Raw genomic sequence first — 57,671 nt, 5'->3', positions numbered from 1 at the left:
AGCGTCTGCTGCAAGGGCTGAACGTGCCTTATCGCGCCGACGAGTTCGCCCCGGCCGGCGAACCACCGGACGTATTGTTTCGCGATGCCAATTTCGAGGTGTTTTTCGTGCTCGACGAGGGCCGCCGCCTCAATGACGAATGGCGCGATGAACTGCAACGTCGCCGCAGCGCCTTTTCCCTGAGCCAGCTGGTGCGTCGCGAGGCCAAGCCCCGGCGAATCCCGGCCAATGAATTCCTGATGCGCCTGGCCCCGACCCTGCGCAAGAAAGCCCACAACTACACCGAACGCGGCATGGACCTGGGCGACCTGGACATCATCGCCTTCGCCAGCCTCAAGCGCGAAGTGTTGGACCTCAACAGTCACTTTCCACCGCCGACCGAATACCTGCGCCAGGGCTGGCGCTCGCTGTCGCTGGTGGGGCCGACGTTTGCCCGGGTGCTGTTCGCCCACCCCGACGCACCGGACTTTTTGCGAGGCAACCTGGGGCGCAGCATCGTGTTCGATGTCGGGATCAGCCTGTGAGCCCATTACAGGAACTGATCGCCGCCGTGCCGCAGCAGGGCCGCGTACGCTGGATTGGCGTGCGCCCCCAGGGGCACGCGCCGATGATCGAACTGGACGCCGTGGAGGCCCGCCTCGAAGCCGGACTGACCGGCGATCATGCCCGCCCCGGTGTGCGCAATGCGCGACAAGTAACGCTGATCCAATGGGAGCACCTGGCCGTGATCGGCTCACTGATGGGCCGCCCCGAGGACCAGCCAGTGCTGCCACAGGAGTTGCGCCGCAATATTGTGGTCAGCGGCATCAATCTGTTCAGCCTCAAGGGCCGGCGCTTTCGCATCGGCCAAGCCATCTTTGAAAGCACCGGCTGGTGCCAGCCCTGTGCCCGATTGGAGCGAAACCTCGGCGAAGGCACATTCCAGGCCGTACGCGGCCATGGCGGAATCACCGCCCGGGTGTTAAAAAGTGGAATCATTCGCCTGGACGACAGCCTGAGCGTCGAGCCTGTGCCGGCGAGCGGCTACGCTGCTTTCAATGCCGGCTAGCCGGACGCTGTAACGTCTTCACCTTTCGCAACGTCTACCTGACGAGGCCTTTATGACCAGCCGCCTGAACCCAGATGACCAGAAGCATGTCGAAGAGTACCTGCAACTGTCCCAGCACCGAGTCGAGCGCCGGCCTTTCCGGCCGTGGATGCTCCTGGTGGTGGTACTGGCCATCACGATTGGCCTGGGCCTGTTGAGCCGACTGATCAGTTACCTGACGCTATGAGCCGCTTGGCGCTCGCTCGGGTAACGGCACCGAATTCCTTTAGCCTTGCGAGATATCCCCATGACTCATCGTATTGTCATCGTTGGCGGCGGCGCCGGCGGTCTGGAGTTGGCTACCCGTCTGGGTAAGACTCTGGGCAAGCGTGGCACGGCCAGTGTGATGCTGGTCGACGCGAACCTGACCCACATCTGGAAACCCCTGCTGCATGAAGTGGCTGCCGGTTCCCTGAACTCTTCCGAAGACGAACTCAACTACGTCGCCCAGGCAAAATGGAACCATTTCGAGTTCCAGCTTGGGCGCATGAGTGGCCTGGACCGGGAGCGCAAGAGAATCCAGCTGGCCGCCACCTATGACGAGGCGGGCGTCGAGCTGTTGCCGGCTCGGGAATTGGGCTACGACAGCCTGGTGATTGCCGTCGGCAGCACCACCAATGACTTCGGTACCGAAGGCGCGGCGCAGCACTGCCTGTTCCTCGACACCCGCAAGCAGGCCGAGCGCTTCCATCAGCAATTGCTCCACCACTATCTGCGTGCCCACGCTGGACAGACCGATGTTGTCGAGCGCATCAGCGTCGCCATCGTCGGCGCCGGCGCGACCGGTGTCGAACTGGCGGCCGAGCTGCATAATGCCGCTCACGAACTGCACGCCTATGGCCTGGACCGGATCAAACCGGAGAACATGCACATCACCCTGATCGAGGCCGGTCCACGGGTCTTGCCAGCGCTGCCGGAGCGTATCGGCGCACCGGTGCACAAGACCCTGGAGAAACTCGGGGTCAACGTCATGACCAACGCCTCCGTCAGCCAGGTGACCGCCGACAGCCTGATTACCGCGGATGGCCAAGTGATCGACGCGAGCCTGAAAGTCTGGGCCGCCGGGATTCGCGCCCCGGACTTCCTCAAGGACATCGACGGACTGGAGACCAACCGGATCAACCAGCTGCACGTGCTGCCGACGCTACAGACCACCCGCGACGAGAACATCTTCGCCTTCGGCGATTGCGCCGCCTGCCCGCAACCCGGCAGTGATCGCAATGTTCCGCCCCGCGCCCAGGCCGCGCATCAGCAGGCCTCGCTGCTGGCCAAATCCCTGAAGCTGCGGATCGAAGGCAAGGCCCTGCCCGACTACAAATACACCGACTACGGCTCGCTGATTTCGCTGTCACGGTTCTCGGCGGTGGGCAACCTGATGGGCAACCTGACCGGCAGCGTAATGCTCGAAGGCTGGCTGGCGCGGATGTTCTATATCTCGTTATACCGCATGCACCAGATGGCGCTGTACGGGATGTTCCGCACGGCCATGCTGATGCTGGGCAGCAAGATCGGGCGTGGGACCGAGCCACGGCTGAAGTTGCACTGAGACCTTACTGACGATCGTTCCCACGCTCTGCGTGGGAATGCAGCCCGGGACGCTCCGCGTCCTTTGTGACGCAGAGCGTCACTGGATTCACTCCCACGCAGAGCGTGGGAGCGATCATCCCTTCAATAATCAAACCTGAAACCGCTGCACCATCGTGCGCAGAGAATTCGCCAGTTGCGACAACTCATGGCTGGAGGCACTGGTCTGGCCCGCGCCGGAGGCCGAGCGCACCGACAAATCACGAATGTTCACCAGGTTGCGATCCACTTCGCGGGCCACTTGCGCCTGTTCTTCGGCGGCGCTGGCGATGACCAGGTTGCGTTCGTGGATTTCACTGACCGAGGTCGTGATGGTCTGCAGCGCATCCCCTGCCCGCTCCGCCATGGCGAGGGTGCTGGCGGCGCGACTGGAACTGGCCTGCATGGAATCGAGTGCCTGGGTGGCACCGCTGCGCATGCCCTGGACCATTTGCTCGATCTCCTGGGTCGATTGCTGCGTGCGATAAGCCAGCGCCCGGACTTCGTCCGCCACCACCGCAAACCCACGCCCGCTCTCACCCGCCCGGGCCGCTTCAATGGCGGCGTTGAGGGCCAGCAGGTTGGTCTGCTCGGCGATGGCGCGGATCACGTCCAGCACCTTGCCGATATCCTGCGATTGGTTGGCCAACGATTGCACCAGCCCCCCCGTCACCTGCACATCGCTGGCAAGGGCACCGATGGCATCGACTGTGTCGCTGACCCGCTGCTGCCCCAGGGACGCCGATTCACTGGACTGACGCGTGGCATCGGAGGTGGAAACCGCATTGCGCGCGACCTCTTCCACGGCCGTGGTCATTTCAGTGACCGCCGTGGCAGCTTGTTCAATTTCGTTATTCTGTTGTTGCAGGCTGTGGGTACTGTCGAGCGTGACGGCGTTCAGCTCATCAGCGGCGGTGGCCAGCTGTGCAGCCGAGCCGCTGATGCCCTGCAGGGTTTCCCGCAGGTTCTGCTGCATGGTCGCCAGCGCCTTGAGCAAACGGCTCACTTCGTCGTTGCCATGGGTCTCGATGGGTCGGGTCAGGTCGCCTCGGGCCACGTTCTCAGCGGCATTCAGCGCCTCGCCCAAGGGTTTGACGATGCTGCGGGTGAGCAGCATCGCCAGAACGACCGTGGCCAGGGCCGCGAGCACCACGAACAGACTGACGATCATCCGGGAATTGGCGTAGTGCTCCTGGGATTTCTGGCTTTCGATGGACACCTGCTTGGAGAACAACTCCGCCAGATCGTTGAGCTGTTTACCGGAACCATCCACCACGGTCTTCATGTCCACCAGCAACAGCTTGATCAGCTCGTCCCGGCGCCCCTGCTCCGCCAGGGTGAAGGATTGGGCGATGCCCGTGCGGTAAGCGGCGAAGGTCTGCTTGAACTGGTCATAGAGGGCCTTGCCTTCAGGCGTGACGACGAGTTTTTCGTAGGCAGCGATTTTTTCGCCCAGTTCTTTGTCACGGGTGTCCATTTGTCCGCGGTACACCGGGATATTCTTCGGGTCTTGGTCCAGGGCCATACGCAGGGAAATCGTGCGGATGCGCAGCATCCACTCACGAATTTCATCACCTCCACGGATGCTGGGCAGCCATTGGGTTTCCACGGCGACTTCACTGTCACGGATACTCGACATCTGCCCCAACGCAAACACCCCGAGCAACGCCACCAGCACGGCAATCAAGGCAAAACCCAACGCGGCACGCGGGGCGATATTCAACTGACGAAGAACCATAAAGGCTGCCTTTTTTATTGTTGGCCTGAGGTGGGGCCACGCCCCTGTCGCTGGGTTATCGGCAGGTCGTACGATGACTTAAGTCAGTCCACTTTATTGCAGGCAAAAAAAATCCCCGTATCTTTCGATACGAGGATTTTCAATATGGTCGGGGTAAGGGGATTCGAACTCCTGACATCCTGCTCCCAAAGCAGGCGCGCTACCGGACTGCGCTATACCCCGGTAAAAAAAAGGCGACCTTCGCAAGTCGCCTTCTCGATCAGCGCTTTTGGCCTCTGATCTTAAGATTCGATTCCAGCGAACTGGTTTCAAAAATGGTGGGTCGTGTGGGATTCGAACCTACGACCAATTGGTTAAAAGCCAACTGCTCTACCAACTGAGCTAACGACCCAAATATGGTCGGGGTAAGGGGATTCGAACTCCTGACATCCTGCTCCCAAAGCAGGCGCGCTACCGGACTGCGCTATACCCCGATTGAAATGGCTCCGTGACCAGGACTCGAACCTGGGACCCAATGATTAACAGTCATTTGCTCTACCGACTGAGCTATCACGGAACTGATATTTCAAGCTACAACGTTGAAGCTAGCTTCAACCTCTTCTACCCTTACGCATCGCTGCGTTCGTGTGTCTGAGGCGCGCTATTCTACAATCTTAAAAACCTCTGTCAACCCCTTAAATTGCTTTCAAGACAATGATTTGCAACTTATTTTGGATTCCTTCCCAGTGGGAAGTCGTCCTTGGGGTGACGTACTGCGGGGCGCACTTTACAAGCCTTTTCCTTTGAGTTCAACGGCCTGATGAAAAAAATGGCCTTGCAAGGCAAGGCCATTTCCATCGTCGGCAAAGCCGGCCTTCAACTGAAGACTATTTCGTCGTTCTCCACCGTACCGGTCACGGTTTCGCCCGGCATGAAGCGACCGGACAGAATCAGCTGCGCCAGCGGGTTTTCGATCCAGCGCTGGATCGCTCGTTTGAGCGGTCGCGCGCCATAGACCGGGTCGTAACCTACCGCGATCAACTTGTCCAACGCCTCGTCGCTCAACTGCAGCTTGAGCTCGCGCTCGGTGAGACGGCTGCGCAGACGACCCAATTGGATCTCGGTAATGCCGGCAATCTGATCCCGAGCCAACGGCTCGAAGATCACCACTTCGTCGACCCGGTTGATGAATTCCGGGCGGAAGTGGGTCGAGATCGCGTCCATCACCGCCGCGCGCTGCGCCTCACGGTCGCCCACCAACTCCTGGATCTGCGTCGAGCCCAGGTTGGAGGTCATCACGATCACCGTGTTGCGGAAGTCCACCGTACGTCCGTGGCTGTCGGTCAGGCGACCATCCTCCAGCACCTGCAGCAGGATATTGAACACATCCGGGTGCGCCTTCTCGACCTCATCGAGCAGGATCACCGAGTACGGCTTGCGACGCACAGCCTCGGTCAGGTAACCGCCCTCTTCGTAGCCGACATAACCCGGTGGCGCACCGATCAGCCGTGCCACGGAATGCTTCTCCATGAACTCGGACATGTCGATGCGCACCATGGCCTCTTCCGTGTCGAAGAGGAACTCGGCCAGCGCCTTGCACAGCTCGGTTTTACCGACGCCGGTCGGGCCGAGGAACATGAACGAGCCACTTGGACGATTAGGGTCCGACAACCCGGCGCGGGACCGGCGCACAGCGTTGGAGACCGCCACTACCGCTTCTTCCTGGCCAATCACGCGCTGGTGCAACAGGCTTTCCATCTTCAGCAGCTTGTCGCGCTCGCCTTCGAGCATTTTCGAGACCGGGATGCCGGTCCACTTGGACACCACTTCGGCGATTTCTTCCTCGGTGACCTTGCTGCGCAGCAACTGGTTTTCGCTCTTGCCGTGCTGGTCGACCATCTGCAGGCTGCGCTCCAGGTCCGGAATCACCCCGTACTGCAGCTCGGCCATGCGGTTGAGGTCGCCTTTGCGGCGAGCCGCTTCCAGTTCCTGGCGGGACTGTTCGATCTTTTGCTGGATCTGCGCCGAGCCCTGGACCTCGGCTTTCTCCGAGTTCCAGATTTCCTCGAGATCGGAATACTCACGCTCGTGACGAACGATTTCCTCCTGCAACCTTTCCAGACGTTTCTTCGCCGCTTCGTCGCTTTCTTTCTTCAGTGCCTGGGATTCGACCTTGAGCTGGATCAGGCGCCGCTCCAACCGATCCAGCACTTCGGGCTTGGAGTCGATTTCCATGCGGATGCGGCTGGCCGCCTCGTCGATCAGGTCGATGGCCTTGTCCGGCAATTGACGGTCGGTGATGTAGCGGTGGCTGAGCTTGGCCGCGGCAATGATCGCGCCGTCGGTGATCGCCACCTTGTGGTGAACTTCGTAGCGTTCTTTAAGGCCGCGCAGGATGGCGATGGTGTCCTCCTCGCTCGGTTCCTCCACCAGCACTTTCTGGAAGCGCCGCTCCAGCGCCGCATCCTTCTCTATGTATTGGCGGTACTCGTTGAGCGTGGTCGCGCCGACGCAGTGCAACTCGCCCCGGGCCAACGCAGGCTTGAGCATGTTGCCGGCGTCCATCGAACCCTCGCCCTTGCCCGCACCGACCATGGTGTGCAGTTCGTCGATGAACAGGATGATCTGCCCTTCCTGCTTGGACAGTTCATTGAGCAAAGCCTTGAGCCGTTCTTCGAACTCGCCACGGTACTTGGCACCGGCGATCAAGGCCCCCATGTCCAGGGACAACAGGCGCTTGCCCTTGAGGCCGTCCGGCACTTCGCCGTTGATGATGCGCTGGGCCAGGCCCTCGGCGATGGCGGTTTTACCCACGCCAGGCTCACCGATCAGCACCGGGTTGTTCTTGGTGCGGCGTTGCAGCACCTGGATCGTGCGACGGATTTCATCGTCGCGACCGATCACCGGGTCGAGCTTGCCTTCCTCGGCGCGCTTGGTCAGGTCGACGGTGTATTTGTCCAGCGCCTGCCGGGATTCCTCGTGGTTGGCGTCGTTGACCGCTTCGCCGCCACGCAGGTTGTTGATGGCATTTTCCAGGGCTTTCTTGCTCACCCCTTGGCCGAGCAGCAACTTGCCGAGCTTGCTGTTCTCGTCCATGGCGGCGAGCAACACCAGTTCACTGGAAATGAACTGGTCGCCCTTCTGCTGGGCCAGACGGTCGGCTTGGTTGAGCAGTCGCGCCAGATCCTGGGACATGTTCACGTCACCGGTCGGATTCTGGATCTTGGGTAACTGGTCGAGCTCCTTGGCCAGTTCTTTGCGCAGGCTGTTGACGTCAAAGCCGACCTGCATCAACAGGGGCTTGATGGAGCCGCCCTGCTGTTCGAGCATGGCCTGCATCAAATGCGCCGGTTCGATGCCGGGATGGTCCAGGCCGACGGCCAGGGACTGGGCATCGGACAGGGCCAATTGTAGTTTGCTGGTTAAACGATCAATACGCATGGGTCACCTTCCTTTTGAGCAGGCCGGACCTAAACACATCCTGAATGAAGAAACCTGCCAGATACCCTTATAGATGTGGTCGATTCTGGAAGTTTCAAGCAGCGCAGCCTTGATGCAGATCAGGAAAGTCTAGCGTTCGATCCAGATCAGCGAGGCAAAGCGACCGGTGCGCGGGTTGCGCCGGTAGGAAAAGAAACGAGGGTCGTTCACGGTGCAGAGGCCACCACCGTACACCGCGGTGACACCGCGCGCCGCCAGCCGCAAGCGGGCCAACTGATAGATGTCGGCGAGGAACTTGCCGGCATTGGGGCTCGCGGCAAAGGCTTTTACCGCTTCAGGCAGTTGCGCGATGAAGGCTTCACGCACTTCCGGCCCGACTTCGAACGCTTGCGGCCCGATGGCCGGGCCGAGCCAGGCCAGGACTTCATTCGCGGGCACGGCAAGGCTGTCGAGGGTGGCTTCCAGCACACCGTTCGCCAGCCCACGCCAACCGGCATGGGCCGCCGCGACGCGGGTGCCGGCACGGTTGCAGAACAACACCGGCAGGCAATCGGCGGTCATCGCCGTGCAAGCGATACCCGGCGTGGCGGTCCAACTGGCATCGGCGGTCGCCACCTGGGTCGGGTCAGCCTCGACCACGGCAATGCCGTGGACCTGCTGAAGCCAGGCCGGGGTGATGACGAATTGATCGGTGAGACGACGGCGGTTTTCAGCGACGGCCCTAGGGTCGTCGCCCACATGGTCGCCCAGGTTGAGGCTGTCGAACGGCGCCAGGCTGACGCCGCCCTCGCGGGTGGTGACGCAGGCCTTGACCCGGGCCGGCGCGGGCCAGTCGGGTGTCAGCCAGTCAGTCATCCGACGAACGCCTCGCGGTCCTGCTTGAGCAACGTCAGCAGCCAGACGAAATCATCCGGCAACGGTGACTCCCAGCTCATGCGCTTGCCGGTCGTCGGATGATCAAGTTCCAGGAAACGCGCGTGCAGCGCCTGACGCGGGAAATTCTTCAGCGATTCGACCATGGTCTGGCTGGCGGCTGGCGGAATGCGGAAACGACCGCCATAAGCCGGGTCGCCCACCAAGGGGAAGTTGATGTGGGCCATGTGCACACGGATCTGGTGGGTACGGCCGGTTTCCAGCTTGACCCGTACGTGCGTGTGGGAACGGAAACGCTCCAGCACACGATAGTGGCTGACCGCCTGCTTGCCACCTTCCATCACCGCCATGCGCTGGCGCTGCTGGCCGTGACGACCGATCGGGGCGTTGATCTTGCCACCGGCGGTGACGACCCCGATCACGATGCATTCATAGATGCGGCTGACACTGCGGCTTTGCAGCTGTGTGACCAGCTGTGTCTGCGCCTGGATGGTCTTGGCCACCACCATCAGGCCGGTGGTGTCCTTGTCCAGGCGATGGACGATGCCGGCACGGGGCACATTGACGATGTCCGGTACGTGGTGCAGCAAGGCGTTGAGCAGCGTGCCGTCGGCATGACCGGCCGCCGGGTGCACCACCAGGCCCGCAGGCTTGTTGATCACCAGGATGTCATCGTCTTCATAGACGATGTCCAGGGCGATGTCCTGGGCGACCCATTCTCCCTGGGCCTCCTGCTCGGCAGTCAGTTCGAGGATGGCGCCGCCATGGACGATGTCGCGCGGACGAATCACCGCCCCATCCACAGTCAGGCGGCCGTCCTTGATCCAGGCGGAAAGGCGCGAGCGAGAGTGCTCGGCAAAGAGTTGTGCGGCGACTTGATCGAGGCGTTGGCCGCCCAATTCGGACGGCACCTCTGCGCGAAGTTCTATTTTATCGGACATGCTCGGACTGGGCGTCGGCACAGCCTTTGGTTTCGGCTGCGCGCTTGTGGTTAAATACGGCGTCTTTTGCCCCGAGGCTTTCAACGGGGCGCTCATCATAACAGGACGGCCCCGCCCAAGACAGCGGCCGTCATAGGGACGCAAGCCGCCATGCAAGTGAAACACCTGCTGCTGATCGCCATCCTCGCATTGACTGCTGCTTGCTCGTCGAAGGAAGTCGTAGACGAAAACCTGAGCGAAGTCGAACTGTACCAACAGGCGCAGAACGACCTGGATAACAACAGCTATACCAGCGCCACCGCCAAGCTGAAGGCGCTGGAGTCGCGGTATCCGTTCGGGCGCTACGCCGATCAGGCCCAATTGGAGCTGATCTACGCCAACTACAAGAACGCCGAGCCGGAAGCCGCCAAATCCGCCGCCGAGCGTTTCATTCGTCTGCACCCGCAGCACCCGAACGTCGATTACGCCTATTACCTCAAGGGCCTGACCTCCTTCGACCAGGACGTCGGCCTGCTGGCGCGCTTCCTGCCGCTGGACATGACCAAGCGTGACCCGGGCGCCGCGCGCGACTCCTACAACGAGTTCGCCCAGCTGACCAGCCGCTTCCCCAACAGCCGCTACTCGCCGGACGCCAAGCAGCGCATGATCTACCTGCGCAACCTGCTGGCCTCCTACGAAATCCACGTGGCCGACTACTACCTGACCCGTCAGGCCTACGTCGCCGCCGCCAACCGTGGCCGCTACGTGGTGGAAAACTTCCAGGAAACCCCTTCGGTGGGTGATGGCCTGGCGGTGATGACCGAAGCCTACCAGCGCCTGCACCTGGACGACCTGGCGGCCACCAGCCTGGAAACCCTCAAGCTGAACTACCCGGATCACCCGTCGCTGGTCGATGGCCAGTTCACCCCACGGGTCGACGAAGCGGACAACCGTTCGTGGCTGAGCAAGGCGACCCTGGGCCTGATCGAGTCCCGTCCACCGCTGCCGCCGGGCGAAACCCGCGCCAACCAGGACGTACAGCGTCAGTTCCAGGATGCCAAGGAAGCCATTCCGAACGAACTCAAGCCCAAGGATGAAAATGGCGACGTGATCGAAGAAGAAGAGCCTGAGAAGGAGTCCAGCGACCGTTCCTGGTTCAGCTACATGACCTTCGGCATGTTCGACTGAGGCCAAGGCATCGGTAAAAAGGGAGACCCAGCGGTCTCCCTTTTTTGTGCCTGGCTTTTATTGCGCTGTGCGCCGTTCCAGTCCTTGGCTAAACTGCCGGATCATTAGCCGAAAAGCCGCCCATCATGCTTCGTTTACTGTTCTGGATAGCCCTGATTGCCGCCGCTGTATGGTTCTGGCGCAAGTTCAAGGGCGCCTCCTCCGCGCCGAACGCTCCCCGGGAACAGGACGCACCGCCCATGGTGCGCTGCGCCCAATGCGGCGTACACCTGCCCCGCGACCGGGCGCTGGCCCTCGAACAACAATGGTATTGCAGCCAGGCTCACCTCGAGCAAGGCCCGGGCAATCGTGAGCGCTGAGGCCTCAAGCCCACGCGTCAAACAGACGCAGCGCCTGCTGCGTCTCTATCACCTGTACCGCCTGAGCATCGGCATCACCCTGGTGCTGCTGATCTCCAGCAACATGGACAACCGCCTGCTGGAGTTCGCCAACGACGACCTGCTGCGCAGCGGCAGCTGGTTGTACCTGGTGCTGAACATCCTGCTGGTGGTGTTCCTCGAGAACACGCGTCGCCCTGCCCGGCTGTTCGGCCTGGCCCTCACCGACGTGCTGTTGCTTTCGTGGCTGTTTTTCGCCGCCGGCGGCGTGCCCAGTGCCATCGGCAACCTGCTCATTGTCTCGGTGGCCATCGGCAACACGCTGCTGCGAGGCCGGATCGGCCTGTTGATCGCCGCCGTTGCCACCCTCGGCATCGTCGGTTCGAGCTTCTTTCTTGGCTTGGGCGACTCGAACCGTCCCAGCAGTTACTTGCAGGCCGGTACTCTCGGGGCACTGTGCTTTGCCGCCGCGCTGCTGGTGCAAGGCCTGACCCGACGCTTGGAAGCCAGCGAAACCCTGGCCGAGCAACGGGCCAGCGAAGTGATCGGGCTGGAAGCACTCAACGCCCTGATCCTGCAACGCATGCGCACCGGCATCCTGGTGCTTGACCGTGAGCGTCGGGTGCAATTGGCCAACGAAAGCGCGCTGAACCTGCTGGGCATGCACGATCTGGTCGGCCAGTCGCTCGACGATTACGCCACGGCACTGGTCGAACGCCTGCAATTGTGGCGCAACAACCCCAGCCTGCGCCCGTCCAGCCTGACCGTTACCGGCACGGGCCTGACCCTGCAACCGAGCTTCATCGCCCTGGGGCATCACGATCAGCAGCAGGTCCTGGTGTTCCTTGAAGACCTGGCCCAGGTTGCCCAGCAGGCCCAGCAGTTGAAACTCGCGTCCCTCGGGCGCCTCACCGCCGGTATCGCCCATGAAATCCGCAACCCCTTGGGCGCCATCAGTCACGCGGCGCAATTGCTGTGCGAATCCGAGGAACTGAACGACGCGGATCGGCGTCTGACGCAGATTATTCAAGATCACTCCCAACGAATGAATCGCGTCATTGAAAACGTTCTGCTGCTGTCTCGCCGCCAACAAACCACACCCCAGCGCCTCGACCTGCGCACTTGGCTCGACCCATTCGTCCGACAGGCCCGCGAAAGCATGGCCGAACACCAGCGATTGCACCTGAGCATCGACCCGGGGGACTACACCACGCTGATGGACCCCGACCAGCTCACCCAGGTACTCGACAACCTGCTGCGCAACGCCTGGCGCCATAGCGCAATGGTCCATGAACAGGCCGAGGCCTGGTTGAAACTGTTCATCGCCCCCCTCAGCCAGCTGTCGACACTGGACATCATCGACAACGGCCCCGGTGTAACGCCCGAGCAGCAGGCGCATTTGTTCGAACCCTTCTTTACCACCAGTAGCCAGGGCACCGGCCTTGGGCTCTATCTGTCCCGTGAGCTGTGCGAAAGCAATCAAGCCCGCCTAGACTTCAAACCACGCCAAGGCGGCGGTTGCTTTCGCATCACCTTTGCTCACGGACGGAAACAGCTTTGAATAATCGCTCACGGCAACGAATCCTGATCGTCGATGACGAACCGGACATCCGCGAACTCCTGGACATCACCCTGGGCCGGATGAAACTCGACACCCGCAGCGCCAAAAACCTTACCGAGGCCCAAGCCCTGCTGACGGGGGATGCCTTCGACCTGTGCCTGACCGACATGCGTCTGCCCGACGGCACCGGCCTGGAGCTGGTGCAGCACATCCAGCAACGTTATCCACAGCTGCCCGTGGCGATGATCACCGCCTATGGCAGCCTGGAAACCGCCATCGACGCCCTCAAGGCCGGCGCCTTCGATTTCCTGACCAAACCGGTCGACCTGGGGCGGCTGCGGGAACTGGTCACCAGTGCCCTGCGCCTGCCGCCGGTCGCCACACCGACCAGCACCATCGAGCGCTGCCTGCTGGGCGACTCGCCGCCAATGCGCAACGTGCGCAAACAGATCGAAAAGCTCGCCCGCAGCCAGGCACCGGTGTACATCAGTGGGGAATCAGGCTCCGGCAAGGAACTGGTCGCCCGGCTGATCCACGAACAAGGCCCCCGCGCCAGCCAGAGCTTTGTGCCGGTCAACTGTGGGGCAATTCCCACGGAACTGATGGAAAGCGAGTTCTTTGGCCACCGCAAGGGCAGCTTCAGCGGCGCCATCGAAGACAAGCCAGGACTGTTCCAGGCTGCCCATGGCGGGACCTTGTTCCTTGATGAAGTGGCCGACCTGCCCCTGGCGATGCAGGTCAAGCTGTTGCGCGCCATCCAGGAAAAGGCCGTGCGCGCCGTGGGCGGCCAGCAGGAAGAAGTGGTGGATGTGCGAATCCTCTGCGCCACCCACAAGGACCTGGACGGCGAAGTGGCCGCCGGGCGCTTTCGTCAGGACCTGTATTACCGGCTGAATGTCATCGAATTGCGCGTCCCGCCCTTGCGCGAACGCCGCGAAGACATCGAACCGCTGGCCAATCACATGCTTCAGCGGCTGGCCAGCAGCACCGGCAGCCCGGCGGCCAAGCTACATCCACAAGCCTTGGAAGCCCTGCAAAACTACCGTTTCCCGGGCAATGTGCGGGAACTGGAGAACATGCTCGAACGGGCCTACACCCTGTGCGAACAACAGCTGATCGAAGCCGACGACCTGCGACTGGCTGAGGGTAATGCCAGCTCTGAGGCGGGCAACCCCGACTTGATGCAGGTCGACAACTTGGAAGACTACCTCGAAGACGTCGAACGTAAACTCATCCTCCAAGCCCTGGAGGAAACCCGCTGGAACCGCACGGCCGCGGCGCAGCGGTTGAAATTGTCGTTTCGGTCGATGCGGTATCGGTTGAAGAAACTCGGGTTGGATTGAGCCGGCGTCCGGCGCAGCTCAGCCAATGGCAAGGCCTACACCGAACTGTGTGGATTTACCTGTGGTGAGGGGATTTATCCCCATTGGGCTGCGAAGCAGCCCCCCAGGAGACCGACCTCAATCAGCCTGACATACCGAGGAGATGGTTTTCAGGGCCGCTTCGCAGCCCAACGGGGATAAATCCCCTCGCCACAAAATAATGTTCAACCTGATAGCTCTGTTGGTCCTTCTAGCCCTCCACCGGTACCTGCTTATCCAGCACGCGATTGGCCAACAACTCGCTCAGCTCGATCAGTTGTTGCACTCCCAAGGCAACATGCCGTCGCGAGCCTTCAAGTTCGAAGGCCAGGTCGCTGATCGTTGCGTTGGCTGAGGCCAGGGTTTCGCTGAGGTTGGTGAGGAGGCATTCGGTGTCGATGCCGTCCACGACAGTGAATAGCTGGTTTGAGGTGGGTTTCTTTTTGGCTTCGGGCTTTGGGCCAAGGTAATAGTCGAGGGCGCGCTTGGCGGCTTCATCAAGCCCTTTTGGGTTAAGGCTGGAGTCAGGAGAAGCGTTATTGGTTTCTGAAGGTGGTAGGGGTTTGTCACTCATTGCGGTACTCCAAAGAGGGAATGGATTACCAAGTTTTTCGGGCCGCGACGCCCGGACGCTGAATTGGCAGCGACCGGGAAAGGTTAGCCAGAGTTCTTCCCACCCGGCAACCGCCAGAACTCGTCGGAAAATTCTTTTTGAATCAAATTTTTGTCCGACCATTCCCACAAAAGCCTGGTTGACTGTGAGGGTGGTGTGTATATCCGTTTCTGCGGTTGCGGCCGCTGGCGGTTCCGCCCTTACGGCGGCTCACTTTTGAGAAGCGCAAAAGTAAGCAAAACGCTTCTGCCCCACCACTTGGCACCTCGCTTTGGCTCGGTGTGCACTCACTCCGGCATTGCTCCGTGGGCCCGCCGCGAAGGGCCATCCATGGCCCAGCGCGGCTATCCCGGCATCCATGCCGGGATGCCCACTACTCAATACCTGCGTTCGGCCATCGTGGTTAACGGGGCTCCGAGATCAACGTCCACCGCGAGGCGGCCTGATAGCCGACCTGGCTCTGGGTGATCGCGTTTCTCCTGTGGGAGCGGGCTTGCTCGCGAAGAGGCCGGAGCATTCAACATATTCATCGACTGTGCCATCGCCTTCGCGAGCAAGCTCGCTCCCACACTGGATCGGGAACGATCTACAGATTTTCGGCCACTGCAAATCCCTCTGGGAGCAAAGCTTGCTCGCGATGGCGGTGGATCAGCTTGCATCAGCGTTGGATGTACCGCCGTCTTCGCGAACAAGCTCGCTCCCACAATGGGATCGCACTAGGACCGGAAGAGCCAGGTCGGCTATAAGGCCGCCTCGCGAGCAAGCTTTGCTCCCACAGATCTGACAGGTGTACGAGCGGGAGAGCCAGGCCGGCTGTCAGGCCGCCTCGCTTTTGATCTTGATCTGGGGCGCCCCGTTAACCACGATGGCCGAACGCAGGTATTGCGCAGTGGGCATCCCGGCATGGATGCCGGGATAGCCGCGCTGGGCCATGGATGGCCCTTCGCGGCGGCCCACGGAGCAATGCCTGCGTTCGGGCATGCCGAGCCTAGGCGAGGCACCGAGTGGTGGGGCTAAAGCGTTTTGCTTACTTTTGCGCTTTTCAAAAGTGAGCCGCCGTCAGGGCGGAACCCTAAGTGGCCGTTACCGCAGGAATGGATATGTACTCGGCCAACAAAACCCCGGCCGGCTTTAAGGCCGCCTCGTCACTAAAACTCCCAAGCCAAAGCCGGACCTTACAAACGCCCCGCCGGCGCATACGGCACAGAATCGATCACCGGCTCACGCCCCAACATCAGATCCGTAAACAACTGACACGACGCCGGCGCCAACACCAGTCCATTACGATAATGCCCACAGTTCAACCACAACCCGGCAACCCCCGGCACCTCGCCGATATAGGGAATACCTTCAGGCGAGCCAGGCCGCAACCCGGCCCAATGCCCCACCACCTCGGCGCCCGACAGCGCTGGAATCAGTTGCTGTGCAGAAGCCTTCAGGCTCTCCAGCGCAACCTCGGTCGGGGTCTTGTCGAAACCTTCGCGCTCCAGCGTACTGCCAACCAGAATGTGCCCATCACGACGCGGGATCGCATAACGCCCCTTGGCCAACACCATACTCGACAAAAAGTCCGACGCGCATTTGTACAGAATCATCTGGCCCTTGACCGGCTCGACCGGCAACTTCAGTCCCAGCGTCTTGAGCAGTTCACCACTCCAGGCTCCCGCCGCCAGCACCACCTGATCGCCACGCATCGGTCCCGCCGAACTGTCCACCCCCACGACACGCCCGCCATCGCGGATGAACCCGCTGACCTCGCAATGTTCATGAAGCGTGACATTGGGCAATGCCTGCAACGCCGCCTTGAGGGATTTCACCAGCCGAGGGTTACGCACGTTAGCCACGCCAGCCATGTAGATCGCCCGGGAAAAACCCGCGCCCAGTACCGGCACGGCATCGTGGACCGTCGAGATATCCACAGCCCGCAGCGGACGCCCTTCCCGCTCGGCCCAGGCCAGCGCTTCGTCCTGGTCGTCCAGGTCCAGCCAATACAGCCCGGTCACGTGCACTTGTGGATCGATCCCGGTGGCCGCGAACAAACGCTCACCCAGCTGTGGATAAAAATCCTGCGACCAATGGGCCAGCGCCGTGACCGCCGGGCTGTAGCGCCAAGGGTACAACGGTGAAACGATGCCGCCGCCGGCCCAGGACGATTCCTGGCCGACATTGGAACGGTCCAGCAGCACCACACGTTGCCCTTCGGACGCCAGATTGAACGCCGTCAGCAGGCCGATGACTCCGCCACCGACGATCACCACTTGCTGTTGCCTGGTCATGTTCTGATTCGACTCACTAAAACAAAGGGCGCAAAAGCGCGCCCGGATGAAAGAAACTCAGCGCCCCCAACAATCCTTGGTGGTCAGCCCCGCAGTGGCGTTGAGCATGCTGCGTACGCCGGTATTGTTGAGGGTGAAATCACCGCACTTGTCCGTGGCCATGGACGAACCGCTCTTGCGTACGGCGGTCAGGGTGAAACTCTGGTCCGCCAGCGTCTGGGTAATGGTGTAGAAATCGTTGCCACTGCTCAGCCCGGTTGCATTGGTGTAGACGTTGTTCTTCGAGTAGTAGCGCTCGAGAATCTGCGCCTGCTCGGATAAGAGCCCGGCAATTTCAGTGCGTCGGCCCTTCTTCATGTATTCGGTCAGGCTCGGATAGCCGACGGTGATCACAATACCGATGATCGCGATCACGATCATGATTTCGATCAAGGTGAAACCCCGGTTGGATCTGCGCATGCCTTGCCCTCATTGTATTTGCCGCCACATGATGCGGCGGCTGCCGCCGACGGTTTTGCCCAGCAGGTCAGTGATACCGCCACTGGAATCGTTCACGATCATATTGGTGGCCCCATTGGCGCTGACGACGGCGCTCAGGGTCGGAATACCGCCCGTAAACACCACGCCGGCGGAAATCGTATCGAGGCTGGTGAGCGAACCATCGTTGTTGGTATCGAGTACCGCATAGTTGAGCATCTTACCGTTGAATGCATCCAATTCGATCAGTTTGCCGGTACCGAAGCTGGCGCAAGGGTCGGAGGTGTCTACGGCGGCCGTGGTAAAGATCACGCGCCCGAGCACCAGGTTGGCCGGGTTGATGGCCCGCTCCCCGGTCAGCACATTGTTGTACACCAGAGGCAGGTACCAGCCCTTCTTCGCAGGGTACGTCACGTCGGTCTGGCTGGTGGTCACGAACTGCCCGGTGCTGCCTGAAAACACTCCTGTGATCGACTGGGCCTGCAGGCTCGAGACGGTGATTTGCCCCCCGCCGCCAGTGGCGTCCCAGATCGAATAGAACGCTTGCAGATCCTTGTTGAGCTTGTCTGCCGCTTCGTTGAACTTACCGGTACCGAAAAAAACCTGGGTGCCGCCTTGGGGATTGTCTGCCAGCAGAGGCTGCACGGTGATCGGCTGGGTCGCGCCGCCGGGGGCGGTGAACAGCGGCTGGCCGGCAAACGCCAGGCCCCACGCGGTGGGCGAGGTGCCGCTGAGGTCGAATTTCCACATCCGCCCCTTCAAGTCGCCACCGTACGCCGCCTGCACCACATTCTGGGAGTTGACCCGCAACTTGACCGACGACAGGCCGTTATCGGTCTCACTGCCGTTGATGACGATTTTGCGGATCAGCGAACCGTCGCGGATATCCACGACGTACAACGCCGCCACGCCGCTGTTGCTGCCATAGCCGTTGGCGATGAACGCCGCCCAGCGACCGTCCGCCAGGCGCGCGACTTCGGGGCGTGCGTAGGCATAGCCCAAGTCATTGAAGGCGTTGGCGGTGTTGGCAACGGTTGGCGCGCTGATTTCCCACAGCGCCCGAAACGCATTGCCCGCCGCCGCATCGAACAGCTGCACCGCAAAGAACGTCTTGCCGCCGGCCCCCGTACCGCCCAGGGCCACGGTCTTCCAGGCGCTCCCCGATTGCACGTCGAATACACCAACCTGTCCATCCACCAGGAACTTGTGGCTCACGCCGTTGATGTAGTTGGTGTCGGCGATGTCCTGCAACGAGGGCAGCACGTTCGAAGGCATGTAGGCGTAACGCCGGGTGCCGTTGGCACTGTTGATGACACTGAAAAAACCATCGTTGCCGTTCACCACCAGGCTGGTGCTCATGTTCGTCGCCTTGGTCGCCAGGTAGGTGCTATAGCTGGTGTCGTTGAGCAGGTCCGCAGCGGTCTGGTCGTTGGGCGATGCCAGCACCAGCGGCGAGTTGATGATGTCCCCCAGCAACGCGCTGCGCACCTTCAGGCCGGTCTTGTTGACGCCCTTGCTCCACTCCACCAGGTCATTGCCGGTGATTCCCGTGGGCAGGTTCTGGCTGAGGCTGGTTTGCTGGGCCGGCGAAAAGTTGCCGTAGGCCAGGGCCACCGGCACGTTGGTCGCGGTGTTCCAGGACTGATAGATCGGTGCCGTCGCGCCGGGCACGATGGCGGTATCGGTGGTCCATTGCACCGCTGCCGTGTTGACCGTGCCCGCCGAGGTAAAGCCAAACGCCCGGATGGTGCCGCGCCAGTCCTTGGGGTCATACGTGGTCTGGTAGTAGCTGGAGGTGCTCGACAATGTGGCAGCGTTAGTGGTGCCGCCGCCCCCGGAGCCAGCCTTGGAGGTGATGTCGCTCAAGGCCGACGCCAGGGCCGAGTTCAAGCCTTCGCTATCGCTCGCCGGATAATACTTGCCCGCCCCGTAGCGGGCAGCATCGGACAACATCTGGTTGGTGACGGCAAAACCCACGGTGTAGGTATTGAGATACTGCCGGGGAAAATCCGTGGCGTTCCAGCTCTTGCCCGTGGCGTCGGTGCCGGTGGAACGCATGTCGATGTCGAAGGCGAACTTGGCGATATCGTCCAGGTACAGCGTGTCGCCCTCGTCATCACCATTGAGATCGGCGCCATCGTTATTGATGCTGTCCCAATTCGGCAACCGGGGACCACCCGCGGCAGTAGCCTGCGGGTCGTTGGTGGGAAATGTCCGGTCATAGGTAGGCAAGCCGTCGGTGATCACCACGCCGAAGTTTTTCTGGCAACGGTACTGGATCGGGCTGGTGTAGGTGGCGGGCGTTCCATTGTAGTAAGGCGCCATCCCCCTGAAATAACGGGTGACCTCGTAGTAGCTCTCGGCCAACGGGGTATTGGCGACCGCACCCAGGCCGTTGATGGCGTTGATCAGCGCGCTGTAGTTGCTGTTGGCCTGGGTCTGGGTCACGCTGCCGCTGACGGGCGACAAGTCGCTGATGGCGCGAGCGATGTAGCCCCCGGGGCCGGAGTTGCTGAAATTAGGTGGATTGAACGTGGCGAGGCCAATACGCAGGGCGCGGTTATTGGCGACCAGGTCGTTGGAGACATCCCGTGCCACGTTGATGCGGTAGTCATTGGGAATGGTGCCGGTGGTGAAGTCTCGGCTCGAACCGTTGGCCAAGGTCACCAGGTATGCCAGGTATTTAGCGGTGTAACGGGTATCCCCGTTCCCTACCGGGTCCGGCAACCGCAGACAGATCCGCCCGATGCTGGATCGATAGAAGCCATACCAACCAGACGAGCAGCCGCCACGCAACAGGCTCAACAACAGGATATTCGAGTCGTCCTGGTCCAGCTCATACCTGTCATTGCAATTGCTGCTGGAACTGCATGCAAATGTGCGTGTTTGCGTCGCCGCCGGATCAAACCCCGCCGCCCAGATAATATTGTTCATGCTCCCCGAATCATCGATCAGCAGCATCACGTTCGGCGTGACGGCGGCCGCACTCAGCAACGGCGAATCCGAAGGCGTGAACGCATAGGCCGGCGCCGCCAGGTAAAGGCTGAGCAACGCCCCCCACAGCACCTGCCTCCAACTACCCCGCACTTCAGTACTTCGCATAAATGCTCTCCACCACGCTGCGCTGGTTATTCCCCACCACCGCCACCGCTGTGATCCGATACAACGTCGCCGAGGTATTGACCGGCACGTTGACCGCAGTGAGCGTCGTACCGATGTTCTGCACACCATAAAACCCGCCGGCGGCGGCAACCCAGAGCACCCCCGACGACGAATTGCGCCCAGCCCCCGTCAGCGTCGCCGACTCGGCCGGCGGCGCGCACTGGGTCGTGGTGGTACACACCGGCAATGAATAGGTTTCGACCTGCACCGCGCTCTCACCCACCCTCAGCGCCGCCTCGGCCACCTGGAACGACTGATTGCGCTGCATGACGCTGCTGGTCATCTTTTCCTGGAGGGTGGCGCTCTGCATCGATGACAGACCGATCAGCGTCAGCAGCAACAGGAAGACCAGGCTGACCAGCAATGCCATGCCCCGCTGGCGGTGCACCTGCCCCATCGAAGTCATCTCCTTCATAGCAACCGGTTGCGCAAGGCGGCAACCACGTTGAAGGTCTGCTCGCGCACTGCGTTCCTTGGATCAAAAAGCGTCAGGGTCAGGCGCACGCTGCGGATCAGTGCCGGGTCAGGCGGATTGCTGGTGTAGCTCGACGCCGCGATGTCCGTCGCGCTGCCGGCCACGCCAAACGTCACGTCGAACGCCCGCACGTTGTCCACCAGCACCGACAAGGTCGGGTTGCCGGCGCCGCTGCCCAGCAGCAATTGGTTGTTGTTGAAGCTGTAGACCAGCCGGCGGATCGGGAAGGCCAACTGCCCCGTCGCCGGTAGTCGCGCGTTGGTATAGGCCGTCGCCGAGGTGCGGCAATCGGAGACAACGGTCCAGGTCGGAGCGCTACCGCCACTCCCTATGTCGGCGGTCACCAGGGTCAGTCTGCGGTTGGCGTTATCCCAGCGGATCGGGGTGATCTGGCTGGCATTGAAGTCATTGGCCGTGGAAGCATCGGTAATGGTCCCCAGGCAACCGAACATACCCACCATGCGAATTTCCTGGACCATTTTGCTCAGGACGAACCGGGCGTCCTCCTGCATCACCGCTGCCGCACTTTGGCTGATGTAGGTGTTCTTGGCGGCGATGAAAATCTGCACGACACCCAGGATGACGATCAGGCTGAGCACCAGGGCAATCATCAATTCGATCAGGCCGAATCCCCGGCAACGCCTGTTCATGGCGGCGTCCCCGGCGGATCGACGGCGACGCGGCTGGTCAGTACGAAGCTGCGCCGCGCCTCGGCCGCGTCGGTGGTGTTGGCGGCCCGTGCGTCGTCCCAGGAAATGGTGATGGTGTAGACCCGCTGGTTCAGGGCAATGGTGCCGGTGGCCGTGGCGCCGCCGAACGCGATGATGTTGGTCTTGAAATCATAGAGGTCCTGGTCCCGGGCCACGTTGAGGTTCGGCGAGCTGGGCGGTGTGACGGTGTAGTCGGCGCCGGAGTTGGCGCGTATGCGGTCCAGCAGGTCGTAGGCAATGAAACTGGCCTGACTGGTCATGCGCGAACTGTCGGTGTACTTGAGCGCATTGAGCTGGATCATCGCGGCCCCCAGCAAGCCGACGCCGAGAATCAGCACCGCCACCAGCACCTCGATCAGCGTCATGCCCCTCTGTGTCCTTTTACCGCAAACCTTCATCCGCAACTTCCACCCAATACGATTCGTCCATTGAGACAAACATTCAGCGTCCTGCTCTGCGTCCCTCGCACATAATTGAAACTCACCGGCGTGGCCGGTGCCGATAACCCGCCGAGGTTGTTGAAATCGATGTTGTTCACCGCTGAGGTTAGCGTCAGAGTCGCACCACTGCTCATCGCTGGAACAACCCGCAATACATTGGCCGGCGTGCCAGTACTGTCATACACCGTCAGTTCGCCGCTCCAGACGCTGCCCTCGGCCGTCGGCCGGATGCGCGTGGTGATACCACGGTCGATCGCCTCCAGCCGGGCAAAGTTCAGAGCCCGGCGCAAATCGTCAACCTCGGTGTCGGCCTTGGTGCTTTGCAGCGAGCCAGTGAATGACGGCACCGCCATGGTAATCAGGATCAGCAGCACGCCAAGGGCCACCAGCACCTCGATCAGCGTGAAACCTTTTGTACGAAGATCCATCGGTGCCCTCCGTTGCCGTCGGCTATACCTGCCTCTACACGCTAGAACAAACCACTGCCGTATGCTCGATACTGCCCTGTGGTGAGGGGATTTATCCCCTCGCCACAATGGGCCATTAATCTTGAATCCGCTTCACATTCTCCAGGGAGGAGATGTCATGCACCAACAGGGCTTCAGCCTGATCGAACTGCTCATGGGACTGGCAATTGCCGCAATTGTTCTGCCGTGGGCCAACGCGGGCTACAAAGAACTGATCGCATCCATCGAGCGCAAGGACACCGCGCAGTTGCTGATCAGCGGGTTACGCAGCGCACGCAGCGAGGCCATCACGCGCAACCGGACGGTCGTGCTCAGGGGGATAGACAACGATTGGGGCCGGGGCTGGCGCATCACCCTGGACGATAAGGAGAAGACCGTGCTGATGGAGCGCAGCGCCAGCGCCCGGGTGGTCGGCAACCAGCCGATGAAACGCCGGGTGAGGTTCGGCAGCCAAGGGGAAGCCCTGCACCCCAGTGGCGCATTCCAGGCGGGCACACTGCATGTCTGCGCCAAACGCGGGCCGGTCAGTCATCATCAAGTGATACTGGCGCCTTCCGGCCGCGTGCGCCTGGAAAGCGTCGAAGCCAAACAGGCGCTGTGCGAAAAAGGACTTACAGCAAGGAGCGCACGCGCAGCTCCTTCGGCATCGAGAACGTGATGTTCTCCTCGCGACCGGCCAGCTCATCGGCACCAGTGGCGCCCCAAGCCTGCAATTGCTGGATCACGCCACGCACCAGGACTTCCGGCGCGGAAGCACCGGCAGTGATGCCGATACGCTCGACGCCCTCGAACCAGCTGCGTTGCATGTCCTCGGCCCCGTCGATCAGGTAAGCGGGCGTGGACATGCGCTCGGCCAGCTCGCGCAAGCGGTTGGAGTTGGAACTGTTCGGGCTGCCGACCACCAGCACCACATCGCATTCGTTGGCCAGTTGCTTGACCGCATCCTGACGGTTCTGGGTGGCGTAGCAGATGTCATCCTTGCGCGGACCACCGATGGCCGGAAAACGCGCGCGCAGGGCGTCGATCACACGGCTGGTGTCGTCCATGGACAGGGTCGTCTGGGTCACGAAAGCCAGGCTATCGGGGTTGCGTACTTGCAAGGCCGCAACGTCATCCTCGTCTTCGACCAGGTAGATGGCACCGCCGTTGCTGGCATCGTATTGGCCCATGGTGCCTTCGACTTCCGGGTGGCCTTCATGGCCGATCAGGACGCACTCGCGACCGTCACGGCTGTAGCGCGCCACTTCGATGTGCACCTTGGTCACCAATGGGCACGTCGCGTCGAACACCTTCAGGCCCCGCCCGGCGGCTTCACTGCGCACGGCCTGGGAAACCCCGTGGGCACTGAAGATCACTATGACGTCGTCCGGTACCTGGTCCAGTTCCTCGACGAAAATGGCCCCGCGGCTGCGCAGGTCCTCGACGACGAATTTGTTGTGGACCACTTCGTGGCGCACGTAGATCGGCGGCCCGAAGACTTCCAGGGCGCGGTTGACGATTTCGATCGCCCGGTCCACACCGGCGCAAAAGCCACGGGGGTTGGCGAGTTTGATTTGCATGCTGTGCCTCGTGTCTTGCGCGCAAGAAATTGAATCAGTGCTTGTCGATCAAGCAAAAAAAACCGAAAACAATGGAGATCCCATGTGGGAGCGGGCTTGCTCGCGAAAGCGGAGTGTCAGTCAGCACAGATATTGGATGTGCCGACGCTTTCGCGAGCAAGCCCGCTCCCACACTAAACCGCATTCACTCAGTTACAACGCCTTGACCTCAAGGATTTCCACTTCGAAGTTCAAGGTCTTGCCCGCCAGCGGATGATTGAAGTCCACGGTCACCTGGGCGTCATCGAACGCCTTCACCACACCCGGCAGCTCGGTATTGGCCGCGTCGTTGAAGATCACCAGCAGGCCCTCGGACAGCTCCATGTCCTGGAACTGGGAGCGTGGCATGGTCTGCACGTTTTGCGGGTTGGGCTGACCAAAGGCATTTTCCGGTGGCACGACCACGGTGCGCTTGTCGCCGGCCTTGAAACCGAGGATCGCCGCTTCGAAGCCTGGCAGCAGGTTGCCATCACCGACCTTGAACACCGCCGGGGCCTTGTCGAAGGTGCTGTCGACGGTGTCGCCGTTTTCCAGGTGCAGGGCGAAGTGAAGCTTCACTTCGGTGTTTTGAGCGATACGCTGCTCAGTCATGGACGGCTTCTCCGGTTTTCTTGCTCTTGAACATGTCCAGGGCGAGCATCACGGCGCCCACACTGATGGCACTGTCGGCAAAGTTGAACGCCGGGAAATACCAGCGGTTCTGCCAATGCACCAGAATGAAATCGATGACGTGGCCCAGGGCGATGCGGTCATAGAGATTGCCCAGCGCCCCCCCCAGCACCAAGGCCAGTGCCACAGCCAGCCAGGTCTCATTGCGCCCCAGGCGCTTGAGCCAGACCACCAGCACGGCACTGACCACTACGGCAATCAGGGCGAACAGCCAGCGCTGCCAGCCGGAACTGTCGGCCAGGAAACTGAACGCCGCCCCGGTGTTGTAGGCCAGGGTCCAGCTGAAGTAATCCGGGATGATCACGATCTGCTGGTACAGGGTCAACGAGCTTTCAAAGTAGAACTTGCTGGCCTGGTCGATGACCAGTACCAGCACGCTCAACCAGAGCCAGCCCAGCCGTCCGAAACGGCCCGCTGCTTTAGGCGCCACATTAGGCATAGTGGCGAACCTCGCCAGCACCGCTGATGTTGTCGACGCAACGACCACAGATTTCCGGATGCTCCGGGTTCACGCCGACGTCTTCGCGGCAGTGCCAGCAGCGGGCGCACTTGGTGTGGTTCGACTTGACGATCTTCAGCTTCAGGCCGCTGACTTCAGTGGTTACCGCATCGGCCGGGGCCTGCACGAAAGGTGCAACACTGGCGGTGGAGGTGATCAGCACAAAGCGCAGCTCGTTGCCCAACTTGGCCAGGTCGGCACCCAGGGCCTCTTCGGCGTAGAGGGTGACTTCGGCCTGCAGGTTGCCGCCGACGGCCTTGGCCGCCCGCTGGATCTCCATTTCCTTGTTGACCGCGGCCTTGACCGCCATGACCCGATCCCAGTACGCACGGTCCAGCTCGAAGCCTTGCGGCAGTTCGGTCAGGCCTTCGTACCAGGTGTTGAGCATCACCGACTCGTTGCGCTCGCCCGGCAGGTATTGCCACAGCTCATCGGCGGTGAACGCCAGGATCGGCGCGATCCAGCGCACCAAGGCCTCGCTGATGTGGAACAGCGCGGTCTGGCACGAACGGCGCGCCTTGCTGTTGGCGCCGGTGGTGTACTGGCGGTCCTTGATGATGTCGAGGTAGAAACCACCGAGCTCCTGCACGCAGAAATTGTGGATCTTGGAGTAGACGTTCCAGAAGCGGTATTCGCCGTAGTGCTCCTGCAATTCGCGTTGCAGCAACAGGGTACGGTCCACGGCCCAACGGTCCAGCGCGAGCATTTCTTCGGCCGGCAGCAGGTCGGTGGCCGGGTTGAAGCCGGTCAGGTTCGAGAGCAGGAAGCGCGCGGTGTTACGGATCCGCCGGTAGGCGTCCGCACTGCGCTGCAGGATCTGCTCGGAAACGGCCATCTCGCCGGAATAGTCGGTGGAGGCCACCCACAGGCGCATGATGTCGGCACCCAGGGTGTCGTTGACCTTTTGCGGCGCGATCACGTTGCCCAGGGACTTGGACATCTTGCGGCCGGACTCGTCGACGGTGAAGCCGTGGGTCAGCAGCTCGCGGTACGGCGCGTGGTTGTCGATGGCGCAACCGGTCAGCAACGACGAGTGGAACCAGCCACGGTGCTGGTCGGAGCCTTCCAGGTACAGGTCGGCGCGCGGGCCGCTCTCATGGCCCATTGGGTGCGAACCACGCAGCACGTGCCAGTGGGTGGTGCCGGAATCGAACCAGACGTCCAGGGTGTCGCTGATCTTGTCGTACAGCGGTGCTTCGTCGCCCAACAGCTCAGCGGCATCGAGCTTGAACCAGGCTTCGATGCCTTCGGCTTCGACGCGCTTGGCCACGACTTCCATCAGTTCGACGGTGCGCGGGTGCAACTCGCCGCTTTCCTTGTTCAGGAAGAACGGGATCGGTACACCCCAGTTGCGCTGGCGGGAGATGCACCAGTCCGGACGATTGGCGATCATCGAGTGCAGGCGCGCCTGGCCCCAGGCCGGTACGAACCGGGTCTCTTCGATGGCCTTGAGCGAACGCTGGCGCAGGGTGTCGCCGCTGGTGGGCTGCTTGTCCATGCCGATGAACCACTGCGCGGTGGCGCGGTAGATCAGCGGGGTCTTGTGGCGCCAGCAGTGCATGTAGCTGTGTTCGATGACGGTGGTGTGCAGCAGCGCGCCGACTTCGGTCAGCTTGTCGACGATGACCGGGTTGGCTTTCCAGATGAACTGGCCGCCAAAGAACTCCAGCGACGGCGCGTACACGCCATTGCTCTGCACCGGGTTGAGGATGTCGTCGTTGACCATGCCGTACTTCTTGCAGGTCACGAAGTCGTCGACGCCATAGGCCGGCGCGGAGTGAACCACGCCAGTGCCTGCGCCCAGTTCCACGTAGTCGGCCAGGTACACCGGCGACAGGCGGTCATAGAACGGATGACGGAAATTGATCAGTTCCAGCGCCGAACCCGGGGCGGTGGCAACCACCGAACCTTCGAGGTTGTAGCGGGCCAGGCAGGCTTCGACCAGTTCTTCGGCCAGCACCAGCAGTTTGTCGCCAACGTCGACCAGGGCGTAGGTGAATTCCGGGTGGACGTTCAGCGCCTGGTTGGCCGGGATGGTCCACGGGGTGGTGGTCCAGATCACGATCGACGCTGGCTTGGCCAGCTTGCCCAGGCCGAACGCGGCGGCGAGCTTGTCTTCATCGGCGATCGGGAACGCGACGTCGATGGTCGAGGACTTCTTGTTCTCGTACTCGACTTCCGCCTCGGCCAGGGCCGAACCGCAATCGAAGCACCAGTTCACTGGCTTGAGGCCCTTGAACACGAAACCACCCTCGACGATTTTCGCCAGGGCACGGATTTCGCCGGCTTCGTTCTTGAAGTCCATGGTCTTGTACGGGTTGGCAAAGTCGCCCAGCACGCCGAGGCGAATGAATTCGGACTTCTGCCCTTCGATCTGCTCGGTGGCGTAGGCACGGCACAGCTCGCGGGTCTTGTCCGCGCCCAGGTTCTTGCCATGGGTCACTTCGACCTTGTGCTCGATCGGCAGGCCATGGCAGTCCCAGCCCGGGACATACGGCGCATCAAAACCCGACAGGGTCTTGGAGCGGATGATCATGTCCTTGAGAATCTTGTTCAGCGCGTGACCGATGTGGATGGTGCCGTTGGCGTACGGAGGGCCGTCGTGCAGGACGAACTTCGGACGATCCTTGCCAATTTCGCGCAACTTTCCGTACAGGCCAATGCTGTCCCAACGCTGCAGAATCTGTGGTTCGCGCTGAGGCAGGCCGGCCTTCATTGGGAAGGCGGTGTCCGGAAGGTTTAGCGTGGCTTTATAGTCGGTCATTTAAGGCTCTTCATTAGCGATTGGCGCTGGTTGCGACAAGGGCACGGGCGGCGGCGATATCTGCATGGATCGCCGTCTTGAGCGCCTCCAGAGAGGCAAAACGCTGCTCTTCACGCAGCTTATGGTGGAAAACCACCGTCAAACGCCGGTCATACAGATCGCCGGCAAAATCCAGAACATGTACTTCAAGATGGGCCTTGCCATCGCCCTGGACCGTGGGGCGCACGCCGATGTTGGCGACGCCGGGCCAGGTCTTGCCGTCGATCTCGACACTCACCAGGAACACCCCGGTCAGCGGCACCCGACGTCGCTTGAGTTGCACGTTGGCCGTCGGCGTGCCCAATTGGCGCGCCAACTTCTGCCCGTGCAGGATCCGCCCGGCAATCCGGTACGGCCGGCCGAGCAAGCGCTCGGCCAATTCGAAGTCGGCAGCCGCCAGGGCATTGCGGACCTGGGTGCTGCTGACGCGCAAGCCATCCATCTCGACGGTCTGCGCCGCCTCGACGGTGAACCCCTGGGCGATACCGGCCTGTTGCAGGTAATCGAAATCCCCGGACCGATCACAGCCGAAACGGAAATCATCGCCGACTTCCAGATGCTTCACATCGAGACCGTCCACCAGGATGGTATCGACGAATTCGGCGGCACTGAGCTTGCTCAGGCGCTGGTTGAAGGCCAGGCACAGGACCCGGTCGACACCTTCGGCAGCCAGCAGTTGCAGTTTGTCCCGCAACCGGGCCAGACGGGCCGGGGCGGTGTCCGGGGCGAAAAACTCCCGTGGCTGCGGCTCGAAAATCACCACGCAGCTGGGCACGCCCAACTCCAGCGCACGCTCGCGCAGTCGCGCCAGGATAGCCTGGTGGCCACGGTGAACACCGTCAAAGTTGCCAATAGTGGCGACACAGCCCCGATGCTGGGGGCGCAGGTTGTGGAGGCCTCGAACCAGCTGCATAACGCGCTTCTTGCTCATAAAGTGGCCGATTATAACCACACCCGGCGGCCGACGACAGGCAACACCGCACGCCAAAGTGATCGAACCGACAAAACCACTGCCCGGCCCGGCATTATCGAGGGCTCGCCCTTAGCCCAAGGCCTTGCGATTGAAGTCGCGCAGACGGAACCCCATCAGCAGCAACATGCCGAAATACGCCACCACACCGGCAACCACCAGCCCACCCAGGCGCAGGAAACGCGCGAGCATCTGCCCCTCGCCCCAGGCCGGCATGAAATGCATCGCCCCCAGCAGGACCGCCGACATCACGGCCACGGCCACCAGCAGCTTGAGGCCGAACTTGCCCCAGCCCGGCTGTGGCTGATACATCTTTTGCTTGCGCAGTTGATAAAACAGCAGCCCGGCGTTGAGGCAAGCGCCGGCACTGATCGCCAGGGCCAGGCCGGCATGAGCCAACGGACCGATCAGCAACAGGTTGAACAACTGGGTCATCACCAGGGTGAAAATGGCGATTTTCACCGGTGTGCGGATGTTCTGCTGGGCGTAGAACCCTGGCGCCAGCACCTTGATCACGATGATCCCAAGCAAGCCCACCGAGTAAGCGATCAGCGCACGCTGGGTCATCAAGGCGTCGAACGCATTGAACTGGCCGTACTGGAACAACGAGACGGTCAACGGCTCGGCCAGGATCCCCAGCGCCAGGGAACACGGCAGCACCAGCACAAAGCACAGGCGCAGGCCCCAATCGAGAATTCGCGAGTATTCGTGGCGGTCCTGGCTGGCGTAGGTCTTGGCCAGGGTGGGCAGCAGGATCGTGCCCAGGGCCACGCCCAGCACGCCGGACGGCAACTCCATCAGGCGGTCGGCGTAGTACATCCACGACACCGAGCCGGCCACCAGGAACGAGGCGAAGATGGTGTTGATGATCAGGGAAATCTGGCTCACCGACACCCCGAGGATCGCCGGCAGCATCTGCTTCATCACCCGCCACACGCCGCTGTCGCGCAGGTTCAGCCGCGGCAGCACCAGCATGCCGATCTTTTTCAGGTGCGGCAGTTGATAGAGCAGTTGCGCCAGGCCACCCACCAGCACCGCCCAGCCCAGGGCCATCACCGGCGGGTCGAAGTACGGTGTCAGGAATACGGCGAAGACAATCATGCTGACGTTGAGCAAGGTCGGCACAAAGGCCGGCACGGAAAAGCGGTTCCAGGTGTTGAGGATCGCCCCGGCCAGGGACGACAGGGAAATCAGCAATATATAAGGAAAGGTCACCCGCAGCAGATCCGTGGTGAGCTGGAATTTTTCCGGGGTGTCGGTGAAGCCCGGCGCCGTGGCCCAGATCACCCAGGGCGCGGCGAGCATGCCGGCGGCTGTGACCAGCGCCAGCACCAAGGTCAGCAGGCCGGTGACGTAGGCAATGAATGTGCGGGTTGCCTCATCGCCTTTCTGGCTTTTATATTCCGCCAGGATCGGCACGAAGGCCTGGGAGAACGCTCCCTCGGCGAAGATCCGCCGCAACAGGTTGGGCAGCTTGAAGGCGATGAAGAAGGCGTCCGTCGCCATCCCGGCGCCGAATATCCGTGCGATCAGCGTATCGCGAACGAACCCCAGGATGCGGGAAAGCATCGTGATAGAGCTGACGGCGGCCAACGATTTGAGCAGATTCATGAAAAGAGTTTTTGCCTGTCGATAAACAGCAGGCGAACAACGCGCCCACTTGTGCGATACTCCGCGCCGCTAAACAGTGCAGAGCCAAAGCCCGCGAGTTTACAGGTCGCACGCCGGAAAGAAATCCTTCGGTGCGCAGCACCTGCCATTCAGCGGAACGCGTCACCCGCCCTTGACAAGACTTCAACTCATCGGCATGATTCGCGGCCTATTTTGTTTGCTATTTCCCAAAAAGTCTTTCGAGGAGCTCGACGGTGGCCAACACACCTTCCGCCAAAAAACGTGCAAAACAGGCTGAGAAGCGTCGCAGCCACAACGCCAGCCTGCGTTCCATGGTCCGTACCTACATCAAGAACGTAGTCAAGGCCATCGACGCAAAAGACGCTGAAAAAGCTCAAGCTGCTTACGTTCTGGCTGTGCCAGTTATCGACCGTATGGCCGATAAAGGCATCATCCACAAGAACAAGGCTGCTCGCCATAAGAGCCGTCTGAATGGCCACGTAAAGGCCCTGAACGTTGCCGCTGCTGCCTAAGCGACGCGCTCGTTAAAAAACCGACCTCAGGGTCGGTTTTTTATTGCCCGGGATTCTTCATTCAGAACATTGTGGGAGCGAGCTTGCTCGCCCCCACAGGGCTATGTGTTGATTATTGAGTACGAGCCCACGGCAAGATCGGAATAGCCGTCACCGCATTCTGCGGGCTGCCCTCGATCACGCGGTCGCTGTAGACCAGGTACACCAGCGTATTGCGCTTCTTGTCGAGAAAGCGCACCACTTGCATGGTCTTGAACACCAGGGAAGTACGCTCCTTGAACACTTCCTCGCCATCCTTGAGCTCACCCTTGAAGTTGATGGGCCCCACCTGGCGACAGGCGATGGACGCCTCGGCGCGATCCTCGGCAAGGCCCAGGCCACCCTTCACGCCGCCGGTCTTGGCCCGCGACAGGTAACAGGTCACACCCTCCACCTTGGGATCATCGAATGCCTCGACCACGATCCGGTCATTCGGCCCGACAAACTTGAACACCGTCGACACCTGGCCAATTTCCTCGGCCGACGCCAACAGCGGCACTGCCAGCAGCAAGCCGATCAATCCTTTTGCCAAACCCATGATTTTTCCTTAGACGAGGATCAGGTTGTCACGGTGGACCAGCTCAGGCTCCGCCATGTAACCCAACAGACCGACAATCGCATCAGACGATTGACCGATGATTTTCTGCGCTTCCAGGGCGCTGTAGTTGGCCAGGCCACGGGCGATCTCGCGACCGTCCGGCGCCACGCACACCACCATTTCGCCGCGACGGAAACTGCCCTGGACCAGTTTCACACCCACCGGCAGCAGGCTTTTGTTGCCCTGGGACAACGCCGTCACGGCCCCCGCATCCAGCACCAACGTGCCACGGGTTTGCAGGTGCCCGGCCAGCCATTGCTTGCGCGCCGCCAGCATGCCGCGCTCAGGGGACAGCAAAGTGCCGATGCGCTCGCCCGCCTTCAGACGATCCAGCACCCGCTCCAGCCGACCGCCGACAATGATAGTGTGAGCCCCGGAGCGCGCCGCCAGACGCGCCGCACGCAGCTTGGTCTGCATGCCGCCGCGCCCCAGCGCACCGCCCGTGCCGCCCGCCACCGCATCCAACGCCGGGTCGTCGGCACGGGCTTCGTAGATCAGCTTGGCATCGGGGTTATTGCGCGGATCGGCGTCGAACATGCCGTCGCGATCCGTGAGGATCACCAACAGATCCGCCTCCACCAGGTTCGCCACCAGCGCAGCCAGGGTGTCGTTATCGCCGAAACGGATCTCATCAGTGACCACCGTGTCGTTCTCGTTGATCACCGGGATGACCTTCAACTCCACCAGCGCACGCAAGGTACTGCGGGCATTGAGGTAGCGCTTGCGATCGGACAGGTCGTCGTGGGTCAGCAGAATCTGCGCCGTATGGCGACCGTGCTCGGCAAAGCTCGACTCCCAAGCCTGCACCAGGCCCATCTGGCCGATGGCGGCGGCGGCCTGCAGCTCATGCATCGCGCTGGGTCGCGACGTCCAGCCCAAACGGCTCATACCGGCCGCCACAGCCCCCGAAGAGACCAATACCAACTCGACGCCAGCCTCATGCAAGGCCACCATCTGCTCGACCCACACCGCCATTGCCTGGCGATCCAGCCCCTTGCCATCCGCCGTCAGCAGTGCGCTACCGATCTTCACGACCCAGCGCCGCGCACCCGTCACCTTGCTCCGCATCATCTTCAACCTTTGCCAGCGAACGGCGCGACCCAGCGCCGCCCATGGGATTATTCGTATTTGCGTTTTACAGATACCAAAACGCCGCTCGAATGAGCGGCGCCTTGGGAACCGGCTTGCCGGCGATGATAACACTGCGCTGAAACACTTGAACCTGTGGGAGCGAGCTTGCTCGCGATAGCGGCGTGTCAGCTAACGACTATGTCAACTGACAGACCGCTTTCGCGAGCAAGCTCGCTCCCACAGGGCTCCCACAGGTCCTGGCTTCACGCCAGCACAAGATCAGTCGCGAACGTAGATGATTTCCGGACCGTCTTCGTCATCCACATCTTCTTCGTCCCAATCGTCGTCACCGATGTCATGGACCGACTTGACGCCACTGCGGCGCAGGGCGCGCTGGTCATCCAGCGCCTGCAACTGGGCACGGGCCTCGTCTTCGATGCGCTGATCGAGCTCAGCCAGCTCTTCCTTGTAGGCCGGATCGTTGGCCAGGCGGTCGGCGCGATCTTCCAGGTAACGCATGATGTCGTGGCACAGGCGCTCGGTGCCTTCTTTGGCGATGGCCGAGATCACATAGACCGGACCTTCCCACTCCAGGCGGTCGACGATTTCCTTGACCCGCTCCTCATGCTCTTCTTCAAGGATCTGGTCGCACTTGTTCAGCACCAGCCAACGATCACGCTCGGCCAGGGCCGGGCTGAACTTGGTCAGTTCGTTGACGATGACTTCGGCAGCATCGGCGGCATCGGTTTCATCCAGCGGCGCCATGTCGACGAGGTGCAGCAACAGGCGGGTACGGGACAAGTGCTTGAGGAAACGAATCCCCAGACCCGCGCCCTCGGAAGCCCCTTCGATCAACCCCGGAATGTCGGCGATCACGAAACTCTTCCAGCGGTCGACGCTGACCACGCCCAGGTTCGGCACCAGGGTGGTGAACGGGTAATCGGCCACTTTCGGCTTGGCCGCCGATACCGAGCGAATGAAGGTACTTTTACCGGCGTTCGGCAGGCCCAGCAGGCCCACGTCGGCCAACACTTTCATTTCCAGCTTCAGGTCACGCTGCTCGCCGGGCTTGCCTGGCGTGGTCTGGCGCGGCGCACGGTTGGTGCTGGACTTGAAACGGGTGTTGCCCAGGCCGTGCCAGCCGCCATGGGCGACCAGCAGACGCTGGCCGGCCTTGGTCAGGTCGCCGATCACTTCCTGGGTGGCCGAATCGATCACCGTGGTGCCGACTGGCACGCGCAGGATCAGGTCTTCGCCCTTCTTGCCGGTGCAGTCGGTGCTGCCGCCGTTGGAGCCACGCTCGGCATCGAAGTGCCGGGTGTAACGGTAGTCCACCAGGGTGTTGAGGTTTTCGTCGGCGAGCATGTAGATCGAGCCGCCGTCACCCCCATCACCGCCGTTCGGGCCACCGTTTTCAATGAATTTTTCCCGACGGAAACTCATGCAACCATTGCCGCCGTCGCCGGCCTTCACTCGAATCGATACTTCATCAACAAACTTCATGACACACGCCTCTCGCCATACGGACGAGCCAAAAAAACAAGACATAAGACTCTTGCAAAAATGAGCGCAGCGACCTGATGACACGCCCCAACCGCAGCACCGACAGCCCATACAAACAGTTTTGCAAGAGACTCACCCCACAAACGAAAAAGCCCCGTCGCAAGACAGGGCTTTTCCAGCGGTCTCGCAATTAAGCTGCGATAACGCTTACGTAACGACGACCGAAGGCGCCTTTTACTTCGAACTTGATCACGCCTTCGACTTTAGCGAAGAGGGTGTGATCTTTACCCATGCCCACGCCGTAGCCAGCGTGGAATTGGGTGCCGCGCTGACGCACGATGATGTTGCCTGCTTTGATAGCCTGGCCGCCATACATCTTCACGCCAAGGCGTTTGGCTTCTGAGTCGCGACCGTTACGGGTACTACCACCAGCTTTTTTGTGTGCCATGAGTTCAATTCTCCTAGTGAGGAATTAGGCTGAAATTAAGCCTGAATACCGGTGATTTTGATCTCGGTGTACCACTGGCGGTGGCCCATGCGCTTCATGTGGTGCTTACGACGACGGAACTTGATGATGCGGACTTTATCGTGACGACCTTGGGAGATCACTTCAGCCACAACGGTAGCGCCAGCAACGACTGGAGCGCCGATATTCACGTCATCGCCATTGGCGACCAACAGAACGCGATCAAAAGTCACGGATTCGCCGGTAGCGATTTCCAGTTTTTCGATCTTCAGGTATTCACCTGGGGCGACCTTGTATTGCTTGCCACCAGTAACAATTACTGCGTACGACATGGTATTTCTCCGATAATCCTGCTCACCCAGCGCTTTATAAGAAGAGGTATTGGCTGGCATGGCTGCATGGGCTGGAAGGCCCGGATGCAATTGCGTAAGGCAGGTGCTGCCCAGGAAGTTCAGGGTGCGCGATTGTACGCAAGCCGCGAGAGCCTTGCAAGTAGCCGTCTATCGCGCCTTGACACCTGCGGACGTGGGTCCTAGCATGCCGCGCAACCCTTCTGGAGCACCTGTCGCTGATGCAACCCCAAGCTTTCTACCGCGCGGTGGCGGACGATTTTAGCGCCGTCGACGGCATCATCAAGAAGCAGCTGACTTCCCGCGTGCCTCTGGTATCGAAAATCGGCGACTACATCACTTCGGCGGGTGGTAAACGCCTGCGTCCTTTATTGGTGCTGCTGTGCGGCAAGGCCCTGGGTCGCGAAGGCGACGACATGCGCCTGCTGGCCGCTACCATCGAATTCCTGCACACCGCGACCCTGCTGCACGACGACGTGGTCGACATGTCGGGCATGCGCCGTGGCCGTTCGACCGCCAACGCCATGTGGGGCAATGCCCCGAGCGTGCTGGTGGGCGACTTCCTGTATTCGCGCTCGTTCGAAATGATGGTCGAGCTGGGCTCGATGCCGGTGATGAAGATCCTGTCCCAGGCCACGCGCATCATCGCCGAAGGCGAAGTGCTGCAGTTGTCCAAGGTACGCGATGCCAGCACCACGGAAGAGACCTACATGGAAGTCATCCGCGGCAAGACCGCGATGCTCTTCGAAGCCTCGACCCACAGCGCCGCTGCCCTGGCCGGTGCCAGCGCCGAGCAGAGCGAAGCGCTGCGCACGTTCGGCGACCACCTGGGCGTGGCCTTCCAGTTGGTGGACGACCTGCTCGACTACAAGGGCGACGCCGAGACCCTGGGCAAGAACGTCGGTGACGACCTGGCCGAAGGCAAGCCGACCCTGCCGCTGATCTACACCATGCGCGAAGGCACGCCAGAGCAGGCGGCGCTGGTACGCCAGGCGATCCAGAAAGGCGGGATCGAAGACCTGGAAAGCATCCGTATCGCGGTCGAAGCTTCCGGCTCGCTGGAATACACCGCGCAACTGGCCCGGGACTACGTCGCCCGCGCGATCAAATGCCTCGACGCCCTGCCGCCCAGCGAATACCGCGATGCCCTGGTGGAACTGAGCGAGTTTGCGGTCGCCCGTACCCACTAAACATCCCTGGGGCTTTTTTTGTGGCGAGGGGATTTATCCCCGCTGGGCTGCGTAGCAGCCCTAAAAGCCATTCCCGGTGTTCCAGGTAGATTGGGTTGAGCGCTGCTCTTGGGGCTGCTACGCAGCCCAGCGGGGATAAATCCCCTCGCCACAGATCTCCGAACGCAGCATCATCACCCTCCTCACAACAAAACCCTATATAATGTGCGCCCTTTTGCCCTCCTGATACCCAAGGAACCTTAGTGAGCACGTTGCCTCCCTGCCCGAAATGCAATTCCGAATACACCTACGAAGACGGCACCCAGCTGGTCTGCCCGGAGTGTGCCCACGAATGGTCCGCCAGCGGCGAAGCTGAAGCGGCGCCCGATGACACCGTGAAGAAAGATTCGGTCGGCAATGTCTTGCAGGACGGCGACACCATCACCGTGATCAAGGACCTCAAGGTCAAGGGCACCTCGCTGGTGGTCAAGGTCGGCACCAAGGTCAAGAACATCCGCCTGTGCGATGGCGACCACGATATCGATTGCAAGATCGACGGCATCGGCCCGATGAAACTCAAATCCGAGTTCGTCAGAAAAGTCTGATTCGGCTGTATTCCATCCCATGCCCAGCGTGTGGGATGGAGCTTCACCCTCCCCCGCTTCCCCCCCTTTCTCGGGCTCTAGCCAGGTGCCAGCCGCCTTGAGCTAGCACAACCCATCGTCAGAAAAACAATCGCAACGCCAATAGAGACTTGCTATTTAGCGAATAAGAATTATTCTCATCGAACCCATCAAGGAGATGAGAACCATGACGTATTTGATCGATGCCTGGCTGGACCGCCCACATCCCTACCTCAGGATCCTGCATCGGGAAACCGGGGAAGTCTGTGCGGTGCTTGAAGAAGAAGCCTTGAACGAGCTGCAGGACCAAGGAGACCTGGACCTCAACAGCCTCAATTCCAGTGAGCCGCTGGTGCTCAAGGAGCTGGTGCGCAATCTGTTCCTGTTCTGCTATGCCCGGGCGTTGCGCCCTACGGGGGATTTCAGCGGCAGGTTTCACGGATGAACGCAGAGGTCATGTGGGAGCGGGCTTGCTCGCGAAAGCGGTGGGCCAGTTCACGATAATGTCGACTGACAGTCCGCATTCGCGAGCAAGCCCGCTCCCACATATTTGCCCGGCATTAAACCAGGCAGGGTCTTACAGTACGTCCAGCAACTCGACGTCGAACACCAGCACGCTGTGCGGTGGAATGCTGCCAACGCCTTGAGCGCCGTAAGCCAGTTCGCTCGGCACGTACAGGCGCCATTTGCTGCCGGCATTCATCAGTTGCAGTGCTTCGGTCCAGCCTGGGATCACGCCGCCTACCGGGAATTCGGCTGGCTGGCCACGATCATAGGAGCTGTCGAACACAGTGCCGTCGATCAGGGTGCCGTGATAGTGGGTACGCACCTGATCCTCACGGGTCGGCTTGGCGCCTTCACCCTGGGTCAGCACTTCGAACTGCAGGCCGGAAGCCAGGGTGGTGATGCCTTCACGCTTGGCGTTTTCCGCCAGGAACGCACGGCCTTCACCCGCAGCGGCTTCAGCCTTGGCGGCTGCTTCGGCTTGCATGATTTCACGAATGACCTTGAAGCTGGCGGACATCTCGTCCTGGCCCACGCGGCTTGGCTTGCCGGCGAACGCGTCGGTCAGGCCGGCCAGGATCGCGTCCAGGCTGACACCCGGTGGCGGGTTGTCGCGCAGTTGGTCGCCCAACTGACGGCCAATGCCGTAGCTGACGCGGGTTTCGTCGGTGGACAGGTTAACTTCGGACATGATGCTGCTCCGCTGTGCGGACGGCTCGAGAGTGGCCGTGCGTGACACAGCGCCTCCCGGAGCGCCCGGAACCAAAAGGGCGAGCAGACTAGCACAGATGCCACGGCGGGTGACGAGCCCCCACGTCAAAGCAACCCGCCAGAAACGACAACGCCCGCCTGCAGTTCGCCAGGCGGGCGTTGCGCCAGCGCGATGAACGGGCCTCAGTGCTTGGTCAGTTTGTCCAGGTAGCCCATGGCAAAGGCCGAGACCACGAAGGTCATGTGGATGATCACGTACCACATCAGGTGCTCGGGATCGACGTTCTTGGCGTCCATGAAAATGCGCAGCAGGTGGATGGAGGAAATGGCCACGATCGAGGCGGCGACTTTCATCTTCAGCGATGAAGAGTCCATGGTGCCCAGCCAGTTGAGCTTTTCCTTGTCGGAGTCGATGTCCAGTTGCGAAACGAAGTTTTCGTAGCCGGAAATCATCACCATCACCAGCAGGCCGCCCACCAGCGCCATGTCGATCAGCGACAGCAGCACCAGGATCAGCTCGGACTCGGCCATGGCGAACACATTGGGGATGACGTGAAACACTTCCTGGAAGAATTTCAGCGCCAAGGCCAGCAAGCCCAGGGACAGCCCGAAATAGATCGGCGCCAGCAGCCAGCGGGAGGCGTACATTGCATTTTCGATAAAGCGTTCCATTGAGTCTCACACCTGGGCTGAAAAATCGCGGCGAGTATATCAGCCACGACCTGCCCCACAAATGCCGGGGCCATCCCTGGCCCCAGCTCTTGTGTCAAAATTTTTCTGCGAGTGCCCGTGCGGCGATGGCCTTCAATGCAGCGGACGAAACTCGAAGCCGCCGACATTGCGACAACGGCCTCCATTGATTTCACGCAGTTGGGCCTGCATGTGCAAGGACCAGATCTGCGGGTCGTCGGCCAGCTCATAACCGTGCAAGGTCAGGCTCTGCACAATGGTATCGAGTATGGATTCGGCGGCAGTCGGGCCGGGAAATGGCCCCTGCGCCTTGATGGCGGAGGGTTGTTCGCCAGCCATTCCGGCGGCGAAGAGCAAGGTCCACATACCGGTATCTCCCGCCAGGGGGCGGATGGCGCATTCGATACGGGTGACAAGGCCCAGGCATTGACGAGTGAGGCAAAGGTTGCGCGACATGGCGGCGCCCCTCGGTAGATCCGGTATTCAGTCTCGGGAGGGAGACTGTTTCGATCCAATGATGACTCTCGTTATCCTTGAGCTGAGGATAGAAGAAAAGTTCCGGCCCCACGGGTTTTCAAGACCAGAATACGCCGAGCGGTCATAGTGTGAATATTGACGCCAAAGTGGCGGCGTTTTTTGAAACAGCCCCAAAAATTGTGGGAGCGAGCTTGCTCGCGATAGCAGTGTGACAGTCGACTGATGAGTAACTGAAACTCCGCTATCGCGAGCAAGCTCGCTCCCACAAGGAACTTCCACCGGAGGCTTGCGGCGGTCAGGAGAACATCAAGCCGGCTTGGCCTCCGCCAAGGCCTGCTGCGCCAGTTCCTTTTCCGCTTCCTTGATGTCGTCTTCGCTGATCATTTCCGCGATCACCCGCAGCCGCTCCACCACCCGGGCGTTGACGCTGCCCTCCGGGAACTCGCCGTTTTCATCCGGCTCACCGGCAGGCTCGCCCACCAGCAGGCTCAGGGCTTCGTCGGCCTGACGCACCGCATAGACATGGAACTGCCCGGCGCGCACGGCGGCCAGCACTTTCTCATCGAGCATCAGTGTCGCGACGTTGGCCTGGGGAATGATCGCCCCCTGCTCACCGGTCAACCCCCGGGCTTCGCAGAGGCGGAAGAAGCCTTCGATCTTCTCGTTGACTCCACCCACCGCCTGCACTTCACCGAACTGGTTGATCGAGCCGGTGATGGCGAAGCATTGCTTCAGCGGCGTCTTCGACAAGGCCGAGATCAGCGTACACGCTTCCCCCAGGGACGCACTGTCGCCGTCCACATAGCCGTAGGATTGCTCCAGGGCGATGCTGGCCGAGATCGCCAGCGGGAATTCCTGGGCATAACGGCTGCCCAGGTAACCGGTGAGGATCATCACGCCTTTGGAGTGGATCGGTTGGCCAAGGTTGACCTCCCGCTCGATGTCGACGATGCCGCTGCCGCCCGGGTACACCGTGGCGGAAATTCGCGCCGGCACGCCAAACGCCGAATCGCCGACCTCCAGCACCGTCAGGCCGTTGCATTTGCCAACGGCCGCACCTGCGGTGTCGATCAGGATGATCCCCGCCAGCATGTCGTCGAGGATCCGCGCCGAGACGCGTCCGGTGCGGGTGGCCTTGGCCTTGAGGGCACGTTCGATATGGCCGGCATCGGTCATCTCGTCACCGGCCAGCTGGCGGATGAAGTCCGCCTCGCTGACCAGTTGGAACAAGTCGCCGATACGCGCCGACAAGCGTCCCTGGTGTTCGGCCAGCCGGGCGCTGTAGGTCGCCAGGCGCGCCACCGCATCGGCGGTCAGCGGGGCCATGCCTTCTTCCGAAGTGCGGGTCTTGAGCAACTGGGCGAACTGCTCCAGGCTCTCGTCGCCCATCGGGATGTCTTCGTCGAAATCCACCAGCACGCGAAACATTTCCTGGAAGTCCGGATCCAGGTCCTGCAAGGCGTAATAGAGCTGACGGGCGCCGATGATCACGACCTTGACCTGCAACGGGATGTGTTGCGGCGTCAGGGTCACCGTGGCCAGCCGTCCCAGCTCACCCAGGGGCGACTCCATCTTCAGCTTGCGCGATTGCAGGGCGCGCTTGAGCGCATCCCATACGAACGGCTCGCCAAGCATTTTTTCCGCTTCAAGGATCAGGAAACCGCCATTGGCCCGGTGCAAGGCACCCGGACGTAGCTGTCGGTACGTGGTGTAGAGCGCGCCCTGGTCGGTGCTGTACTCAATCCGGCCGAACAGGTTGTCGTAGGTCGGGTGCGGCTCGAACACCACCGGCGCGCCACCGCTGGACGGATGCCCGACCACCAGGCTTGGCGCGTACTGCTCTTCCAGCAGCTTGCGGGCGATGGCGTCGGTCTTGCTGTCGTCCACCAGTTGCTCGACCACAGTCTTGAGCAGATAGACCTGCATGGCTTGCAGGTAGCCACAGACCGCGGCGTTCTCCGCGTACTTTTCCGACAGCGGCGCCAGCAAGGGTTGCAGGGCCAGGGTGATGGTTTCTTCGTTGAGCTGGCGCAACTGGTTGCTGGACTCGCGCTTCCATTGCGGCAGGCTGGCGAGTTCTTCGTTCAAGCGCTCTTCCAGGCCGGAGATGTCCTCGTGGAAACGCTCACGCTCGGCTTCCGGCAACTGGGCGAATTCCGCCTCGTCCAGGGCCTTGCCTTCGCTCATCGGCGTGAAGGCGATGTTGCTGCTGTCACGGTACAGCGCGACATCCTTCTCCAGTGCCAGGCGCTCGATCACATCCAGGGCCCGGTCGTAGCGCTGGTTGAAGGCGCGATCGATGGCACTTTTCTTCTGCTGGTAGGACGGGTGCTCGAACACCGCCGGGAAGGTCGCCAGCAGGTTGTCGATCAGGCCGTTGATGTCACCGATGAACGCACCGGCCGTGCCGGACGGCAGCTCCAGGGCACGGGGCTCGCGGGGCTCATCGAAATTGTTGACGTAGACCCAGTCCGCCGGGGTCTGCAGGCGCTTGCCTTCGGCCTTGAGGTAGCGTTTGACGAAGGAAAACCGGCCGGTGCCGGGCTCGCCCATGACAAATACGTTGTAACCGGGGCGCGGCATGGCCACGCCGAACTGCAAGGCTTCGACCGCACGTTCCTGGCCGAGCACACCGCGGAAGGGCTCCAGATCATTGGTGGTAGAGAAGCTGAACTGTTCAGCGGAAAACGGACGGGTCAGCGCTTCGGGCGCTAGACGCAAGCTGGCAGCAACAGGATCAGGCATCGGGCTTCCTTACATCAGGCGGGGCAGATAGCGGCATTCTGGCGCTGCCTGCACCTGACTGGCAAGGAGCGCCTCAGGCCAAAGCATAGTCAATGGAAAAACCCCGGGCGCAGCCCCGTAAACAAGCGATCCCCGTAATGTTTTTGCAAAATGTCACGGAACCCTGGGATCGTGCCTAAACTCCAAAGTGCGCGGCTGGAACATAACCGGCCCACTGGCAGCTGTAGGGGCCAGACCCTGTCCATTGGTATGCACATAAAGAGAACATAGCTATGAAACGGATTCTTCTCGGTACTCTCTTCACCGCTGTATCCCTCAACGCCATGGCTCAGGCGCCGGGCGGCCCGGATTGCGGCTGGGGCAACATGCTGTTCGAAGGTCAGCGTGGCACTCCGGCACACTTCCTGGCATCCACCACCAACGGCACTTCCGGTAACGCCACCTTCGGCATGACCTCCGGCACCAACGGCTGCTCGACCAACGCGGCACTGACCTACGGTGGCAAGTCCTGGCTGGCCATGAATGGCATGATGAACGAGCTGTCCGAAGACATGGCCAAGGGTCAGGGCGAAGCGCTGACCACCTATGCCGTGGTACTGGGCGTAGCGCCGGAAGATCGCGCACACTTCTCCGCCGTTACCCACGAGCACTTCCAGCAGATCTTCAGCAAGGCTGACGTGACCGCAGAAGACGTGCATACCAACACCCTGGCCGTACTGAAAAGCGACCCTCGCCTGGCCAAGTACGCCACTCAAGCTTAAGCTGGACACCACTCGCTCCTCTCGGGGAGCGGGTTTTCTTTTTGGGGCCCCTTCGGTCTTTATTTTTTCCGACTTTCCAAGTAGCCGACTATGCTCAAACGCCTTGCCTGGCTGGCGCTCTGTGTGTGCGCCCCGCTGTCCGCCGCGCCCCATGTCGACCCTCAACGTTTGCAGCAACTGGCCAATGATCGCTTCTGGATTTCCCTGGGCCATTACGAAACCGCCAAGCTGGGTGGCTGGCGCAGCTATATCAGCGACAAAAAATTCTTCCTCGCCCCCGATGGCAATGAACACCCTGACCGTGAACTGACCGCCACGCTGCAAGCCTTGTATGGCCCGGCCAGCGCCGGCCAGCAACATGCCCAGTGCGTATACCCGGCGCGCACCCGCTGGCTGAAGGCGCAGCTCAACCTGACTGACCTGCCGGCGGTGAACTGCAGCGATTTCACCCAGTGGTTCAAGGACGTGTCGCCCCACAGTGCGGTGATGATTTTCCCCGCCGCGTACCTCAACAGCCCGTCCTCGATGTTCGGCCACACCCTGCTGCGCATCGACCAGGCCGATGTGCAAAGCGACAAGACCGCCCTGCTGAGCTACGCGATCAACTTCGGCGCCTACATCGAAGGCTCGGACAACAGCATCCTCTATGCCTGGAAGGGCCTGATGGGGGGCTATCCCGGCCTGTTCGCCCTGGTGCCGTACCAGGAAAAACTCTCCGAATACCGTAGCCTGGAGAACCGCGACCTGTGGGAATACCGCCTCAACCTGAGCCAGGCGGAAACCGCGCGCATGGTCGAGCATGTGTGGGAGCTCAAGCAGATCCAGTTCGACTATTTCTTCTTCGACGAAAACTGCTCCTATCGCCTGCTCGAATTGCTCCAAGTGGCCCGCCCCAGCCTGCGCCTGACCGAACAATTCCCGCTGACGGCGATTCCCACCGACACCGTCAAGGCGGTGAAAGAAGCCGGCCTGGTGGAAAGCATCCAGTATCGGCCGTCCCGGGAACGGGAACTGCTCAGCCGCGCCGAACCGCTCAGCGATGACGAACAACAATGGGTACTGAACGTCAGCGCCGATCAGCAGCAACTGCAAACACCGGCATTCAAGGCGCTGCCCCGCGAACGCCAGGCGCTGATCATCGACGCGGCGTATCGCCTGGAACGCTATCGCGCCAACGGCCAGGAACGCGATCCGCAACGGGCCCAGCGCAGCTTCGAGCTGTTGCGGGCGATCAACCAGAACCCCGCACCGGAACTCGACATCCCGCAACCGGGCCTGCCCGAGGATGGCCATGAGTCCCGCACCTGGCAGGCCGGCCTCGGCACGCGGGGCGACCGGGCGTTCGGCGAGTACGGCTTGCGCATGGCCTATCACGACCTCAACGACAACGCCGAAAGTTTCCCCCTGGGGGCACAGATCGAAATCCTGCAATTGAAACTGCGCCAGTACGAAGGCAATGACTGGCAGGTGCAGCAACTGGATCTGGCGACCATTCGCTCCCTGACCCCACGCAACGAGCTACTGCAACCGCTGTCCTGGCAGGTTACCGGCGGCCTGGAGCGGGTGCCGGGCAAACACGACGATGAAACCTTGGTCAGCCACGTCAACGGCGGTGCCGGTGGCACTTGGGCGCTAGTCGAAGATGTGTTGGGCTTTGCCTTGGGCACGGTGCGGGTCGAGCACAACAACGATTTCGCCCAGTTCATCGCCCCGGCCGCCGGTTTCAACAGCGGCGTGCTGTGGAAAAACCCGCTGGGCAACTTGAGCCTGGAAGCCAAGGGCGATTATTTCGTCAACGGCGAAGTGCGTCGTAGCCTGAGCCTCAACCAGCAATGGGAATTGTCCCGCAACCTCGGCCTGCGCTTGAGTGCCCAGCGGGAGTTCAGCCACCTGGCTTCTCCGGAGAACGAGGTGATGCTCGAGGTGAAGTGGTATCACTATTGACCGGGACCGCTCTGCGCGCGCACAGAGACAAACGGATTAATCACAGGGCTTTCACATCGGCCTGACGAATACGCTTCTAGACTTCTCGTATAAGTGGATACGGCAGGAAGGCTCAAATGAGGCGCGCGGCAGTGGTACTGGGTATGTTGATGTTGCTCGGTGGCTGTGAAACCACTCATGAAGACCTGATCGCCCGAGGTTATCCACCGGCGTTCGCCGACGGCTACGACGACGGTTGCAGCAGTGGTCGGCAAGCGGCGGGGGTGATTACCGGCCAGTTCAGGAAAGACGTGCCGCGTTATCTCAAGGATCCGCGCTACGCCGAAGGCTGGAGCGATGGCTTCCGGCAGTGCCAGGCGATGCGCGAAAGCGAGGAGCGCAATGCCTATCGCGATCGTCATTGGGATGACCACGAACGTGCCTGGCAACAAGAGAATGACCGGGACGCCGCCCGGGCTTATCGCTCGCCGTGAGTCGCGCATAGACATTCGTCGAAACCAAAAGCCTGCGACCATGGACCAAACTCCAATAGAGGAGAACACCATGAGCCGCGCTTTCGTCAACGAAGACAACGCCGCTGCCCAGGCCGACCAGCCGGTCGAACGTCAGGTCAGTGCGCAACCCAATTACGTCACGCCCACCGGGCTTGCCCTGCTCCAGGCCCGGTTCGCCGAGTTGCAGGCTCTGCACAGCCAGCAGGCGACCGGGGGAGATTTGGCGGACAAACAACGAATCGCCGACCTTGAACGGGACCTGCGCTATTTCAAGCAGCGCCTGCAAAGCGCCCAGGTCGTTGCACCGACGTCGTCCGATCAAGTGCGGATCGGGCATTGGGTAACCTTTGTCGATGAACAGGATCAGGAACAGCGAGTGCAACTGGTGGGTGAAGACCAGGCCGATGCCGCCAGTGGCTTGATCAACTGGGGCTCGCCGCTGGGGCGGGCGTTGTTAGGGGCGAAGGTGGGGGATGAAGTGACATGGAAGCGACCACTGGGAGATCTCGTCATCGAGGTCGTGGCGATAGATACTCCATGATATTGCCGTTTTCTTTAAACATGATTAAAAGTCCCTAACATCAAGACCCGACAACAATCTGTTACTTGCCTGTAGCCATATGTAACTGCAACATGAGGTCATAACAACAAGTTTGCGTTAAACCAGGACCATGCTACTGTTTTTCCCGCACCACAATCGGTGTACTGCAACAACAAAGGAGCGGCATTAATGAGCGAGCAGGCACGGCTAATGCCAGGCAACTTCGACAGCAACCTCAAAGACTATCGACAGGTAGTTGACCTCGCTATCGAACCAGTAGCACTGACCATTTCCGCCATACACTGCAGCGCTCTTTTATGCTAAATCCTTTTTCAACAACATGGACCTGCCCAACAGGTCTTTGATACCCCCTAATCCGCCTATAAAACAACTTCACCAACATCCTACAGTTCGGATGCGCTTGCTCGCACCCAACTGACTGTACTTGATGTTTGATAACTGATGAGGAAAACACCATGAGCGAACAGATCCTGAACATGTCCGGTGACTTCTATAGCGACTTCGACGCTTATCAAGCGCCGACCAAAAACATGGGCTCGATACTGGCAACGACAATGGAATGCAACACCTTTGGCACGTGCACCAATCTCGAGTGCTCGACACTCGGCTGCTAAGCCCTTCCACTGATCGTCCAATCAGGCAACACCCATAACCATAGAGCAGGCAACGCCTGCTCTATCCATTTCAGGAGCGACGGCATGCTTGTTAACGCTTTGAAGTTGAATCAGCGAGGTCAGTGCAGATTCACTTCCGACGACGACATCGCCCTTTTTGTAAACAACCTGACCCGCCTGCATGCTGATGATCAGGCCTTGCTGGACTATTTCGGATTGAACCGGGAACAACTGGTGTCGTATGCCAAGGAACCTGGTAACCCGCCGTACCAGCCTGACGACGGCGAAACCGTCTTGAGGGCCTTGAAGGAAAAGCTTGCTCGCCTTGACAGCCTTCACGTCGGCACGGAAAAGGCCGCGAGCGGCAAAGACAATTTTTATTGGTTTGGCTACCGCTTTTTTCTTTATTTCATCGATACGTTCAAAGCGGATGGGCGCTACGCCAAAGCGTCACTGCACATTGATGAACCCGCGCTGCTGGCAAGCCTTGAGCACTATGTCTTGGCCCGTGTCGGACGCACCTCGGAACAAAGCCTGGTCCACTCTCTTAATACGCGGATTGCGGATGGCGACGAGATTGACCTGAGCGGGTTCAGCGAACAACTGCGCACGTTGCCGCTCCTTGAGTTTTTCGACGCCTATCCTGTATTGGCGACACTGCTTTTTGATTTGCTGGAAGACACCCTCAACTATCTTTATACGGTCATACTCGACTTCGCCGGCGATGTTGACGCGCTGCAGATGGCATTCTCAATCCCATCCCGAAAAATCGACGCTATCGAGTTCGGCCTGGGTGACCCTCACGGTCGCGGTGAAACGGTCTGCCAGGTCAAATTCTGCGCAACCTCCTTGGTCTACAAACCACGGGCAAGCCGCGAAGCAGTTTTTTTCAATCGCCTGCTGGGACAATTACGTGAGTGGACTGGCGCGGATTGTTTTGCCATCCGCGCGCCAAGAATCCTCAGCCGTGAGCGACATAGCTGGATAGAAAAGGTCGACAACACGCCTTGTGACAGCGCAGCGGACGTGGCGCTGTTCTATAAAAAGATGGGCGCACAGATCGCCGTCATTCATGCACTCAACGGCATCGACTTCCATTACGAAAACATCATTGCGTGTGGCAGCAGCCCTGTCATGATCGACCTTGAGTGCTTGTTCACTGCATCCACCAGCGACCTGCTACTCGAACTGCCGCTAGATAGCGCGCTGTCCAACACCTTTAAATTGATCCAGCAGTCGGTGTGCTCCAGCGGCTTCGTACCCTTTTCACAAAAGTCCAATAACGACCAGAGCGGGTTGACTCGGCAAGCGCTGTTCATTTCCACCCGCCACTCGCTGGTTTTCGAAGATGGCTTTTACCATTTACGTAAAGTCGAGTTCGAGCACCTGCTGGTACAAAAACATTTGCCGCTTTTGCACGGAGAACACAAGGGGCATGAAACGTATAAAGCCGAACTTGTCCACGGCTTTGAATATGCGTATGGCGAACTGATGACGCATCGGTACGCGATCATGCAGATGCTCGAGCAATCCGCAGGCGAATTATCAACCCGTGTATTGCTCAAAAACTCTCAGCGTTATGCGGACTTTATCGGGCTGAGCCGCCACCCTCGCTTCATGAAAAACATGTTGGACCGGGAGCTTCTGCTAGCAACCCTGTGGAAAGACTTGAAAGAGCCCTATCGAGCAAAAGGCATTCCGCGCCATGAAATAGCCGACCTGCAAAGATCCAGCATTCCGTGTTTCACCATGCCGCTCAACTCCAACGCTTTGATGAGCGCCCAAGGTGAAACAATAGACATGACGAAAGTACAACCCCCGATAAAAAGCTGCTTACAGAAAATAGCCAATCTGTCCGCAGCGGACAGGGCATTACAACTCACACTGCTTGAAATGTGTTTGTATCCGGAGTCGAACGGACAGCCGTCATCACCTGCCACCCTGAAAAAAGCGCCCCAAGCGGATCGACTCGACGCAATACTCGGCATCAGCTCCCGCCTCGAAGCGCTCGCGATCAAGGGAACGGCAACGGACGTCAGTTGGTTGGCGTTCCATACGCACCCAACGACTCGTGGAAAATACCCTTCACCCATGGATCATGGGTTGTACTCCGGTATCGCCGGGATTGGGTTGTTTTATCTGAGCCTGTTCAAGGTAAGCGGCAAACCACGCTTACTGTCGCTCCTGGATCAGATACTGGCCTCACTGGAACAACACTTTGGCTTTTTCAAAGCCGACCTGACCGTCAGTGCCTATCATGGCCTGGGCTCTTATCTCTATCTGCTCATCAATCGTCGCCAAATCACCGGCGATCCGCAACACGATGAGAAAATTGCCAGCCTGCTGACCCAACTGATCGATGTCCCCCCTGAAGACTACGATTTCGACTTCCTGGGCGGCTGTTGTGGTGCGGTGACGTTGTTGGCCAATATCCATGGGTTATCGGCGCAAGCGGATGTGCGGCCGGCCATTCGGCGCATGGTTGCCTACATAAAGGACCAGATACGGATCGAAGAAGGCCAGCTTCTTCGACGCGATGACCGCTCCGTCATTTTAACGGGCCTGTCCCATGGTCTCTCCGGCGTCATCCAGGCCTTGTGCAAAGCCTATGATGTGACCGGCGATGGGGCGTTGGTGCCCTTGGTCATCCAGGTACTGGAGGGTGAAAATCGCTTGAGCCGAGAGGGTTTCTGGCTGGACCTGAGAGAGCTGGGCCCTGTCGACCATGCCACCAAGTGGTGTCACGGAGACGGCGGCATCCTCATCGCCAGGCGACAACTCATGAAGTCGATGGGCGAGGTCTTGGACGACACCACCCGGCAGACGGTGCTCGATGACATCCAGCGTTGCGAGAACAATCTCTGGCAGCACGGATTGGGCGATGGCTATAACCTGTGCCATGGCGATTTCGGCAATCTGATCTGCCTGTATGACTTGTATCGGCACACCGATGACTCCGAGGGCATCAGCAGGGTCAAGCAGGCGCTTGGCGAGGTCGCCCGGCAGTTTTTCGAAGGCCCCTTCCTGGACCAGGATCGGGTTCCCGATGTCAGCCTGCTGACTGGCATTGCGGGCGCAGGTTATGCCTTGCTGTATGAGATCGATCCGACCCTTCCAAATATTCTTTCGCTCGATTTCGCGAAGCAATCCGCAGGATAAAAAACAGCCACAATACCTTGTGGGAGCGGGCTTGCTCGCGAAAGCGCTGGGTCAGTCGACCACAGTGCTTGCCGATCCGACGCCTTCGCGAGCAAGCCCGCTCCCACAGGGAATTTGCGGTGGCCAAAGAAAACGGAGCCTTCGAAGGCTCCGTTTTTTTTGCAACTGACCGCGAATCAGGCCAGTTTCTTGTGCCGTACACGATGCGGCTGGGCGGCCGCTTCGCCGAGGCGTTTCTTGCGATCGGCTTCGTACTCGGTGTAGTTGCCTTCGAAGAAGACCGCTTGGGAGTCGTCTTCGTACGCCAGGATGTGGGTCGCCACACGGTCGAGGAACCACCGATCGTGGGAGATCACAATGGCGGCGCCCGGGAAGTCCAGCAAGGCTTCTTCCAGGGAACGCAGGGTTTCGACGTCGAGGTCGTTGGACGGTTCGTCGAGCAGCAGGACGTTGCCGCCCTCTTTCAAGGTCAACGCCAGGTGCAAGCGACCGCGCTCACCGCCGGACAGGTCCTTGACGAACTTCTGCTGGTCGCCGCCCTTGAAGTTGAAACGGCCGACGTAAGTGCGCGACGGGATTTCATAGTTGCCGATGCGGATCTGGTCGGAACCGTCGGAGATCTGCTGGAACACGGTCTTGCTGCCGTCCAGGTCCTCGCGGCTCTGGTCGACGCAGGCCAGTTGCACGGTTTCACCGATTTCGATGCTGCCCGAATCCGGGGTTTCCTTGCCCATCAGCATGCGGAACAGCGTGGATTTACCCGCGCCGTTACCACCGATCACACCGACAATGGCGCCTTTGGGCATGGAGAACGACAGGTTGTCGATCAGCACGCGGTCGCCATAACCCTTGGTGACGTTCTTGAACTCGATGACCTTGTCGCCCAGGCGTGGACCGGCCGGGATGTAGATCTCGTTGGTTTCGCTGCGCTTCTGGAATTCCTGGGACTGCATTTCCTCGAAGCGCTGCAGACGTGCCTTGGATTTGGACTGGCGGGCCTTGGCGCCTTTGCGCACCCACTCCAGTTCTTCCTTCATGGCTTTTTCATGGGCCGACTGCTGCTTGGACTCCTGGGCCAGACGATCGGACTTGGCTTCCAGCCAGCCCGAATAGTTGCCCTCGTACGGAATGCCTGCGCCGCGGTCGAGTTCCAGGATCCAGCCGGCGACGTTGTCCAGGAAGTAACGGTCGTGCGTGATCGCAACCACGGTGCCTGGGAAGTCATGCAGGAAGTGTTCGAGCCAGGCGACGGAATCGGCGTCCAAGTGGTTGGTCGGTTCGTCGAGCAGCAGCATGTCCGGGGCCGACAGCAGCAGGCGGCACAAGGCCACGCGGCGCTTTTCACCACCGGAGAGGTGCTCGACCTTCGCGTCCCAGGCCGGCAGGCGCAGTGCATCGGCGGCGACTTCCAGCTGGCGATCCAGGTTGTGGCCGTCGCTGGCCTGCAGGATCGCTTCGAGCTTGGCCTGTTCGGCGGCCAGCTTGTCGAAGTCGGCATCCGGGTCGGCGTAGGCGGCATAGACCTCGTCGAGGCGCGCCTGGGCGTCCTTGATCACGCTGACCGCTTCCTCGACCACTTCACGCACGGTCTTGCTCGGGTCCAGTTGCGGTTCCTGAGGCAGGTAGCCGATGTTCAGGTCCGGCATCGGGCGGGCTTCACCGTCGAATTCGTTATCGACGCCGGCCATGATTTTCAGCAGCGTGGACTTACCCGAGCCGTTGAGACCCAGTACGCCGATCTTGGCCCCGGGGAAGAACGACAATGAAATGTTTTTCAGGATTTCCCGCTTCGGCGGAACAACTTTGCTCAGCCGATGCATGGTGAAGACGTATTGAGCCATGGTGAACCTAGCGTCAGTGACAGGTGAAAAGAACGAGCCAGGCCATGCGCGGCGCCGGCACTTGACGGTCATCAATGCCTGCGGGCGGATAGAGCCTGGGAATCTGGAGCTGGAACGCTCTTGTTTGACCGGCAAAGCTACCTCAACCGTCGGTCAAGGTCCAGCCGCCAGGGGCTGGCACTTTGCCACAACTCAAGGCATGCTAGCCGCCCTTCGGGCGTCCGGCTTATAGTGCACGTCGCGCCAGTCCAGCAAACCGCAGGATTACAGCTTGTCCAACGTCACTCCGCCTCTGTCCCCTCGCGCACCCGCTGTCGTGCCCGGCTCGCCCCTGCGCGGGACACTGAAGGGCGCGCTGGCCACCCTGGTGCTGCTGTTGCTCGGCCTGCTGTTCTGGCAGTTGCTTGACCAACTGCGTGAAACCCAACAGCAACAGCGCCAATACACCATCGACTACACCGCCGATCTCGCCGCGCAAGTCAGCCTGAACATGGCCCTGAACGCGCAAATCGCCCTCAATCTGCTACCGATCGTCGAACAGCCACAAAGTGCCGACGAACAGCAGGCGCTGGTTCGTAAACTCCAGCGATCGTTACCCGAATTGCGCAGCCTGGCACTGCTGAGCCCTTCCGGCCGAGTGCTCAGTGACAGCGACGCCGACAGCCATGACGCCGACTACCTGAGTGAACTGGTGCGGCGCAGCCGGGCCCAGGCCCATTATTTCAGCAATGCCGAAGACGGCTCCGTGGTGCATCTGTTGTTGCACCAGGCCAGCGGCAGCAGCCGTGGCTATTGGGCCCTGCGCCTGACCCCGGATTTTTTCGCCACCTTGACCAAGCAAGCCGATGTGGGGCTGCGCCCGCTGTGGCTGGTGGAAAACCGCCTCAACCAGCAGATCATCAGCCGCGACGAGAGCCTGCCCTCGAGCAGCCCTACCCACCTGTCACCGGATGACCTGGAGAACACGGTACTGACTGTGCCCCTGAGCAGCAGCGACTGGCAACTGCGGGGGCTGTTCGACCGTCGCCAGGTGATCGAGCAACTGCTGCCGGCCTTCATCGGCAAGTGCCTGCTGGGCCTGGCGTTTTCGTTGCTGCCCGTCATCGCGCTCTTGAACATACGCCGGCGCCAGCGACAGCTGCACGAAGGTCGACGGCGTTACCAGGATATTTTCGAAGGCACCGGCGTGGCCCTGTGCGTGCTGGACCTGTCGGGGCTCAAGGCCTTTTTTGAGCGAGCGGGCCTGCACAATGGCGATCAATTGCGCGCCTGGCTGCAAACCGCTCACCAACTCGAGCAATTGCGCCAGGAAGTTCACGTCACCGAAGTCAACCAGATGGCGTTGAAACTGCTCAACGTCGACTCCTGTGCCCAGGCTTGGCAGTTGCTGGTCGGCAAGGGCACGCCCGACAGCAACCCCATCGGCTCGAAACTGCTCGAAGCGCTGCTCGACCAACACAAGCAACTGGAGCTGGAAATCAAGCTCCAGGACGCCCATGGCCGCGACCAGCACCTGTGGCTGGTACTGCGCCTGCCGGAAAAACAGCCCGACTATAGCGCGGTCATCCTGAGCATCAGCGACATCACCAGCCGCAAGCTGATCGAACTCTCGCTGCTCGAACGCGAAGGTTTCTGGTCCGACGTGGTACGCACCGTTCCGGATCATCTCTACGTGCAGGATGTCATCAGCCAGCGGATGATCTTCAGCAACCATCACCTGGGCCAGACCCTGGGGTACGATCGCACCGAACTGCACCAGATGGGCGAGTACTTCTGGGAGATCCTGCTGCACAGCGACGACGCCGATCACTACCACAACCTGCGCCAGGAACAACGGCGTGGCGGGTACACGCAGTTGTTGCAATGCCAATTGCGCTTTCGCCATCGCAATGGCAAATGGCGCTGTTTCGATATTCGCGAACAGGCACTGGCCCGGGACCGGCATGACCAGGTGACCCGGATCATCGGCGTGGCCAAGGACGTCACCGAGCAGATCGAGGCCAGCGAATCGCTGCGCGACAGCGAGCAACGCTACCGGATGCTCGCCGAAAGCATCAGCGACGTGATCTTCTCCACCGACAACAAGCTTTCGCTCAACTATGTCAGCCCGTCGGTGCAAGCGGTGCTGGGCTACACCGCCGACTGGATTTTCCAGAACGGCTGGCAATCGATCATCGCCAACCCGCAACAACTGACCGGCATCTACAGCCTGATGGACCGCGTCAGCAAGGCCCTCGACCAGCTCGAGCAACTGGCCGAGCTGCGCAACCAGATGCAGACCCAACTGTTCCTGTTCGACTGCCTGCGCGCCGATGGGCGAAAGATCCCCATCGAGTTGCGGCTGGTGCTGGTGTGGGATGAACACGGCGCGTTCGAAGGCGTACTGGGCGTTGGCCGCGACATCAGCCAGCAGCGTCGCGCCGAAAAAGACCTGCGCATGGCCGCCACGGTCTTCGAGCACTCGACCTCGGCGATCCTGATCACCGACCCGGCCGGCTACATTGTCCAGGCCAACGAAGCGTTCAGTCGCGTCAGTGGTTATGCCGTGTCGCAAGTGCTGGACCAGTTGCCCAATATGCTGACCGTGGACGAGCAACAGGAAGCCCACTTGCGCTACGTGCTCAAGCAGTTGCAACAGCACAGCACGTGGGAAGGCGAAGTCTGGCTCAAGCGTCGCAATGGCGAACACTACCCGGCCTGGGTTGGCATCACCGCCGTGCTGGACGACGAAGGCGACTTGGCCAGTTATGTGTGCTTCTTCAGCGACATCAGCGAACGCAAGGCCAGCGAGCAGCGCATCCATCGCCTGGCCTATTACGACGCCCTGACCCACCTGCCCAACCGCACGCTGTTCCAGGATCGCCTGCACACCGCGCTGCAATCGGCCGAGCGGCAGAAGACCTGGGTCGTGCTGATGTTCCTCGACCTCGACCGCTTCAAGCCGATCAACGACTCCCTGGGCCACGCCGCCGGCGACCGGATGCTCAAGGAGATGGCCACGCGCCTGCTCGGCTGCGTCGCCGACGACGACACCGTGGCGCGCATGGGCGGCGACGAGTTCACCCTGCTGCTGCAACCACGCGTCAGCCGCGAAATGGCGCTGAACCGGGCCATCACTGTGGCCGAGCAGATCCTCGCCAGCCTGGTCCGGCCATTCGTGCTCGAAGGCCGCGAGTTTTTCGTCACCGCCAGTATCGGTATCGCCCTGAGCCCGCAGGACGGCAACGAACTGAGCCAGTTGATGAAGAACGCCGACACGGCCATGTATCACGCCAAGGAGCGTGGCAAGAACAACTTCCAGTTCTACCAGGCCGACATGAACGCCAGCGCCCTGGAGCGCCTGGAACTGGAAAGCGACCTGCGCCACGCCTTGGAGCAGAACGAGTTCGTGCTGTATTACCAGCCGCAGTTCAGCGGCGATGGCAAACGGCTGACCGGTGCCGAGGCCCTGCTGCGCTGGCGCCATCCGCGACGTGGGCTGGTGCCGCCGGGGGATTTCATCCCGGTGCTCGAAGAGCTCGGGCTGGTGGTGGACGTCGGCGACTGGGTCATCACCGAAGCCTGCCGGCAACTCAGGACCTGGCACCAGGCCAAGGTCCGGGTACCGAAGGTCTCGGTCAACATTTCGGCCCGGCAGTTCTCCGACGGCCAGTTGGGCACGCGCATCGCCAATATCCTGCGCAGCACCGGTCTGCCACCGGCCTGCCTGGAGCTGGAACTGACCGAAAGTATCCTGATGCGCGAAGTCAGCGAGGCGATGCAGATCCTCGCGGGGCTGAAAAACCTGGGCCTGAGCATCGCCGTCGATGACTTCGGCACTGGTTATTCATCGCTCAACTACCTCAAGCAATTCCCCATCGACGTGCTGAAGATCGACCGCACCTTCGTCGACGGCCTGCCGTCCGGCGAACAGGATGCGCAGATCGCCCGGGCAATCATCGCCATGGCCCACAGCCTCAACCTGGCGGTGATCGCCGAGGGCGTCGAGACCCACGAGCAGTTGGATTTCCTGCGCGAGCATGGTTGCGACGAAGTCCAGGGCTACCTGTTCGGCCGGCCGATGCCGGCCAATCGGTTCGAAGCGCAGTTCAGCAATGATGCGTTGTTCATGCTCGACTGAGGTTCTTCGGTGCCTGTAGTGGCCTCATCGCGAGCTTGCTCGCGATGAGGCCCGCCAAGGCGACGCGGAATGGCACGTGAATCCCATTCGTCCGCGACATGACGCCCTTTCATATGCCTTCCAAAACCGGTTGAGGTAGAATGCCCCCTTTTCTGCCCCCGATCCTTGAGGACCGCCATGTTCAGCCGTGATTTGACTATTGCCAAGTACGACGCCGATCTCTTTGCCGCCATGGAGCAAGAAGCTCAGCGCCAGGAAGAGCACATTGAGCTGATCGCTTCGGAAAACTACACCAGCCCCGCGGTGATGGAAGCTCAAGGCTCGGTACTGACCAACAAGTACGCCGAAGGTTACCCGGGCAAGCGCTACTACGGTGGTTGCGAGTACGTCGACGTGGTCGAGCAACTGGCCATCGACCGCGCCAAGGAACTGTTCGGCGCCGATTACGCCAACGTCCAGCCGCACGCCGGTTCCCAAGCCAACGCCGCCGTGTACCTGGCGCTGCTGTCGGCCGGTGACACCATCCTGGGCATGAGCCTGGCCCACGGCGGTCACCTGACCCACGGCGCCAGCGTTTCCTCCTCCGGCAAGCTGTACAACGCCATCCAGTACGGCATCGACGGCAATGGCCTGATCGACTACGACGAAGTCGAGCGCCTGGCCCTCGAGCACAAGCCGAAAATGATCGTGGCCGGTTTCTCCGCCTACTCGCAGATCCTCGACTTCCCGCGTTTCCGCGCAATCGCCGACAAGGTCGGTGCCTACCTGTTCGTCGACATGGCCCACGTGGCCGGCCTGGTCGCCGCGGGCGTGTACCCGAACCCGGTGCCATTCGCCGACGTGGTCACCACCACCACCCACAAGACCCTGCGCGGTCCACGTGGCGGCCTGATCCTGGCACGCGCCAACGCCGACATCGAGAAGAAGCTGAACTCCGCCGTCTTCCCGGGCGCCCAGGGTGGCCCGCTGGAGCACGTGATCGCAGCCAAGGCGATCTGCTTCAAGGAAGCGCTGCAGCCTGAGTTCAAGGCTTACCAGCAACAAGTGGTGAAGAATGCCAAGGCCATGGCCGGCGTGTTCATCGAGCGCGGCTTCGACGTGGTGTCCGGCGGTACTGAAAACCACTTGTTCCTGCTCTCGCTGATCAAGCAGGACATCTCCGGCAAAGACGCGGACGCGGCGCTGGGCAAGGCGTTCATCACCGTGAACAAGAACTCGGTACCCAACGACCCACGCTCCCCGTTCGTCACTTCGGGCCTGCGCTTCGGCACCCCGGCCGTGACCACTCGCGGCTTCAAGGAAGCCGAGTGCAAGGAACTGGCCGGCTGGATCTGCGACATCCTGGCGGACCTGAACAACGAAGCGGTCATCGACGCCGTGCGTGAGAAGGTCAAGGCAATCTGCAAGAAGCTGCCGGTATACGGCGCTTAATCAGCCTGTCAGACCGCAATAAAAGGCCCGCATCTTTCGATGCGGGCTTTTTTATGGTTCTTCACGGATTACCGGGAAAGACGCTCTTGATCTTCATGAAAAAGAATTCGCTATCCCGGTAACCGTACGCCATCCGCTTGATGACCTTTATTCGATTGTTTATTCCTTCCAACTGACCGGTGTGCATCGGCCAGCGAACCCGGCTCACGATGCCCCGCCAGTAACCCTTTAGCCGTTTGGCGAACTGGATCAGAGCTGGTATTTCGCTTTCATGCGCATGGCGCAGCCATTGCTTCCAGGCCGATCGCCAACCCCAGGCAGTACTCGGGGTCCAGAGTGTTTTGAGTTCAGCCTTCATCAAGTAGACCGTCATCAACGCTTGGTTGGCCGCCAGCAGATCCCCCAGGC

General features: G+C 60.9%; 51 protein-coding genes and 4 tRNA genes (1 of these 55 running past the window's edge). 21 read left to right on the top strand and 34 right to left on the bottom strand.

The features are described from left to right. The 4 genes in view from BM317_RS20480 to BM317_RS20465 are tightly spaced (at most 60 nt apart) and all read left to right on the top strand, a layout consistent with a single transcriptional unit that may run on beyond the window. A protein-coding gene (locus BM317_RS20480; RefSeq protein WP_025215531.1) for a DUF1780 domain-containing protein crosses the window boundary here: on the top strand, window positions 1-524 show its 3' portion. It extends 103 nt beyond the left edge of the window; 524 of the gene's 627 nt are visible here — the last part of the coding sequence; its start codon lies beyond the left edge, outside the window; its stop codon occupies window positions 522-524. After that, entirely contained in the window at window positions 521-1,048 is a 528-nt protein-coding gene (locus BM317_RS20475; RefSeq protein WP_092172404.1) for an MOSC domain-containing protein, read from the top strand. The genes BM317_RS20480 and BM317_RS20475 overlap by 4 nt, the downstream gene beginning before the upstream one ends. A gap of 52 nt (window positions 1,049-1,100) precedes the next feature. Next, a complete protein-coding gene (locus BM317_RS20470; RefSeq protein WP_039593877.1) occupies window positions 1,101-1,274 on the top strand; it encodes a DUF3094 family protein in 174 nt (57 codons plus the stop codon). A gap of 60 nt (window positions 1,275-1,334) precedes the next feature. Further along, a complete protein-coding gene (locus BM317_RS20465; protein ID WP_092475963.1) occupies window positions 1,335-2,633 on the top strand; it encodes an NAD(P)/FAD-dependent oxidoreductase in 1,299 nt (432 codons plus the stop codon). Window positions 2,634-2,762: 129 nt separating this feature from the next. Here BM317_RS20465 and BM317_RS20460 read toward each other — a convergent pair whose 3' ends face one another. From BM317_RS20460 to rluD, 8 genes are all read right to left on the bottom strand, one after another. Then, window positions 2,763-4,388: a methyl-accepting chemotaxis protein gene (locus BM317_RS20460; protein WP_092475960.1), complete on the bottom strand. Its 1,626-nt coding sequence runs from the start codon at window positions 4,386-4,388 to the stop codon at window positions 2,763-2,765. A gap of 145 nt (window positions 4,389-4,533) precedes the next feature. Then, window positions 4,534-4,610 (bottom strand) — tRNA-Pro (locus BM317_RS20455). 93 nt (window positions 4,611-4,703) lie between these two features. Further along, window positions 4,704-4,779, bottom strand: a tRNA-Lys gene (locus BM317_RS20450). A 5-nt stretch (window positions 4,780-4,784) separates the two neighbouring features. Beyond that, a tRNA-Pro gene (locus BM317_RS20445) sits at window positions 4,785-4,861 on the bottom strand. A 7-nt stretch (window positions 4,862-4,868) separates the two neighbouring features. Further along, a tRNA-Asn gene (locus BM317_RS20440) sits at window positions 4,869-4,944 on the bottom strand. A 299-nt stretch (window positions 4,945-5,243) separates the two neighbouring features. Continuing rightward, window positions 5,244-7,808, bottom strand: a complete 2,565-nt coding sequence (clpB, locus tag BM317_RS20435; protein WP_092475957.1) for an ATP-dependent chaperone ClpB — start codon at window positions 7,806-7,808, stop codon at window positions 5,244-5,246. Window positions 7,809-7,937: 129 nt separating this feature from the next. Beyond that, a complete protein-coding gene (pgeF, locus tag BM317_RS20430) occupies window positions 7,938-8,663 on the bottom strand; it encodes a peptidoglycan editing factor PgeF (protein WP_092475954.1) in 726 nt (241 codons plus the stop codon). Next, window positions 8,660-9,622: a 23S rRNA pseudouridine(1911/1915/1917) synthase RluD gene (gene rluD / locus BM317_RS20425; protein WP_060740571.1), complete on the bottom strand. Its 963-nt coding sequence runs from the start codon at window positions 9,620-9,622 to the stop codon at window positions 8,660-8,662. The genes pgeF and rluD overlap by 4 nt, the downstream gene beginning before the upstream one ends. Window positions 9,623-9,772: 150 nt before the next feature. Between rluD and BM317_RS20420 the strand changes: the two genes are divergently transcribed. The 4 genes from BM317_RS20420 (at window position 9,773) to BM317_RS20405 (ending at window position 14,070) form a co-directional block, all read left to right on the top strand. Then, window positions 9,773-10,789, top strand: a complete 1,017-nt coding sequence (locus BM317_RS20420) for an outer membrane protein assembly factor BamD (protein WP_092172419.1) — start codon at window positions 9,773-9,775, stop codon at window positions 10,787-10,789. Window positions 10,790-10,914: 125 nt separating this feature from the next. Continuing rightward, complete coding sequence (locus BM317_RS20415; RefSeq protein WP_092172422.1) at window positions 10,915-11,148, top strand: PP0621 family protein; 234 nt, start codon at window positions 10,915-10,917, stop codon at window positions 11,146-11,148. After that, window positions 11,138-12,727, top strand: coding sequence for a two-component system sensor histidine kinase NtrB (locus BM317_RS20410; RefSeq protein WP_092475951.1), 1,590 nt, complete (start codon window positions 11,138-11,140; stop codon window positions 12,725-12,727). Before BM317_RS20415 ends, BM317_RS20410 begins: the two co-directional genes overlap by 11 nt. After that, window positions 12,724-14,070: a sigma-54-dependent transcriptional regulator gene (locus BM317_RS20405; protein ID WP_092475949.1), complete on the top strand. Its 1,347-nt coding sequence runs from the start codon at window positions 12,724-12,726 to the stop codon at window positions 14,068-14,070. The genes BM317_RS20410 and BM317_RS20405 overlap by 4 nt, the downstream gene beginning before the upstream one ends. Before the next feature lie 229 nt (window positions 14,071-14,299). Here BM317_RS20405 and BM317_RS20400 read toward each other — a convergent pair whose 3' ends face one another. From BM317_RS20400 to BM317_RS20360, 9 genes are all read right to left on the bottom strand, one after another. After that, on the bottom strand, window positions 14,300-14,662 hold the full coding sequence (locus BM317_RS20400; protein WP_092172431.1) for a DUF6124 family protein: 363 nt from the start codon (window positions 14,660-14,662) through the stop codon (window positions 14,300-14,302). An 855-nt stretch (window positions 14,663-15,517) separates the two neighbouring features. Further along, window positions 15,518-15,682: a hypothetical protein gene (locus tag BM317_RS30760; RefSeq protein WP_170866269.1), complete on the bottom strand. Its 165-nt coding sequence runs from the start codon at window positions 15,680-15,682 to the stop codon at window positions 15,518-15,520. A 194-nt stretch (window positions 15,683-15,876) separates the two neighbouring features. Then, entirely contained in the window at window positions 15,877-16,977 is a 1,101-nt protein-coding gene (thiO, locus tag BM317_RS20390; protein WP_092475946.1) for a glycine oxidase ThiO, read from the bottom strand. A 57-nt stretch (window positions 16,978-17,034) separates the two neighbouring features. Next, the gene (locus BM317_RS20385) at window positions 17,035-17,436 is read right to left on the bottom strand and encodes a type IV pilin protein (protein WP_092172437.1); all 402 of its coding nucleotides are present in this window, start codon (window positions 17,434-17,436) and stop codon (window positions 17,035-17,037) included. A gap of 9 nt (window positions 17,437-17,445) precedes the next feature. Then, window positions 17,446-20,556: a pilus assembly protein gene (locus BM317_RS20380; protein WP_092475943.1), complete on the bottom strand. Its 3,111-nt coding sequence runs from the start codon at window positions 20,554-20,556 to the stop codon at window positions 17,446-17,448. After that, window positions 20,543-21,013 (bottom strand): pilus assembly PilX family protein, encoded by a 471-nt coding sequence (locus BM317_RS20375; protein ID WP_060740564.1) that lies wholly within the window; start codon window positions 21,011-21,013, stop codon window positions 20,543-20,545. The genes BM317_RS20380 and BM317_RS20375 overlap by 14 nt, the downstream gene beginning before the upstream one ends. A gap of 14 nt (window positions 21,014-21,027) precedes the next feature. Continuing rightward, on the bottom strand, window positions 21,028-21,741 hold the full coding sequence (locus BM317_RS20370; RefSeq protein ID WP_092172443.1) for a PilW family protein: 714 nt from the start codon (window positions 21,739-21,741) through the stop codon (window positions 21,028-21,030). Continuing rightward, the gene (gene pilV, locus BM317_RS20365) at window positions 21,738-22,199 is read right to left on the bottom strand and encodes a type IV pilus modification protein PilV (RefSeq protein ID WP_092172446.1); all 462 of its coding nucleotides are present in this window, start codon (window positions 22,197-22,199) and stop codon (window positions 21,738-21,740) included. Before pilV ends, BM317_RS20370 begins: the two co-directional genes overlap by 4 nt. Next, on the bottom strand, window positions 22,196-22,669 hold the full coding sequence (locus BM317_RS20360) for a GspH/FimT family pseudopilin (RefSeq protein ID WP_092172450.1): 474 nt from the start codon (window positions 22,667-22,669) through the stop codon (window positions 22,196-22,198). The genes pilV and BM317_RS20360 overlap by 4 nt, the downstream gene beginning before the upstream one ends. 157 nt (window positions 22,670-22,826) lie before the next feature. Between BM317_RS20360 and BM317_RS20355 the strand changes: the two genes are divergently transcribed. After that, window positions 22,827-23,366, top strand: coding sequence for a GspH/FimT family pseudopilin (locus BM317_RS20355; RefSeq protein ID WP_092172453.1), 540 nt, complete (start codon window positions 22,827-22,829; stop codon window positions 23,364-23,366). Here the strand turns inward: BM317_RS20355 and ispH are convergent. The 6 genes from ispH to murJ all read right to left on the bottom strand — a co-directional run bounded on the left by ispH (window position 23,320) and on the right by murJ (window position 30,858). After that, window positions 23,320-24,267, bottom strand: coding sequence for a 4-hydroxy-3-methylbut-2-enyl diphosphate reductase (gene ispH / locus BM317_RS20350; protein ID WP_092172457.1), 948 nt, complete (start codon window positions 24,265-24,267; stop codon window positions 23,320-23,322). The genes BM317_RS20355 and ispH overlap by 47 nt on opposite strands. Window positions 24,268-24,459: 192 nt before the next feature. Next, a complete protein-coding gene (gene fkpB / locus BM317_RS20345; RefSeq protein ID WP_072411902.1) occupies window positions 24,460-24,897 on the bottom strand; it encodes an FKBP-type peptidyl-prolyl cis-trans isomerase in 438 nt (145 codons plus the stop codon). Beyond that, window positions 24,890-25,414 carry a signal peptidase II gene (lspA, locus tag BM317_RS20340; protein ID WP_092475940.1) on the bottom strand — a complete coding sequence of 175 codons (525 nt, stop codon included), beginning with the start codon at window positions 25,412-25,414 and terminating at the stop codon, window positions 24,890-24,892. The genes fkpB and lspA overlap by 8 nt, the downstream gene beginning before the upstream one ends. Then, window positions 25,407-28,238 (bottom strand): isoleucine--tRNA ligase, encoded by a 2,832-nt coding sequence (gene ileS / locus BM317_RS20335; protein ID WP_092172463.1) that lies wholly within the window; start codon window positions 28,236-28,238, stop codon window positions 25,407-25,409. The genes lspA and ileS overlap by 8 nt, the downstream gene beginning before the upstream one ends. Window positions 28,239-28,251: 13 nt before the next feature. After that, the gene (gene ribF, locus BM317_RS20330; RefSeq protein WP_053125376.1) at window positions 28,252-29,190 is read right to left on the bottom strand and encodes a bifunctional riboflavin kinase/FAD synthetase; all 939 of its coding nucleotides are present in this window, start codon (window positions 29,188-29,190) and stop codon (window positions 28,252-28,254) included. 129 nt (window positions 29,191-29,319) lie between these two features. Further along, window positions 29,320-30,858 (bottom strand): murein biosynthesis integral membrane protein MurJ, encoded by a 1,539-nt coding sequence (gene murJ, locus BM317_RS20325; protein ID WP_092172469.1) that lies wholly within the window; start codon window positions 30,856-30,858, stop codon window positions 29,320-29,322. A 254-nt stretch (window positions 30,859-31,112) separates the two neighbouring features. On the opposite strand from murJ, the gene rpsT reads away from it, so the two are divergent. Further along, entirely contained in the window at window positions 31,113-31,391 is a 279-nt protein-coding gene (gene rpsT / locus BM317_RS20320) for a 30S ribosomal protein S20 (RefSeq protein ID WP_003185593.1), read from the top strand. Between the two features lie 112 nt (window positions 31,392-31,503). Here the strand turns inward: rpsT and BM317_RS20315 are convergent, their stop codons facing one another. From BM317_RS20315 to rplU, 5 genes are all read right to left on the bottom strand, one after another. Continuing rightward, window positions 31,504-31,968, bottom strand: coding sequence for a CreA family protein (locus tag BM317_RS20315; RefSeq protein WP_092172472.1), 465 nt, complete (start codon window positions 31,966-31,968; stop codon window positions 31,504-31,506). 9 nt (window positions 31,969-31,977) lie between these two features. Beyond that, window positions 31,978-33,096: a glutamate 5-kinase gene (proB, locus tag BM317_RS20310; protein ID WP_072411890.1), complete on the bottom strand. Its 1,119-nt coding sequence runs from the start codon at window positions 33,094-33,096 to the stop codon at window positions 31,978-31,980. A 282-nt stretch (window positions 33,097-33,378) separates the two neighbouring features. Continuing rightward, the gene (gene cgtA, locus BM317_RS20305; RefSeq protein WP_060740551.1) at window positions 33,379-34,602 is read right to left on the bottom strand and encodes an Obg family GTPase CgtA; all 1,224 of its coding nucleotides are present in this window, start codon (window positions 34,600-34,602) and stop codon (window positions 33,379-33,381) included. Between the two features lie 190 nt (window positions 34,603-34,792). Beyond that, window positions 34,793-35,050 (bottom strand): 50S ribosomal protein L27, encoded by a 258-nt coding sequence (rpmA, locus tag BM317_RS20300; protein ID WP_003205738.1) that lies wholly within the window; start codon window positions 35,048-35,050, stop codon window positions 34,793-34,795. Window positions 35,051-35,085: 35 nt separating this feature from the next. Then, window positions 35,086-35,400: a 50S ribosomal protein L21 gene (rplU, locus tag BM317_RS20295; protein WP_003176051.1), complete on the bottom strand. Its 315-nt coding sequence runs from the start codon at window positions 35,398-35,400 to the stop codon at window positions 35,086-35,088. A gap of 239 nt (window positions 35,401-35,639) precedes the next feature. On the opposite strand from rplU, the gene BM317_RS20290 reads away from it, so the two are divergent. From BM317_RS20290 to BM317_RS20280, 3 genes are all read left to right on the top strand, one after another. Next, window positions 35,640-36,608 carry a polyprenyl synthetase family protein gene (locus BM317_RS20290; RefSeq protein ID WP_092172475.1) on the top strand — a complete coding sequence of 323 codons (969 nt, stop codon included), beginning with the start codon at window positions 35,640-35,642 and terminating at the stop codon, window positions 36,606-36,608. 242 nt (window positions 36,609-36,850) lie between these two features. After that, window positions 36,851-37,192, top strand: coding sequence for a zinc ribbon domain-containing protein YjdM (locus tag BM317_RS20285; protein WP_018601013.1), 342 nt, complete (start codon window positions 36,851-36,853; stop codon window positions 37,190-37,192). 205 nt (window positions 37,193-37,397) lie between these two features. Continuing rightward, entirely contained in the window at window positions 37,398-37,655 is a 258-nt protein-coding gene (locus BM317_RS20280; RefSeq protein WP_003205743.1) for a PA4570 family protein, read from the top strand. A gap of 132 nt (window positions 37,656-37,787) precedes the next feature. Here BM317_RS20280 and BM317_RS20275 read toward each other — a convergent pair whose 3' ends face one another. The 4 genes from BM317_RS20275 to BM317_RS20260 all read right to left on the bottom strand — a co-directional run bounded on the left by BM317_RS20275 (window position 37,788) and on the right by BM317_RS20260 (window position 42,337). After that, entirely contained in the window at window positions 37,788-38,405 is a 618-nt protein-coding gene (locus BM317_RS20275) for a BamJ family beta-barrel-assembly machinery protein (RefSeq protein WP_003205746.1), read from the bottom strand. Window positions 38,406-38,608: 203 nt separating this feature from the next. Continuing rightward, complete coding sequence (locus tag BM317_RS20270; protein WP_025215565.1) at window positions 38,609-39,097, bottom strand: TIGR00645 family protein; 489 nt, start codon at window positions 39,095-39,097, stop codon at window positions 38,609-38,611. A 132-nt stretch (window positions 39,098-39,229) separates the two neighbouring features. Next, window positions 39,230-39,571 (bottom strand): PA4575 family protein, encoded by a 342-nt coding sequence (locus BM317_RS20265; RefSeq protein WP_013694243.1) that lies wholly within the window; start codon window positions 39,569-39,571, stop codon window positions 39,230-39,232. A gap of 327 nt (window positions 39,572-39,898) precedes the next feature. Continuing rightward, window positions 39,899-42,337: a Lon protease family protein gene (locus BM317_RS20260; RefSeq protein WP_060740549.1), complete on the bottom strand. Its 2,439-nt coding sequence runs from the start codon at window positions 42,335-42,337 to the stop codon at window positions 39,899-39,901. 272 nt (window positions 42,338-42,609) lie between these two features. Here BM317_RS20260 and BM317_RS20255 point away from each other — a divergent pair, with 272 nt between their 5' ends. The 6 genes from BM317_RS20255 to lanM all read left to right on the top strand — a co-directional run bounded on the left by BM317_RS20255 (window position 42,610) and on the right by lanM (window position 49,871). Continuing rightward, on the top strand, window positions 42,610-43,098 hold the full coding sequence (locus BM317_RS20255) for a DUF3015 domain-containing protein (protein ID WP_057451579.1): 489 nt from the start codon (window positions 42,610-42,612) through the stop codon (window positions 43,096-43,098). 90 nt (window positions 43,099-43,188) lie between these two features. Beyond that, window positions 43,189-45,042, top strand: a complete 1,854-nt coding sequence (locus BM317_RS20250; RefSeq protein WP_092475937.1) for an Lnb N-terminal periplasmic domain-containing protein — start codon at window positions 43,189-43,191, stop codon at window positions 45,040-45,042. 116 nt (window positions 45,043-45,158) lie between these two features. Next, window positions 45,159-45,515, top strand: coding sequence for a hypothetical protein (locus BM317_RS20245; protein ID WP_092475934.1), 357 nt, complete (start codon window positions 45,159-45,161; stop codon window positions 45,513-45,515). A 70-nt stretch (window positions 45,516-45,585) separates the two neighbouring features. Beyond that, window positions 45,586-46,077, top strand: coding sequence for a GreA/GreB family elongation factor (locus BM317_RS20240; RefSeq protein ID WP_092172486.1), 492 nt, complete (start codon window positions 45,586-45,588; stop codon window positions 46,075-46,077). Between the two features lie 476 nt (window positions 46,078-46,553). Beyond that, window positions 46,554-46,712, top strand: coding sequence for a hypothetical protein (locus tag BM317_RS30755; RefSeq protein WP_170842353.1), 159 nt, complete (start codon window positions 46,554-46,556; stop codon window positions 46,710-46,712). An 84-nt stretch (window positions 46,713-46,796) separates the two neighbouring features. Next, window positions 46,797-49,871: a type 2 lanthipeptide synthetase LanM gene (lanM, locus tag BM317_RS20235; RefSeq protein ID WP_092475931.1), complete on the top strand. Its 3,075-nt coding sequence runs from the start codon at window positions 46,797-46,799 to the stop codon at window positions 49,869-49,871. 176 nt (window positions 49,872-50,047) lie between these two features. On the opposite strand, the gene ettA is transcribed toward lanM, so the two are convergent. Next, a complete protein-coding gene (gene ettA, locus BM317_RS20225) occupies window positions 50,048-51,712 on the bottom strand; it encodes an energy-dependent translational throttle protein EttA (protein WP_018601028.1) in 1,665 nt (554 codons plus the stop codon). Window positions 51,713-51,983: 271 nt separating this feature from the next. Between ettA and BM317_RS20220 the strand changes: the two genes are divergently transcribed. After that, a complete protein-coding gene (locus tag BM317_RS20220; protein ID WP_092475926.1) occupies window positions 51,984-55,832 on the top strand; it encodes a sensor domain-containing protein in 3,849 nt (1,282 codons plus the stop codon). A gap of 177 nt (window positions 55,833-56,009) precedes the next feature. Further along, window positions 56,010-57,263: a serine hydroxymethyltransferase gene (gene glyA, locus BM317_RS20215; protein ID WP_060740543.1), complete on the top strand. Its 1,254-nt coding sequence runs from the start codon at window positions 56,010-56,012 to the stop codon at window positions 57,261-57,263. A gap of 61 nt (window positions 57,264-57,324) precedes the next feature. Here glyA and BM317_RS20210 read toward each other — a convergent pair. Then, a partial coding sequence (locus BM317_RS20210; RefSeq protein ID WP_139236050.1) for a transposase occupies window positions 57,325-57,671 on the bottom strand: 347 nt, incomplete at its 5' end.

It is taken from the genome of Pseudomonas sp. NFACC24-1, assembly GCF_900115235.1.
Lineage (GTDB): Bacteria > Pseudomonadota > Gammaproteobacteria > Pseudomonadales > Pseudomonadaceae > Aquipseudomonas > Aquipseudomonas fluorescens_AA.
Note: the sequence above shows the minus strand (reverse complement) of the source record. Positions and strands in the feature narration are given on the sequence as shown.

Bases quoted from the DNA above. Each gene is read 5' to 3' on its own strand.
- BM317_RS20415 (WP_092172422.1), top strand. From the start codon at position 10,915: ATGCTTCGTTTACTGTTCTGGATAGCCCTGATTGCCGCCGCTGTATGG.
- BM317_RS20255 (WP_057451579.1), top strand. From the start codon at position 42,610: ATGAAACGGATTCTTCTCGGTACTCTCTTCACCGCTGTATCCCTCAAC.
- fkpB (WP_072411902.1), bottom strand. From the start codon at position 24,897: ATGACTGAGCAGCGTATCGCTCAAAACACCGAAGTGAAGCTTCACTTC.
- glyA (WP_060740543.1), top strand. From the start codon at position 56,010: ATGTTCAGCCGTGATTTGACTATTGCCAAGTACGACGCCGATCTCTTT.
- BM317_RS20250 (WP_092475937.1), top strand. From the start codon at position 43,189: ATGCTCAAACGCCTTGCCTGGCTGGCGCTCTGTGTGTGCGCCCCGCTG.
- ileS (WP_092172463.1), bottom strand. From the start codon at position 28,238: ATGACCGACTATAAAGCCACGCTAAACCTTCCGGACACCGCCTTCCCA.
- BM317_RS20380 (WP_092475943.1), bottom strand. From the start codon at position 20,556: ATGCGAAGTACTGAAGTGCGGGGTAGTTGGAGGCAGGTGCTGTGGGGG.
- rplU (WP_003176051.1), bottom strand. From the start codon at position 35,400: ATGTCGTACGCAGTAATTGTTACTGGTGGCAAGCAATACAAGGTCGCC.
- BM317_RS20385 (WP_092172437.1), bottom strand. From the start codon at position 17,436: ATGCGCAGATCCAACCGGGGTTTCACCTTGATCGAAATCATGATCGTG.
- BM317_RS20265 (WP_013694243.1), bottom strand. From the start codon at position 39,571: ATGTCGCGCAACCTTTGCCTCACTCGTCAATGCCTGGGCCTTGTCACC.
- BM317_RS20370 (WP_092172443.1), bottom strand. From the start codon at position 21,741: ATGAACAGGCGTTGCCGGGGATTCGGCCTGATCGAATTGATGATTGCC.
- BM317_RS20375 (WP_060740564.1), bottom strand. From the start codon at position 21,013: ATGGGGCAGGTGCACCGCCAGCGGGGCATGGCATTGCTGGTCAGCCTG.
- BM317_RS20275 (WP_003205746.1), bottom strand. From the start codon at position 38,405: ATGTCCGAAGTTAACCTGTCCACCGACGAAACCCGCGTCAGCTACGGC.
- BM317_RS20260 (WP_060740549.1), bottom strand. From the start codon at position 42,337: ATGCCTGATCCTGTTGCTGCCAGCTTGCGTCTAGCGCCCGAAGCGCTG.
- ispH (WP_092172457.1), bottom strand. From the start codon at position 24,267: ATGCAAATCAAACTCGCCAACCCCCGTGGCTTTTGCGCCGGTGTGGAC.
- BM317_RS20360 (WP_092172450.1), bottom strand. From the start codon at position 22,669: ATGGATCTTCGTACAAAAGGTTTCACGCTGATCGAGGTGCTGGTGGCC.
- lspA (WP_092475940.1), bottom strand. From the start codon at position 25,414: ATGCCTAATGTGGCGCCTAAAGCAGCGGGCCGTTTCGGACGGCTGGGC.
- thiO (WP_092475946.1), bottom strand. From the start codon at position 16,977: ATGACCAGGCAACAGCAAGTGGTGATCGTCGGTGGCGGAGTCATCGGC.
- rpmA (WP_003205738.1), bottom strand. From the start codon at position 35,050: ATGGCACACAAAAAAGCTGGTGGTAGTACCCGTAACGGTCGCGACTCA.
- clpB (WP_092475957.1), bottom strand. From the start codon at position 7,808: ATGCGTATTGATCGTTTAACCAGCAAACTACAATTGGCCCTGTCCGAT.
- pilV (WP_092172446.1), bottom strand. From the start codon at position 22,199: ATGAAGGTTTGCGGTAAAAGGACACAGAGGGGCATGACGCTGATCGAG.
- cgtA (WP_060740551.1), bottom strand. From the start codon at position 34,602: ATGAAGTTTGTTGATGAAGTATCGATTCGAGTGAAGGCCGGCGACGGC.
- BM317_RS20470 (WP_039593877.1), top strand. From the start codon at position 1,101: ATGACCAGCCGCCTGAACCCAGATGACCAGAAGCATGTCGAAGAGTAC.
- ribF (WP_053125376.1), bottom strand. From the start codon at position 29,190: ATGCAGCTGGTTCGAGGCCTCCACAACCTGCGCCCCCAGCATCGGGGC.
- BM317_RS20400 (WP_092172431.1), bottom strand. From the start codon at position 14,662: ATGAGTGACAAACCCCTACCACCTTCAGAAACCAATAACGCTTCTCCT.
- BM317_RS20270 (WP_025215565.1), bottom strand. From the start codon at position 39,097: ATGGAACGCTTTATCGAAAATGCAATGTACGCCTCCCGCTGGCTGCTG.
- BM317_RS20420 (WP_092172419.1), top strand. From the start codon at position 9,773: ATGCAAGTGAAACACCTGCTGCTGATCGCCATCCTCGCATTGACTGCT.
- BM317_RS20240 (WP_092172486.1), top strand. From the start codon at position 45,586: ATGAGCCGCGCTTTCGTCAACGAAGACAACGCCGCTGCCCAGGCCGAC.
- proB (WP_072411890.1), bottom strand. From the start codon at position 33,096: ATGCGGAGCAAGGTGACGGGTGCGCGGCGCTGGGTCGTGAAGATCGGT.
- BM317_RS20245 (WP_092475934.1), top strand. From the start codon at position 45,159: ATGAGGCGCGCGGCAGTGGTACTGGGTATGTTGATGTTGCTCGGTGGC.
- murJ (WP_092172469.1), bottom strand. From the start codon at position 30,858: ATGAATCTGCTCAAATCGTTGGCCGCCGTCAGCTCTATCACGATGCTT.
- BM317_RS30760 (WP_170866269.1), bottom strand. From the start codon at position 15,682: ATGCCCGAACGCAGGCATTGCTCCGTGGGCCGCCGCGAAGGGCCATCC.
- rluD (WP_060740571.1), bottom strand. From the start codon at position 9,622: ATGTCCGATAAAATAGAACTTCGCGCAGAGGTGCCGTCCGAATTGGGC.
- ettA (WP_018601028.1), bottom strand. From the start codon at position 51,712: ATGGCTCAATACGTCTTCACCATGCATCGGCTGAGCAAAGTTGTTCCG.
- BM317_RS20290 (WP_092172475.1), top strand. From the start codon at position 35,640: ATGCAACCCCAAGCTTTCTACCGCGCGGTGGCGGACGATTTTAGCGCC.
- BM317_RS20465 (WP_092475963.1), top strand. From the start codon at position 1,335: ATGACTCATCGTATTGTCATCGTTGGCGGCGGCGCCGGCGGTCTGGAG.
- BM317_RS30755 (WP_170842353.1), top strand. From the start codon at position 46,554: ATGAGCGAACAGATCCTGAACATGTCCGGTGACTTCTATAGCGACTTC.
- BM317_RS20355 (WP_092172453.1), top strand. From the start codon at position 22,827: ATGCACCAACAGGGCTTCAGCCTGATCGAACTGCTCATGGGACTGGCA.
- lanM (WP_092475931.1), top strand. From the start codon at position 46,797: ATGCTTGTTAACGCTTTGAAGTTGAATCAGCGAGGTCAGTGCAGATTC.
- pgeF (WP_092475954.1), bottom strand. From the start codon at position 8,663: ATGACTGACTGGCTGACACCCGACTGGCCCGCGCCGGCCCGGGTCAAG.
- BM317_RS20315 (WP_092172472.1), bottom strand. From the start codon at position 31,968: ATGGGTTTGGCAAAAGGATTGATCGGCTTGCTGCTGGCAGTGCCGCTG.
- BM317_RS20460 (WP_092475960.1), bottom strand. From the start codon at position 4,388: ATGGTTCTTCGTCAGTTGAATATCGCCCCGCGTGCCGCGTTGGGTTTT.
- BM317_RS20280 (WP_003205743.1), top strand. From the start codon at position 37,398: ATGACGTATTTGATCGATGCCTGGCTGGACCGCCCACATCCCTACCTC.